This is a genomic window from Frondihabitans sp. Leaf304 (assembly GCF_001423105.1).
GTDB lineage: Bacteria > Actinomycetota > Actinomycetes > Actinomycetales > Microbacteriaceae > Frondihabitans.
In genome coordinates this window covers 1,027,616-1,085,286 of record NZ_LMNV01000002.1, presented here as the reverse complement: position 1 = coordinate 1,085,286, position 57,671 = coordinate 1,027,616, and the positions used below count along the sequence as shown (strand labels likewise).

The window sequence follows — 57,671 nt, the reverse complement described above, 5'->3', positions numbered from 1 at the left end:
GTCGAGTCGGTCAACGAGTCGCTCGAGGCCCTCCGGGTCGACCACCTCGACATCCTGCTGCTGCACCGCCCCGACGCCCTCGTCGAGCCCGACGAGGTCGCCCGCGCCTTCGACGAGCTGAAGGCGGCCGGCAAGGTGACGAGCTTCGGCATCTCGAACCACACGCCGCTGCAGGTCGACCTGCTCAAGAAGTCGGTCACCCAGCCGCTCATCGTCAACCAGGTACAGCTCAGCATCACGCACGCCAACCTCATCACCGCGGGCGTCAGCGCCAACATGAAAGGCCTCGACCAGTCGATCGACCGTGACAACGGCATTCTCGACTACTCCCGCATCAACGACATCACCCTGCAGGCGTGGTCGCCGTTCCAGAAGGGGTTCTTCGACGGGGTGTTCCTCGGCGACCGGGAGACCTACGCCGACCTGAACGACGTCATCGACGAACTGGCGGCAAAGTACTCGGTCGCACCCGAGGCCATCGCGGTCGCGTGGATCACGCGTCACCCGGCCCACATGCAGGTGGTGCTCGGCACCACGAACCCCCAGCGCGTCAAGAATTCCGCTGCCGGAAGCGAGCTGCCGCTGACCCGCGAGGAGTGGTACCGGCTGTTCACCGCTGCGGGGCACCTGCTGCCGTAGACGGAGGGCCGCCGCAGGTCACCGGCTGGCGTGAGACGTCACCGGCTAGGCTTCCCGGGTGCAGATCCGTGAATTGAGTATTCCAGACAGCTACGAGATCACCCCGAAGCAGTTCGGCGACGACCGGGGCGTGTTCCTCGAGTGGTACCGCTTCGACAAGCTCGCCGAGGTCATCGGTCACCCGATCGACCTCCGGCAGGCCAACACCTCGGTGTCGAAGCGGGGCGTCGTGCGCGGCATCCACTTCGCCGACGTTCCGCTGGGCCAGGCGAAGTACGTGACGGCGACGCACGGTGCCGTGCTCGACTACGTCATCGACATCCGGGTCGGCTCGCCGACGTTCGGCCAGTGGGACAGCGTGCTGCTCGACGACAAGGACCGCCGCGCCATCTACATCTCGGAGGGGCTCGGGCATTGCTTCGTCGCCCTCACCGACGACGCCACCGTCAGCTACCTGGTGACCGACACGTTCAACGCCGAGCGCGAGCACGGAATCAACCCCCTCGACTCCGACATCGCGCTGGTGTTCCCCGACGAGGCCGGCGAGGCTCTCCTCTCGCCCAAAGACACCGACGCGCCGTCACTCGCCGAGGCCGCCGCCGCGGGCACCCTGCCGACCTGGGCCGACATGCGCGCCTATTACTCGTCGCTCAGCGCGGCGTTCACCGCGAAGAAGGGCTGACCCGTGAAGGGAATCATCCTCGCCGGAGGCTCCGGCACCCGTCTCTGGCCGATCACCAAAGGCATCTCGAAGCAGCTGATGCCGATCTACGACAAGCCGATGGTCTACTACCCCCTGTCGACCCTGATGATGGCCGGCATTCGCGAAGTGCTCATCATCACCACCCCGGAGTACAACGACCAGTTCCGCGCTCTCGTGGGCGACGGATCCTCGTTGGGCATGGAGATCTCGTACGCCGTCCAGCCGTCACCCGACGGCCTGGCTCAGGCGTTCATCATCGGTGAGGAGTTCATCGGCGACGACAGCGTCGCGCTGGTGCTCGGCGACAACATCTTCCACGGCGTCGGCCTCGGCACGAACCTCAAGAAGAACACCGAGGTCTCGGGGGCGACGATCTTCGCGTACCACGTCTCCGACCCCAAGGCCTACGGCGTCGTCGAGTTCGACGACGACTTCAAGGCCGTCTCGATCGAAGAGAAGCCGACCGCCCCGAAGAGCAACTACGCGGTGCCCGGCCTCTACTTCTACGACAACAAGATCGTCGAGATCGCGAAGACGATCGAGCCGAGCGCCCGAGGCGAGCTCGAGATCTCGACAGTCAACGAGCGCTACCTCGAGGCCGGTGAACTGCAGGTGCAGGTGCTCGACCGCGGTACGGCGTGGCTCGACACCGGCACGTTCGAGTCGATGATGCAGGCGTCCGAGTACGTCCGCGTGATCGAAGACCGCCAGGGCCACAAGATCGGCTGCATCGAAGAGATCGCCTGGCGCAACGGATGGATCGACGACGGAGCTCTCGCGAGCCTGGCGGCCCCCCTCGCCAAGAGCGGCTACGGCGTCTACCTGCAGAAGCTGCTGAACGGCTAGTCGCCAGCGGCTAACTCGAGACGGGCCCGCTGAGGCGACCCCGCGACAGCTCCGGTCGGTCGAGGGGGTCGCCCAGAAGGGCATCGCCGCGGTCGTTCTGCTCGTGGTAGAAATCGTCTTTCAGCGGGCGCAGCCCGTGGTACTGGTTGAGCTCTTCCGAGACGAGCTCGATGACGGTGTCGCCCTTGACGACGCGCCAGCCGGCCTGATGTGCCACGAACGACATCCACTGGTCTTCCAAGAAGGCGAACTTGCGCGGCAACCGTAAGAAGAACCGGTCGTCGGCCACGAGGTCGACGTCGTAGACGGTGCCGCCCGTGCCCGCGTGGTCGGCGTGTGACCCGGGCTCGATCTCGGCTCGCCGCCAGTACGAGCCGTGCTGGCTGAACCCCCACCACGCGACGACCGACTGCGGCCGATAGTCGCGCAGCAGGTCGGCGACGAACGTGTCTCGGATGTTCTGGTCGTCGTCGAGCATGATGACGGGCCCGCGATAGCCGCCGTTTCGCAGCAGACGGGCGACGACGAATCGGGCGAGGCCGCCGATGTTGCGCTCGCTGTTGACGAGCTCGACGCTCGACAGGGCGCCGCGCGGGGTTCCGTCGAGGCAGGCGAGGTAGTGCGCGGCGTCGTCGATGTTGTTGTTCCACAGAATCAAGCGGATCGGCCGAGGTGACTCCTGGCGAGCGAGCAGGTCGAGCACCACCGGCAGACGATCGGGACGGTTCCACAGGCACATGACGAGCGGAACGGCTTCAGGATCCGACCCGGGTCGCCCGGTCACCCGTGCCGCCCGCACCCCGGAGGCCAGAAGTCGCATCAGGCCGACGTGCCACTCCCGGTCGCGGCCCCGCTCGCGCTGGGCGCGAGCGCGCCGGATCACTCCGTCGTAGTGGCGCTCGGCGCGGAGAGCCCGGACGACGCGCCGCAGCCGCTCGCGAGGGGTGGGCGCGGGGGAGTCGTCGGGGTGGTTCACCGCCCCAGTGTAAGAGGCAGTCGACTGGGAATGCCGTTGCGGGTTAGTGGCCCTGCACGCTCGTCGCCTAAACTCGGACGGTCGTCCGGAGAATCGCCTACCCGCGGGAGAACGTGTGCTGAACAAGCTGAAGAAGATCGCCAAAGACCTCCTGGCGATTCGATCGATCCGCCGTGTGTACGAGAACACGAACCGCGCGTTCCTTGAGACGTTCGGGTCGAGCCGGATCCTGTCGCACTTCTTCTTCCTGGTGTCGTTCATCACCTTCAACCGCGAGCAGGCCGCGACCCTTCAGGGTCGACGCGACTACTACCGCAACAAGAAGCGCGACCGCCTCACCCGCGTCGAGCTGCGTCGCAACGTGCACCGCATCGAGAAGGGCCTCATCATGCGGCCCCGTCGCGACATCTTCGCCCGCGACTACGTCGGCGAGACCATCGAGTTCTACGCCGCTGCGGCAAGCCAGTGCAAGCGGTCGCCCGGCACGAGCGAGATCGCCGAGATGGACTGGGCACACAACGTGCTCGAAGAGTACTTCCGCGTCAGTGCTACGGGCAAAGACAAGGTCGTCGACGAGGCTCGCCGCACCTTCGAGTCGATCGACTACGTGCCCTCGACGACCGGCAACGTGCCCCGCGCCAAGCAGCAGACCTCGAACGTCTCGTACGACGAGCTCGTCGACCTCGCGAATCAGCGCCGCTCGGTGCGCTTCTTCGACGACAAGCCGGTACCGCGCGATCTCGTCGACAAGGCCCTGATGGTCGCTCGCCAGGCACCGACCGCCTGCAACCGACTGCCCTACGAGTTCCGCGTCTTCGACGACCCGGCGATGGTCAAGAAGGTCTCGAACATTCCGTTCGGCACGGCCGGTTACGCCGACAACATCCAGACCGTCATCGTGGTCGTCGGCAAGCTCGAGAGCTACTTCAGTCCGCGAGACCGCCACGCCATCTACGTCGACGCCTCGCTCGCGAGCATGTCGTTCATGTTCGGCCTCGAGACACTCGGCCTCTCGTCGAGCGTCATCAACTGGCCCGACTTCGAGCCCCTCGAGCGCAAGATGCAGAAGACACTCGGTCTCTCCGGCTCCGACCGCGTGATCATGCTGATCGCCGTCGGCTACGCCCACCCCGACGGCCTCGTGCCGTTCTCGCAGAAGAAAGAACTCGACACCTTCCGCAGCTACAACAACCTCGCCCGGTGAGCGGAGACGCTCCCCTCGAGACCGAGGTGGCTGCGGCGACGACGAAGCCGACGAAGAAGCAGCGGCGACGGAAGCTGCTGAGCCGCATCGTCACGATCGTGGTCGTGGCGATCGTCGCCGTCCTCTTCGCTCGATCGCTGTCGAAGAACTGGACCGCCGTCCAGGAGGCCAACCTCCACCCGTCGTGGTTGCACCTCCTGGCGATTCTCTGTTTCGCCTTCGCGGTGCCGGTCTCGGGCCTCCTCTGGGGCATGATCCTCAACCGTCTGTCCGACGAGGGGTCGCACGTGGGCGCCCGGCAGGCAATGGCGGTTCACTCGCTCTCGTGGCTGCTGAAGTACGTTCCCGGTCAGATCGGCTCGGTGCTGAGCAAGGTCGTCTGGGGGCAGAAGAACGGGTTTCCGCGCACCCTGATCTTGATCACGTTCATCTACGAGAACGTCTTCCTGCAGATCGCGTCGATCGTGCCGAGCGCCATCATTCTGATCCTCGTGGTCGGGCCGACCCTCGTCGAGGGCAACGTGCTCACGGTCGTCGCCGTCGTCGTCGTGATGGTCCCGCTCGTCGCGATCCTCGTACCGCAGGTCTTCCACCGCATCATGTCGATCGCGAGCAAGCGCTTTCTCAAGGCGCCGCTGCCCGAGCAGTACTTCCTGCACCCGGTCGCCAGCCTCGGCTTCTCGGCCGCGTACGTCACGCCGCGCGTGATCAACGGCGTCGGGTTCATTCTGTGCGCTGCGACGGTCACGACCGTGACGCCCGGCATGTGGGTGCCTCTCGCCGCGGCGTATGCCCTGGCAGGCGCCATCGGCATCCTCGTGATCTTCGTTCCGTCGGGTATCGGCGTGCGCGAGGCCGTTCTCTTCGTCTGCCTCGTCGGCATCGGGATTGCCCCCGGCCAGGCGGTTGTCATCTCTGTTCTCTCGCGTCTGCTCTCCACCGTGGGCGACGCCGTCATCGCCCTCCAGTACGGCGCCCTGCGTCTGTCGCTCCCGAAAGGTTCTCCCGCATGAGCTCGACCCCGCACGTGACCATCATCGGCTCCGCTCTGTCGGGCAACAAAGGCGCCGCCGCCATGCTGGAGTCGTCGATCGCGACGCTTGAAGAGCGCCTGCCCGGCGTGCACTTCACCCTGCTGAGCATGTATCCGCGCGAAGACCGCGAGCAGAACAGCTACCCGAATCTCGAGATCATCGATGCCCGGCCGCGCACGCTCGGCGTCAACATCAACTCGGCCGCTCTCGCCTACCGCCTACTGCCACCGCTCCGTGGCCTGCTGAAGTCGCGCTCGAAGGCCGTCGCCGCCCTCGCCGACTCGCAGGTGCTGCTAGACCAGGGCGGCATCACGTTCACCGACGGCCGCGAGAAGTTCTTGATCTACAACGTCGCGTCGATCCTGCCCGCTCTCAACATCGGCACCCCGGTGTTCAAGTGCGCGCAGGCCGTGGGGCCGTTCCGCAACCGGATCAACCGCCTCGTCGCCCGCACCTTCCTGCCGAAGGCCGCGACCGTCGTCACCCGCGGCCGCATCACCCAGAGCTATGCCGACAAGCTGCGTCTCACCAACACCTTCGCCGGCGCCGACTATGCGTTCTCTCTCGAGCTGAGCGGTACCGAAGAGGCTGCGGCGGGCAAGGCCGTCGACCTCTCGATCTTCGACGACGAGGTCGTCGGCCTCAGCCCGAGCGTCGTGCTGCAGAAAAAGGTCGATGCGCGCGAGGGTGACTACATCGGCCAGATGGTCACCTTCATCGACCAGGTCACGGCGTCGGGCAAGAAGCTCCTGCTCGTGCCGCACAGCGTCCGCACCGGTACCGATGCCACGCACAACAACGACCTGCCGCTGTGTCGCGAGATCTACTCGCGCGTCGCCGACAAGGCCGCCGTGACTTTCATCGACCGCGAACTCTCGTCGCAGGAGCTCCGCTACCTGATCGGGCGCTGCTCGTTCTTCGTCGCCAGCCGCTTCCACGCGATGGTGTCGTCTCTCGCGATGGCCGTGCCCACGCTCGTGATCGGCTGGGGCCACAAGTACGAAGAGGTGCTCGAGATGTTCGAGCTGCAGGAGTGGGCGTTCGGGCACGACAAGCTGACGCCGTCGCACCTGTGGAGCCGCTACGAGGCGTTGCTCGCCGCTCAGTCGGAGGTCAAGGCCAAGCTCGACGAGCACCTGCCCGAGGTGAAGAAGCGGTCGCTGAAGCAGGCCGACCTGATCGCCGAGCTGGTGAAGAAGGGGCTGTAGCCCCTCGCTCCGCTTCACTCCACCCGCTTTCCCGTTCCCGATACGAGACTCGGTTTTCGATGCCCGACACACGCACTCTCGATCGCACGTCGCCTGAGCCGAGAGATCGTCGGGCACCCCGGGGTCTCCGCGGGCTGCCGCTCGCGGTCTGGGCCGCAGTGGCCTTCTTCGCCGCGACGATGACCTTCTGGTCGATCGCCGACCCGACCTACCGCTCGGCCGACGAGCCGGATCACGTGTCGGCAGCGATCTACTGGGAGACCTACCACTCGTGGCCGGGCTTCAAAGAGATGCCGCGCATGGCTTCGGTCGATGCCTCCGTGAAGATCAGCGGTGTGCGTTCGACGACGAAGCCGGTCGAGCAGCGTCCGGCCCTCTCGGCGATCGAAGCCACGCCTCGGCCGGATCGCCACTCGTTCAGGGAGCTGGGCTCGGGCACCGACACCCTGGTCAACAAGGCCGGCCAGCACCCGCCGGGGTACTCGGCGCTCCTCGGCACCGTCGCCGACGTGCTCCCGGCAACCATCCCGTGGGATCTCGAAGTGTGGATCTTCCGCATGATCTCGGTGCTGCTGCTGACGCCGCTTCCGCTGGCCGCAGCCCTGATCGCGCGACGTCTCGGCGCCAACCGCGTCGTGATCTCGGCGGCAGCCCTCTCTGTGCTTGCCATTCCGCAACTCGCCGTCGTCGGCGGAGCGGTCAACAACGACAACCTGCTGAACGCGGCCGGGGCGTGGATCGCGCTGGGCACGGTGCACGTGCTCACCGGAGATTTCCGAAGGCGAACGGCACTCTGGGTCGGACTCGTCTCGGCAGTGGCGCTGCTGACCAAGGCGTGGTCGTTGCCGCTCGTCGCCGTCGTCGTGCTCGCCTATCTTGTCGCCGCCGTGCGCGAACGGTCGCTGCGCCGCGTCATCGCACCGGCGCTCATCTTCGTCGTCGCGGCCATGGCCGGCGGCTGGTGGTGGATCCACAACGTCGTCGTCTACGGCAAAGTGCAGCCCGCCGGTCACTTCGACCCCCTGAAGACCGGGCCCCTGGCCACGGCCGACACCCTGCACCTGATGAAGGACCAGTTCGAGAGCGTCTTCCCGACGCGGTTCTGGGCGCTCCTGTCGATCAAGAGCGGAGCGCTGGCCTACCCCACCTGGATCCCGGCCGTGCTCTCGGTCGTCCTCCTCGCGATCCTCCTCGCCGGCCTTGCGCTGTCGCCCCGTCTCGGAGTCAAGCGCGCCACGGTCGTGGTCATGATCCTGCCGACACTGCTCACCCTGGCGATTCTGCTCGAGTCGGTCTATTCGCTCACCCGCAAGACCGGCGTCGCGGCAGGAGTGCAGGGGCGCTACCTGTATTCATCGATCGTTCCGCTGCTGGTCGTCGCGGTGATCGGGCTCGCTGCGCTGCTTGGTCTGGTCTCTCGGGGCCGTGCTGGTGACGATGGCCAGGCGGGGTCTGCGCACGTCACCGCTGCGCGCTTCACTGCTGCGCGCCTGGTCGCGCTTCTCGTCGGCGTGTTCGGCGTCGTCTATACGGTCGTCAGCATGGGGCGGGCGATCTCGTGGCACTTCGGCGAGGAGCACTGGTCGAACCCCCTCGACTCACTCGGCGATCTCGCCGCGTGGTCGCCGCTCCCGTACGCCCTGTCTGTCGTGGTGATGATCGCGTTCGTGGTGGCGGCGTTTTTCGCGCTCGTGGCCGCCGCTCTGTCGGTGCGTGCGATGCCGGCTCGAGCGACGCCGGTGTCCGTCGACGCCTAAGCGAGGGGACGCGCGTCGGCGACGCGAGGCCTGAATGCAGGAACGCGCGTCGGCGACGCAGGAGTTCGGGCGTGGGGCGCCGGTAATGCAGGCTCGGGGAGCGCCAAGCCCCCTGAGTTCAGGATCTGGCGGCGCCGGATCCTGAGCTGCGTTCCTGGCCGCCCTGCGCGCTGTTGGCTGACCTGCCCCGGCGAGACTCCAGTAGTTGCGGGTCGTGGAGGCCACAACCCGCAACTACTGGAGTCTCGGCGCCGCAAAGCGGGGGGAGAGCGAAGCGGGGGAGCGCAAAAGCCTCAGGCAGAGGCCTTCGCGCGCCGCACCGTCTCTTGCAGGAACTCGGTCAGCGAGGGGATAAGCGACGCCGTGTAGGCCGCTGACAGGTGGTTGTAGTCGCGGTAGACGCGCACGCCGTCGATCTCGACCTGGCATGTCGTCTGGTCGCAGAGCCGGTCGGTGGTGGTGAAGACGGGATCGACCCCGTTCGCGACCTGAGCCTCGATCGAGAGGTTCTGCAGCGTGTCGATCATGTCGAGCGCTTTCGAGCGCGGTGAGGCGCAGGAGGCTGCCGTTCCGCCCGGGGCTGCGAGGCACTCGTTGGGGTTGTAGTGCAGGCGCGGGTTGTCGCGGATCACGGCGATGCGGTCGGTGAGCTTCTTCGTCTGGGTCAGCCAGGTGTTGTAGCCGGCGAGCCACTCGGCCTCCTGCGCCGACTGCGAGAGCTCGCTGCCGTCGGGAGCGACGATCCGGCCGAGGTACCCCTCGGCCTGCGACACGATCACGGCGGTGGGGTGGATCTCGGTGAGGAGCTTGGTGGTCTCGGCGCGCCAGGTGGCACAGCCGGCTTTGACGTGACCGCTCGTCATGATGGTCTGCACCGGGATCGTCGGGCAGGCGGAATCCCAGCGGACGATGAGCCGGACGTCGGCCTCCTTCGCAGCAGCTCCGAGAGCGGCCTCCCAGTGACGGGTGTGCGAGTCACCGACGACGACGATCGTGTTCGCGCTGTCGACGGCGCCGTGCACGCACTCCGAGATGCCCGACGGCGACTTCTGGGTCGCGTCGCATGCGAGGGGCGGAAGGGCCGGACCCTGGGCGGTGGAGCGCTCGGCCGCGATGCTCGCCGTTCGCCCCTGCCAGTAGGTGCCGCTCGCGATCAGGCCGACGACCAGCGTCATGACACCGGCGGCGAGAATGGACCGCTTGACCGAGCTCGTCAGGGAGGGGGCGAATCGGATCGGGTTCTCGAACGCGAAGTAGGCGACGGCGGCGATGACCAGCGCGATGGAGCCCGCGAAGATCGGCACCCACGGCGACTCCGACTTGAACGCCTTGGGCAGGAGCACGATGAGCGGCCAGTGCCAGAGGTACCAGGAGTACGAGACCGTGCCGATCCACACCAGGGGGCGGAGCTCGAGGATCCGGGTGGGCAGCGTCCGGGGGCTGTCTGCCGGGCCCATGCCCCCCAGGATCACGGCCAGCGTTGCGGCCACCGGCAGCAGTGCGGCCGAGCCGGGCCAGGGCGTCGACGATGGCAGGAGGACCACGATCGCGACGATGCCGACGATGCCGGCCGCGGTGAGGGCGGTCCGGGCCGCGGCGGAGCGGATCAGGTCACGGGGGAGCAGGGCGAGGAGCGCCGCGACCGCGAACTCCCACGCGCGCGTCGGCAGCAGGTAGAAGGCGTTCTGCGGGTCGGTCTTCGTGAGAACGATCGACACGGTGACCGATGCGACGGCGATCACGCCGAAGATGATCGCGAGCACGACTCGGGGGCGGGCTTTCGCCTTGAGGGCGAGCCAGACGACGAGGGCGATTAGCACGGGCCAGACGACGTAGAACTGCTCCTCGACGCCGAGTGACCAGGTGTGGAGGTACGGCTGCGGCAGGTTGAGGTCTTGCGCGAAGTAGCCGTCGGGCTGGCGCGCGAAGAAGAAGTTCGACACGAAGAGGAGGGCTGCGACCGCCTGCTTGCCGATCTTCGACCAGTCTTCGGGAGAGAGGACGAGGAGCACGATCGGCAGGGTCAGCAGGATCATGAGCGTCGAGGCCGGGACCAGGCGACGCAGACGTTTCGCCCAGAACTGGCCGAAGTGGATGCGGCCGGTGGCCTCGCGGTCGCGGATGAGCTGGCCGGTGATCAAGAAGCCCGAGATGACGAAGAAGATGTCGACGCCGACGAATCCACCCGAGAAGCCGGTGACACCCGCGTGGTAGGCCACGACGGGCACGATAGCGAGGGCGCGCAGTCCGGTGATATCGAGCCGATGGCCTTTGGCCGGTGGTGCCGCCGCGCTCCGTCGTCCCATTGTCACCGACGATTCCCCTCATGCGTCAGCGCGGCTTCGCGGATAATCGCCGACTCTTCCGGCAGGAGACGTTGGCTCACAGCACGGAAGCACCAGATCACTGCCACGAGCCCGACGACGGCCGTGAGCGCTACGACGAGCGCGATCCAGTGCGGGCCGACGGCGGACGAGTAGGCCCAGGTGTACGCGCCGTCCGGGTCGAAAGCGAGGTGCAGCTTCTCGTAGGCGCCCCGGTATTCGAGCGAGAGGCCGTAGACGGTGACGGCGGGTGCACCAATCACGACCGCGCGGGCGGCCAGGAGCTTGGTCTTGGGTTCGACGACGGCACGCGACCAGGCGATCGCGCTGATCACGATCAGCGCGACGATCGCGATGTAGAAGTACCGGCCCTGCACGCCGTAGACGAGAGCCGTCCGACCGTAGACGCGCCAGGTGTTCGCGATCAGGAGTAGCAGCGTCACGACGGGGAAGGAAGCGATCAAGAGCGCATCGCGGCGGAAAGCGCCGCGCCGGAACGCGAAGGCGGCGACGACGAGCAGCGACACGGCGGTCAGCAGATCGGTGAGGTACGGGGTCATGGGGTACTGCAGGCCGCCGAAGCGGCCCCAGAACGATCCCGTCACCGTGTCCCAGAAGGCCTGCATGTAGTTGCCGAGGTCGCGGCCCTCGCCCTCCGGCCAGGTGATGGTCGGGCGCTGGCCGGCGAGGCCGGACGGCTGGATGTCGTGGTAGAGCACGATGTTGCGGACGAACCACCAACCGCCGATGACACCGGCCACCGCGCCGCCGAGGAGGGTGTCGAGGATCCTGCGCCCCCACCCGACCGGCACCACGCGACGGGCGAACAGCAGCCCGAGTGCCACGAACGGCACCGCCGGCACCGCGGTGCCCTTGGTCAGGAGGAAGAGCCCGAGGGCGATCGAGACGAACACGACGTCGCGGACCCGCTGGGCGCCGGTCAGGAACCGGATCATCAGCCACGCCGTCACCGCGCCGAGGAGGACGGCCAGGGAGTCGTTGCTGACCGCCGAGACGATCTGCTGCAGCTGGGGCACGAAGAAGAGCGAGACGGCCCCGAGGAGGGCGATCTTCGGCGACTTCAGCACGCGCTTCACCGACGCGAACACGAGCCACGGCAAGGGGAGCACGAGCAGGATGTCGAAGTAGCGCAGGATCATCACGACGATGTCCCAGCGGAGGTCCATGAAGTGGACGAGCTTCAACACCACGGCGGCCATGAGGTAGAACAGCGGCGGATGCTGGGTCATCTGGTCGATGCCGGGCGAGATGCCGGGGCGATCGGCGAAGATCTCGGCGAAGGTCGAACGCTGGTCGTTGCGGAGCTGGAGCTCGCCGAACTTCGTGTAGGTGACGCCCGAGAGGTAGTGCGCCTCGCCCGGAGCGGGCCAGGTGTGCACCTGTGCGACCCTGATCGCGCTGTCGACGTGAGCGATCTCGTCGGGTGCCCCGTAGAGCGGCGTCAAGACGGCCCAGAAGACCAGCACGAGGCCGAAGGCCGCGGTGACGAGCCACATCGTGCTCGCGCGGTCGGCTAACGGCCGTTTGGCGGGCCGAGCGACCTCACTCGCCATAGCGCTGGAGCTTCTGGAAGTCGAGGGTCTCTTCGGCCAGGGTCCGGTTAATGCGAGTCAGGTCGGCCACCACGCCTATGACCAGAGATAAGAGCGCGCTAATTATCAGCAGCAGGCCTAGCAGGAGCGACTGGATGTTCGCGCCGGCGTCGTGCGTGGCGAGAAGGATCAGATACCGCACGAAGGGGATGAGGCCGCCGACCGCCAGAACTGCGCTGATCCAGAGGAAGAGAGCGACCGGTCGGTACATGAGGTAGGCGCGGACGATGGCCGAGCCCGACTGGAACATGTGCTGGAAGATGTTCGAGAACAGCCGCGACTCGCGCGTCTTGGCGTTCGTGGTGATCGGGATGCTCGTGATGGCGAGGCGCTTGTAGCCGGCCTGGACGATCGTCTCCATGCAGTAGCTGAACTGCGTGACGATGTTAAGGCGGATCAGGGAGTACTTCGAGTAGGCGCGGAAACCACTCGCGGCGTCGGGCAGATCGAGCCCGGCTGCCTGGCTCACGACCCAGCTGCCGAGGCGCTGCATCGTCTTCTTGAATGCCGAGAAGTGCTCGATGGTCTTCGTCTGCCGGTCGCCGACGACGATCTCGGCCTCGCCGCGGATGATCGGCTGCACGAGCTCCGGGATCATCGACTGCGGGTACTGGTTGTCGCCGTCGGTGTTGACGACGATGTCGGCGCCGTTCAGCAGCGCGTAGTCGACACCGTCGCGGAACGACCGCGCCAGACCCATGTTGGTCGTGTGCCGGACGAAGTGCGTCACGCCGTACGACTTGGCCACCTCGACGGTGCGGTCGGTGCTGCCGTCGTCGATGATGAGGATCTCGATCTCGTCGATCCCGTCGATCTCGGTCGGCATCGATTCGAGGACGGACGGAAGCGTCGTCTCCTCGTTGAGGCAGGGGATCTGGATGAACAGTTTCACGCGGGTGGGAGTCCTGATTCAGTGCGAGCCGACGGTGCGGCTTCGAGTGGTGCCGGGACGAGGCTGGCGGGGCGAGCCTCATGGGGCGATGTAAACCCCGAGGAGTTTACATGCGGCTTACGAACGGAAACGCCGAGCCCGATCGCCCAGGGAATCAGCGAGTTTCACCACGCGACGCGCCTTCGTTCGAGCGAGTTCGTCGCGGATCCTGATGAGTTCTCTTTCGAGGCCGAGGGCATGGCCCTCGAGTGCGGAGACGCGGGCGGCTGCTGCTGCGCCAATGGCCTCCCCTTCGACGCGCAGCGCCTCGGCGTCACGATCACGCGTGGTGAGGAGCCCCCCGACCTCCGCGGCACGACGAGTCTCGTCGACGGAGGCGCCGACGTCGGCCGGGTAGTCGCCCGTCAGCCCATGCGAGGCGAAGAACTCGGGCAGGCTGCGGTCGAGGGTGAACGGACCGGTCTCGGCCTCGCCCTCGGTGACCATCCGCAGCGCGTAGTAGTAGTAGAGCGAGCCCTCCTGATAGCGGCGGTAGTCGAGCATGCCGTGGTGATTCGGGCTCGGCTGGAGGGTGGGGTTGGCCTCGTAGGCCCGACCGGAGATCTCGACCTTGTTGCGCAGCTGCTCCCAGGAGCGCCACGGCAGGTGCAGCACCTCGAGGGCCAACTCGGGCGGCGGAGAGCCCTGAGAAGCGATGCTGACGAAGTGATTGCCCTGGGCGACGTTGACGTCAGCACTGCCGATATGGAGCGCGTTGTGCGTCGGCTGCGCCAGGACGCCGCGCAGCTGGAGCTGCTCGTTGGTGCGTCCGTCTCGCCAGACGAGGCGGTCGAGACCGGCGCCCGAGGCGGCGACGGAGCCGACCAGGTTCACCGTCGGGGCCGTGAAGGATCCGAGACCCGGATCGATCTCGGAGAAGACGTCGTGCAGACGGCGGCTTCGATCGACGGGCATCAGGAACTCGTCGGCGTCGGCGTTAATCACCCAGTCGGCGCCGTAGCGCGTGAAAGCCTCGCGGGCCATGGCCGTCACGACGGTGCCCTGCTGCTTGCGCTGAACCGGATCGTGACGCAGGTCGACGAGGCCACGCTCGGCGTAACCCTCGAGGACTTTGCTGGTGCCATCCACCGAGCCGTTGTCGGTGACGATGATCGCATCGGCGCCCTGGGCGACGTGATAGTCGACCCACTGCCGGATGATGTCGATCTCGTCACGGACCATCGCTGTGACGACCAGTTTCATCGGTACTCCTTGAATCCTGCCCACCGGGGTGCTCCGCCAGGCTCGATTCGCCTACGGAGTCGGGCGCCCGTGAATCCTCGCACGGATGCCGAGGCCCACCCGGAGGGCCCACCGGAGAGGCGCGAGATACCAGGCGCGATACTTCGAGGCGAGGAACCGGTAGGCGCTGCGGTGGTGCGCCCGACGCATGAGATCGGACGACTCCCTCGTCGAGTGCGCCCCGACGTGCGTGACGCGGGCTCGCGGCTCGTAGACGTTGGTGAATCCGGCCTTGCCGATGCGGTAGCCGAGATCGACATCTTCGAAGTACATGAAGTAGCCCTCGTCGAACCCGCCGAGCGAGTCGAAGAGCGACCGCCGCACGAGCAGGCACGCCCCCGACAGCCAGCCGGCCTCGCGGCGGTTGTCGTGGTCGCCATCGCTCCGGTACGACCGGCTCCAGGGATTCGACTTCCAGACGTTGGCGAAGAGCGCGTGGCCGAGACCGGTGCGGAGCGAGGGGACCCGGCGGGCCGAGGGGTAGAACTGCCCATCGAGCTCGAGGATCCCGGGGCCCACGGCTCCGACGCGGTCGCCGCTCAGGGCGACCTCGAGAAGCGTGTCGACCGCCCCCTCCCCGAGGATCACATCGGGGTTCGAGATGAGGATCCAGTCGACCTCGCGGGGGAGCGTCTCGACGGCGCGGTTGATAGCTGAGCCGTAGCCGTCGTTCGAGCCGAGTTCGAGGAAGACGCCGCCGACGGCCTCGGTGGAGCGACGGGCGGCGTCGGGGTCACGGGAGTCGTTGTCGGCGACGACGATGATCGGCGCGGACACAGAGTCGGCCGGAGTGGCCGCAGCAGGGCTTGAGGCTCGAGTGGCCGACGCCAGGAACTCGTCGAGGTAGTTGCCGGAGTTGAAGCTGACCGTGACGATCGCCACGGTCGAACTCACAGTGTCGCTCCCTTGGCCTTGTCGGGCCTCTCGTAGGCCCGGAGATGCTCGTCGGCGCAGGCCTTCCATGTGAACAGTCTGGCACGGTCGCTACCGAGACCCGACAGTTCGCGGCGCCGTGCGGGATCCTGAACGAGTCGGAGGATGCCCTGCTCGATCCCGTCGACGGTTGGCTCGGCGTAGTCGACAGCGTCGCCCCCGACCTCGGGGATCGCGAGTCGCGGAGCGGTGAGGACGGCCCCACCCGTCGACATCGCCTCGAGCACGGGCAGGCCGAACCCTTCGGCGCTCGACGGGTAGACGACGAAGCTGGCACCTCCGAGGAAAGCGGCGAGGTCGTCGAGATCGAGGTAGCCGAGGTAGCGCACGGGGGCTCCCGGGGTGTTTCCGGCCGCCGTGAGGAGCGCGGCAGCCTCGTCGTCCCAGCCGAGGCCTCCCGCGACCAGGAGCGGCGGAACCGCGGGGTCGATGCTTCGGGCTCTCTCATGGGCCTGAATCAGAGCGGTCACGTTCTTGCGCGGTTCGACCGTGCCGAGGAAGGCGATCCAGCCGTCCGCGGTCGACGCGTCGAGCCGCCGGGCGAAGCGCGTCACCTCATCGTGCGACGGGAGGTGGAAGACGTCGGGGTCGACGCCGTGCAGGGCTACCCGGGTGGCTCGGGCGCGCCCGGCGAAGCGTTCCATCTCGTCGGCCGTGGCTCGGCTCGGGGTCACGATCACGTCGGCCAGGCGACGGGCCAGGCGCATCCACGACGTGAAGAAGGAGCGCTTGAGCGTGGAGTGGTCGGTGGGTCGACTGAAGAATGTGGCGTCGTGGACGGTCACCACGCGTCGGCCGGTGAAGGCCAGCGGAAACGTGTAGTGCGGCGAGTGCAGGGTCGTCGCGCCCAGGCGTCGGGCGAGCAACGGAAGCCCGAGCTGCTCCCAGAGGAGTCGGAGCGGCCGACTGGAGGCGATGCCGGGTGCCGTCACGTACTCGTGGTCGGGGGCCTGGGGCGACAGCCACGATAGGTCTTCGGCCTTGACGACCACGTGGATACGGGCGCCGGCATCGGTCAGCCCCGAGAGCAGACCCGCGAGGTAGCGGGCCACCCCACCCTTGTTGGGCGGGATCGACGTGGCGTCGAGGAGGACCGGGAGGACGGCGGACTGAGTGCGGTCGCTCACCGGCTCAACCGGCGATCTGCCGCATCGACGCCGCGACGCGAACGGTGCCCTCGCCGGTGGGATCGTCGGCCATCACGAAGCGCGCGGCCTCTCGCTTGATCGCGATGTGGAGACCGTTCGGCTCGGCGAAGTAGGCGTGCAGGAAGAAGGCGCCACCACCGAACTGGATGTCGTCGAGCCGGTACTCGACGGTCGCCGTGCCGTGGAGGGGAGCGTGCGTGATGCCGAGGTGCTTGCTGTGGGTGCCGAAGACCGGCTGGCCCAGGTTGTTCTCGATCTTGAAGCCCGAGATCCAGCGCTCGAGAGGGGTCTCGTGGCTGAAGGTCATCGTGATCACCAGGTTGTCGCCCGGCTGGAAGTCCTCGCCGGGGGCGCGGCCCTCGGCCCGGATCGTGCCGGACAGCACCTTGCCCGGGGTGATGGCGGCATCAGCTTCGCCGAGGGCGGTGGCCTCGGCCACACGGCGGTCTTCGAGGATGTCGCGGAAGTTCTTGACGGCCTCGCGAGCGGTGCCCTCGAACTGCACCTCGCCCTTGGCGAGCACGACTGCCCGGTCGCAGAGTTCTTGCACCTGGCCGAGTGAGTGGCTGACCAGGATGATGGTGCGACCCTGCTCTTGGAACTCGTGGATCTTGTCCATGCACTTGCGCTGGAACGCCTCGTCGCCGACCGCCAGCACCTCGTCGACGAGGAGCACGTCGGGGTCGGTGTGGATGGCGACCGCGAACGCGAGACGCACGTACATGCCCGATGAGTAGAACTTCACCTGCGTGTCGATGAAGTCGCCGATGCCGGCGAAGTTCAAGATGTCGTCGAACTTCTCCTCGGTCTCTTCGCGCGACATGCCGAGGATGGCCGAGTTGAGGAAGACGTTTTCGCGACCGGTCAGATCGGGGTGGAACCCGGCGCCCAGCTCGAGGAGCGCGGCGAGGCGACCTCGGCGTTTGATGGTCCCGGTCGTCGGCTCAAGGATCCCGCCGATCGCCTTGAGCAGGGTCGACTTACCCGAGCCGTTCGGGCCGAGCAGGCCGATCGTGGAGCCCGCGGGGATCGTCAGGCTGACGTTCTTCAGCGCCCAGAACTCTTCGGAGTTGCGGCGCCCGGTCCGCCCGAGAGTGACGATGCGCTCTTTGAGGCTGTTGTCTTTGCGGATCACGAACTTCTTCGAGACGTTCTCGATCGTGACGACGGTGGGAACTGCCGCTTCGCCGCGGGTGGTGCGAACCGTGGCCCGGGAGGTGTCGATGGTCATGCCTGGTCCGTTCGGTTACAGCTCTTGCGCGAAGTTGCCCTGCAACTTCGAGAAGACCCGGTGGAAGACGTAGATGAGCACGAGGCCGATGAGGCCCGCGACGCCCATCTTGATCAGCATGTCGGAGGGGTAGTCGCTCTCGGAGCCGCCGAGCCAGAAGGCGCGGTGGAAGCCGAGGACTGCCAGCGTGATCGGGTTGTCGGTGTAGATGTGCAGCAACCACTCCTTCGAACCAGTCGCGCGGGTGGCGACGGCCGACCAGGCGTAGACGATGGGGGAGCCCCACATGAGCAGCATGAGCAGGACCTCGACGAGGTAGCCCATGTCGCGCAGGTACACGTTGGCAGCGGAGAGGAGAAGCCCCAGAGCGGTGCCGTAGATCAGAATAAGAATGGTTGACGGGAAGAAATAGAGCAGCTCAGCGTGGGCGGGGAACTTGCCGAACACGACGGTCGCGACCAGGAGGACGACGAGCTGGATGCCGAAGTTGAACAGCGCCGAGCCGATGCTGGCCAGCGGGTAGATCTCGCGGGGGACGTAGACCTTCTTGATGAGACCGGCATTGGCGACGATCGACCCCGTCGAACCGGCCACGATCTCGCTGAACAGGTTGTAGATCGTCAGACCACAGAAGACGTAGACGGCGAAGTTCGGGATACCCTTCGCCGCGCCGAGGATCTGACCCAGGATCACGAAGTAGATGACGAGCTGAGTGATGGGGCGGATCAGGGTCCAGACGAAGCCGAGAGCCGAGTCTTTGTACCGAGACTTTAGGTCGCGTCGGATCAGCAGGTCGAGCAGGCTGCCGTGCGCGATCACATCGCGGATGGTGCCGAAGAAACCGGTGAAGGCTCCGATCGGCTGGCCGGCGATCTGCATCGGCTCGTCTTTGAGTCGCTCGAAGCGCGCGGCCGCCTGCGTCGCTGCCGCCTGCGTGACGGAATTCACCGTCGGGGGCGTCGTGGTGGTCATGGCTCGTACCTCATCCTTGGAAAACCTGGAAACTATACCCCGGCCTCCTGGATCGGGCGGGGGCACGGCAAACGCCTTGAGGGCGCGTGGGGCCGCTGGTCGTCTTTTCTGGAGACTACTTGCCGTACTTGCTCGCTCGGCTCGTCGCGAGACGAGTCTGCACCTTGGTGCGGAGGCCGCCGAGGCCACCGTCGGTGAGGTAGAAGCGGGCGAGAGCGATATCGCGGCCGACACCGTGCCGGCGGTTCGCGATCGCGTGGAACTTCTCTTCGCTGGTCTGGGGCGAGCGACCGCGCGGGCTCCGGACGACGCTGCCGCGGGAGGCCCCGAGCGGCTCGCCGACCAGAGCGGCCCGGTCGGGAGCGACGTGGGGGTCGCGGCAGAACTCGACCAGCGGTGCAAGCGCGCGCTCCCAGGTGAACTCCTCGCGGATCCTGGAGACGTTCTTTCGGGCCTCGGCGATGGCCTCGTCGTCGTAGAGCATCGACTCGAGGGCGTTCGCGAGGGCGTCGACGTCGCGCTCGGGCACGGAGACGCCCATGCCCTCGGCGCCGACGAGGTCGCCGAAGCTATCGCCGCGCGTGGTGACGATGGGGAGGTTCGCCCACATGTAGTCGAGGATGCGGGTGCGGAACGAGAACGTCGTCTCGATGTGGTCGTAATGCGTCGAGACGCCGGCATCGGCCTCGAGCAGGTAGTTCTGGCGGTCGTCGAGCGCCACCCACTGCTCGTTGAAGAAGACGTTCTTGCCGCTGACCCCGAGCTGAGAGGCCAGCTCGCGGGTCTTCGACACGATCGCCATCTCGGGAACGTCGGGGTTCGGGTGCGCGACCCCCAGGAAGAACAGCCGCACGTCGGGGCGGCGCTCGGCCAGCTGGGCGATGGCCCGCACCAGGGTTTGGGTGTCGAACCAGTTGTAGATTCCGCCGCCCCAGATGACGACCTTGTCGGTCTCGGAGATTCCGGGAACGACGCCGCGGATCGCCTTGCGGGTCTTCTGCGGCGGCGTGCTGTCCATGCCGAAGGGGGCGATCGCGATGAGGTTCTCGAGGTTTTCGTCGGCCGCGTAGTTTTCCGGGTTGATCCGGCCGAGACCCGCGAGCTGGCCGAGCCAGAACAGGCGCTGCCGCTCGGAGGCGCAGAGGAAGAAGTCGCCGCGGAGCAGTTGCTCGTTGAGCACGTCGGTCGACGACTGCACCTGGTTCTTCCACTGGGCGAGACCCCATTCGCGGCCCTGCTCGAGCTGCTCGAGGTGCATCGGGTCGTAGAGGTCGGCGACCATGATCTTGTTGGAGTGCTTGAGCGTCGTGAAGTGGTGCAGGGCGTGACCCTGGAAGAAGATCACGTCGGCCCACTCCTCGTGGACCTTCATCTCGCGCTCGTTCTGGAGGCGGACTCGCTCGACCTCGAACTTGTCGGACTGGCGGTTGGCCACGTTCCAGGTGAGGAGGCGGACGTCGCTGTGCTCGGAGAGGGCCTCCGAGATCTTCCAGGCGCGCATGGCCGGCCCGGCCATCTTCTCGCCGATGGCATCGCCCGTGATCACCAGGATGTGGCGACGCTGGGTGTGCTCGACGATTCCGAAGGCATCGACGATCGAGTGCAGCCCGTCAAGGAAGTAGGAGTCGGAGAAGAGCGGCTTGAAGATGTCGCCGAAGAGGCGGAACAGGTCGCCGTCTGTGCGCTGACGCTGCGACTGCAGCTCGTCGCGGGTCTGCTGGAGCGACGGGAGCTCTTGCACGAACTGGTCGAGGGCGAAGAGGCCGGCGACCGTGTCTTTATTGACGGGGGTGTCGCGTTCGAACTCGTCGGCCGCGCCCGTGAACCGGCGGATGTCGAACATCTCGGAGTCGAGGCCGCTCTTGGCGACCGCGCGGCGAGCGAGCAGGGCGAGGGCCCCGGGCAGGAACTTGGCGAGGCTGTTGTCGTCGAGGTTCTTGAAGAGCAGGATCAGGGCGTTCCGCTCGAGCAGGTACATCTCGCGGTACTCGCCGAAGCTCTTCATCGAGCCGTGGTGCTTGTGGTAGACGACTGACTCGGGGGCGAAGCGCACCCGGTAGCCGAGCAGGTTGAGACGCCAGCCGAGGTCGACGTCGTCGTAGAACATGAAGAGGCGCTCGTCGAAGCCGCCGACCTCGTGGAAGATCGCCTTGCGCACGAAGAGCGCGCTGCCGGTGCCGAAGAGGATGTCGCGCGGGGTGTCGAATTCGCCGGTGTCGATCTCGGTGACGCGGTCTTTGTAGCCCATGCCGAACCAGGTGAGGCTGCCCTGGACGAAGTCGATCGCCTTGCCCTCCCAGTCGAGCACCTTCGAGCCGACGGCCGCGACCTTGGGGCTCACGGCGAACTGGCCGAGCGCGGCGCGGATCCAGTCGACCGACGGCTTGGCGTCGTTGTTGAGGAACGCGACGAACTCGCCGCGAGCCTTCTTCGCTCCGAGGTTCGACCCGCCGGTGAAGCCGAGGTTGTCGGGGGAGACGATCAGCGTGACGTTCTTCTGGTCGCCGAGGGCGGCGCGGAGACGGGTCTCGCTGTCGTCGCCGGAGCCGTTCTCGACGATCACGATCTCGAGCTGGTCGGTCGGCCAATCGACATCGTTGAGGCGGGCGACGCACTCGAGGGTGTCGTCGGTGCCTCGGAAATTGACGATGACGACGGAGACGACACTCGACGTGGATACTGACAAGGAGATGCTCCAACACGTTGGCGATAGGTGGTTCGGCCCCGGGAGGCGGTCTCACTATAGCCATGCGATCTTTCGAGTCGGTGGCGACCTCCTCAGGCTTGTGGAATACCTCACAGTCGTGTGAAAGATTCGATGTCGGGCAGACTTGGCGCATGCGCGCATCCGTCATCGTGGTCAACTGGCGGCAACCCGATCTGACACTCCGGGCGCTCGACGCCCTGGCTCGGCAGGTTCCCTCGCACGGCTTCGAGGTCGTGCTCGTCGAGAACGAGGCGAGGCCGGGCGGCACCGACGTCATCCGGCGGGCCCACCCCGAGGTGATCGTGGTCGAAGAGCCCACGAACTCCGGCTTTGCCGGGGGAGTGGCGCGGGGCATCGCGGCGGCGACCGGCGACGTGATCGTGCTCGTCAACAACGACGCCGTGCCGGATCCTGGATTCATCGCCGCGGGGCTCGCCGCCCTCGACGCCGCGGGGCCCACCTATGCGGCCGTGAGCGCGGCCGTGGTCCTTGAGGGGCTGTTCGCCTCGACCGGTAAGCCGGGCCCGCACACGCTCGCCGGTCTCGACGGCGCCCTCTGGGCGAGAACCGAGGATCCGACGCGCGGCACCGCCGTGATGAACGGCACCGGAATCGAGATGACGCGTGACGGCAACGGCTACGACCGTGACTGGCTCGCGCCGGCCGACGACGTCTCGTCGCGCTTTGACCCCTTCGGGTTCTCGGGTGGAGCGGCCTTTCTCCGTCGCGACGCGCTCGAAGCGGTCGGCGGATTCGACGACGACCTCTTCATGTATTACGAAGACCTGGATGTCTCGTGGCGATTTCGACTGGCCGGGCTCCGCATCGGCTTCGCTCCCGAGGCGCGGATCGTGCACCGGCATGCGGGTAGTTCGTCGAGCGGCTCGGAGCTCATTCGACGCCAGAGCATCCGCAATCGGCTCGCCGTCGTGCTGCGGAACGGGAGTGCGAGGTTTATTACTCGAGTCGTGCTTCGAACGCTCGCACGACTGGTACGAGACACGCTTACTCCCGATCAGGCCTATCTTTCGCGGGACGCGTGGCGCGGGGTGCTGCGCGAGCTGCCCGGGCTGGTGGCAGGGGCTCGACGCAAGCGGCGGGCGGACCGGATCCTCGGTTTGCGCCGCCGTGAGGTAGAGGACCTGCTCGGCTGACCCTTGGCGAATCCTGAGTGCGACCTTGGTGCGAGCCGAAGAATCGTCCCCCATCGCGCCCCTATCGGGGGACATTCCGGCCCTGGTGCATGTGACTCGTGTGACTTACGGTGGAGAAGTCGAGTGCTCGTGAGCACCCTCCACGCGGACGTTCGGGCGTCCACGATCAGCGTGGAACCGCCGATGGCGGCGGGTTCAGCGGGGTTCGATCCATAGCCAGATGCCACTCGGGAGGCACCCCTTTGCTTACGTACCCCACCGTCGCGTGCGCGACATCCGCGCGCGCCACGGCGCCGACGTCCGGCCGCCGACGATGACGGCCCCGCGCCGCGCCACCCTTCGGGCCGTGGTCGGGGTGACCGCCGCTGTCGCCATCGCCGCCTCGGGCGCGCTGCTCGGCACCGCTGCCGTCGCCGCGACCCCCACCCCGGCGCCGAGTGTCGCCGCCACGGCCCCGGCCGCTGCGAGCGGCGGCACCACCGCCGACGCTGCCGCGACCGCCGAGCCGACCCCGGCTTCGACCACCGAGCCGACCGCAGCCCCCGCCGCGCCGTCCTCGGGCGGCGCCACCTCCGACGCCGAAGCCAACGCGGCCGACGTGGTCGACGGCTCCGCCGCCGACACCGACCCGTCGCTCGCCGTTCAAGACGCCTCCGGCAACCACACGATGGGCTCGTCGCTCGCCGAGACCGAGGTCGCGCCGACCCAGCAGTTCCGGGTGCAGTCGAAGGCCGCGACGACGAAGTCCGTCTCGGGCGCCTCGTCGTCGAACATCAAGGGCATGGACGTCAGCGGCTGGCAGACCAGTGTCAACTGGGCCTCCAGCTACAAACAGGGCGCCCGCTTCGCCTACGTCAAGGCCACCGAGAACACCAGCTACAAGAGCTCTCTCTTCAGCTCGCAGTACAGCGGCGCGCGCAAGGCCGGCATGTACACGGGGGCGTATCACTTCGCGCACCCGGGCGAGACCTCGGGAGCCGCGCAGGCCGCCTACTTCGTGAACAACGGTGGTGGCTGGTCGGCCGATGGCAAGACCCTGCCGCCGCTCCTGGACCTCGAGGCGGGCTGTTGGGGCCTCAGCCAGGGTCAGATGATCTCGTGGATCAAGGCCTTCTCCGACAAGGTCAAGAGCATGACGGGCATCACCCCGGCCATCTACACCGGCTACTACTGGTGGCAAGACTGCACCGGCGGAAGCAAGGCGTTCAGCGCCAACAAGCTCATGATCGCGAACTACGGCCGCGAGCTGTCGCAGGGGCCGTTCGCCGTGCCGGCCAACTGGAGCGACTGGACCATCTGGCAGTACTCCTCCACCGGTCCGTTCGCCGGCGACTCGAGCGTCTTCAACGGCTCGGCCGCGGCGCTCAAGGGCTTCGTGCTCCCGTCGTCGCTCGTGGCGGCCGCTCATTCGCCGAAGGGTAACGTCGACCAGATCAGCACCGTGCCCGGTGGCATCCGGGTGCGGGGATGGACCCTCGACCCCGACAGCAAGGGTTCCATCACCACTCACATCTACGTCGGCTCCAAGGTCGTCTCCGTCAAGGCGAACAAGACCCGGAACGACGTGGCGGCCCAGTATCCGTCATGGGGCGCCGCGCACGGCTACGACACCGTCATTCCGGTGGCGAAGGCCAGTTACAAGGTGTGCGCCTACGGGATCAACGTCGGCACGGGCGGCAACACCCTGCTCGAGCCCTGCGTGACCAAGAAGTCGATGGGCCTCAACCCGGTCGGCGTCATCGACTCCGTCACCACCACGCCGACGACCGTGCGGGTCAAGGGCTGGTCGTTCGATGGCGGCACCGCGTCGTCGATCAAGGTCAAGGTCGCTGCTAACTCCGTCTCGAAGACCGTCACCGCCTCCGTCGCGCGCTCCGGGGTGGCCTCGGCCTACCCCGCCTACGGCGGCAAGCACGGTTTCGACGTCACGCTCACCGTTCCGCAGGGCACGCCCAAGGTCTGCGTCACCGGCGTGAACGTGGGCAGCGGGAAGAACGCGACCGTCGGATCCTGCGTCCGCGCCACAGTGAACAACCTGCCCCGGGGCAGCGTCGACAGAATCGTCGGCGGCAAGGGCACCGTGACCGTGTCGGGCTGGATGGTTGACATCGACACTCCCAAGACGGCCATCCGCGGCGCGCTGCACGTCGGCAAGATCCACTCCTACTTCGCGGCGGGAAACACCCGCAACGACGTCGGGCGCAAGTACCCGGCCTACGGGGCGAAGCACGGTTTCTCGTCGACCGTGAAGATTCCGAAGGGCAAGAAGCACGTCTGCGTGTACGGGATGGACTCCAGCAAGGGCAAGAACCCCGTGCTGAAGTGCGCCTACGTCACCGTGAAATGATCACCGCCGCACGACGCCTCGTCGCACTCGCCGTCGCCGCGAGTGCGGCGGCGGCGCTGCTCACCGGCATCCAGTTCGTCTCGGCGCCGAGCCCCGCCGAGGCGCTCTCCGGTTCGCAGTTCGATGCCGGAAACATCGTGAGCAACGCGGTCTTCTTCGACTCGGATGCTCTGAGCGAGGCGCAGATCCAGACGTTCCTCGCCGGTAAGAGCGGCACCTGCTCGAACACCCGGTGCCTCGACATCCTGACGACGACGACCACCAGCCGCGCCGCCGACGCCATGTGCGCCGCGTACGCGGGCGCGAAGAACGAGACCACCGCGCGCATCATCGCGAAGGTCGGCCGCGCCTGCGGCATCAACCCCGAGGTGCTGCTCGTCTCGCTGCAGAAGGAGCAGGGGCTCGTCACCTCCACCGCGCCCTCGACCTACGCCATCGATCGCGCAATGGGATACGCCTGCCCCGACACGGGCAGCGGCTGCGACCCGGCCTACGCCGGCATCTACAACCAGGTCTACCGCGCTGCCTGGCAGTTCAAGCGCTACGCGAACCCGGCCGGCACCTCCAAGTCGTTCACGACGTACACGCCCGGCACTACGGTCGCCGTGCGCTACAGCCCTAGCTCCCCCTGCGGGACCAAGAAGGTGACGATCGCGAACCAGGCGACCGCGAACCTTTACTACTACACGCCGTACACGCCGAACGCCGCGGCCCTCGCGAACCTCTCCGGCACCGGCGACAGCTGCTCCGCCTACGGCAACCGCAACTTCTGGGTCTACTTCTCGAACTGGTTCGGTTCGCCGACCGCGGGCACCCCCGCCAGCGGCACCCCCGCAGCCCCCGTGGCGACCACGACCGGGCACGTCGACAAGGCCGTCGGCGGTATCGGAACGATCACGCTCAGCGGGTGGGCCCTCGACCGCACGAGCACCGCGTCCATCTCGGTGTCGGTGGCTTATGGGGCGTCGACGAAGACGCTCGTCGCCTCGGCCGTGCGGGCCGACGTCGGCAAGGTGTACCCGGACTCCGGCTCGAAACACGGTTTCTCGACGACCCTGGCGGCGAGCCCCGGCAGCTACGACGTCTGCGTCACCGCGATCGGCGTCAACAAGGCCGCGAAGCTCGTCTCCTGCACGCCGGTCACGGTCGCCGACCCCTCGCCCTTCGGCGCGGTCGACGTGGTGCGAGCGGCGCCGGGCGGGATCCTCGTCTCCGGATGGGTCGCCGACCCCGAGACCACATCGTCGATACGGGCGCGGATCGCCGTCGACGGTAAGACGGTGCGCACGCTCACCGCGGCTAACTCGCGCCTCGACGTCGCCAAAGCCCACCCCGCGGTCGGAGCCCTTCACGGCTTCTCGACGGTCGTGCCCGCCACGGAGGGAGCGCGCCGGGTGTGCGTGACCGGCGTCAACACCGGACGAGGATCCGACACCCCCGTCGACGACTGCGCCACCGTCGCTGTCCTTTCGTCGTCGCCCCGCGGAACGATCGAGAAGGTCACCACCACGCTTCGAACGATCACCGTCTCGGGCTGGGCCATCGACGCCGACACGGCGAAGTCGATCGCCGTGTCGGTCGGGGTCGACGGTTCGCGTCTCGCCAAGGTCACCGCGTCGGCTGCGCGCCCGGGTGTCGCGACGTCGTACCCGGCCTACGGGGCCGCGCACGGCTTCTCGGCCACCGTCACGGTGAAGCCCGGCACGCACACGCTCTGCGTCGGCGGGATCAACCAGGCGGGCACTGCCGGCACGAGCGGGCACATCGCCCCCTGCCGCACGGTGACGACCGACACCAAGCCGAAGGGTGCACTCGACTCGGTCACGGTGTCGAAGAAGGCCGTCACGGCGAAGGGCTGGGCGTTCGACCCCGACTCGGTCGCAACCTCGATCAAGGTCGACGTCTACATCGACGGCAAGGGCTACCGGGTGCCGACGTCGGTCGCACGGGCCGACGTGGCGCGCGTCTACAAGCTGCCCGGAGCGCTACACGGGTACACGCTGACGAAGACCCTCGCGAAGGGCAAGCACACGATCTGCGCCTACGGCATCGGTGCCGACAAGGGCGCGAACACGAAGCTCGGGTGCAAGGCGGTCGTCGTCAAATAGTGCGGCCGGGCGCTCGATTGGCTCAGACCCGCACGATTGGGTCAGACCCGCATACTCGGCTCAGACCCGCTCGATCGGCTCAGACCCGCATACTCGGCATAAACAGCGCGCCTAGGAGGCGGGTTTTGGCCGGCTGTGCGGGTCTGTGCCCGTGTGGCGGGTCTGTGCCGATGTGGCGGGTCTGCAGGGACGCGATGGTGCAGCGCAACAGGCCCGGGTCGCGCCGGGGGTCAGCGGGTGCGGCTGGATCCTGTGTTCGCAGCGAGGTTCTGCCGCCACGAGCGCTTGCGGGCCGAGATCGTCGCGATCGCGACGAACAGCATCAATGTGCCCTCGAACAGCGGGTAGCTCTCGGCGATCGCGGTCACGGCGATGAGCAGCAGCACGAGCGCCGGCCAGGTGTACGCGACGATCGGGTGTGCCGACGCAGTCAGCCAGGAGCGGGTGAAAGCCAGCGCCCCGGCAGCGAGGAGCATGACGAGACCGGCGAGCCCGAGCTGGAACCAGGTGTCGAAGAACGCACCGAGCCCGGTCTCGGAGACACGGCCGCTCACATTCGTCAGAGTCGAGAACGGGAAGACCTCGGTTGGCCACTGACCGGCGAAGCCCCAGCCGACGAGACTGTGCAGCGAGATGAGCTCGCGGATCTTCGCCCAGAGCTGCAGCCGCACGTCGAGGTCGGAGGTCGCGCCGATCGCCGAGATGAGCCGACGCCTCGCGAGGTAGGCGAGTACGAGGCCGAGCACCACGAGGACCGCCAGGATCACCTGCAAGAGTGCGCGGCGCTCCGGCGGGCTTTGCCGGAGGCTCCGCAGCGCGATCGCGGCGATCACCAGCGCGAGGACGGCGATCGAGGTCACCGGCGAGCTGGCGAACGTCAGCGTCAGCAGGGCGAGCACCCCGGACGCGACCCCGACGCCGAGCGTGATCGACCGGGTGAACCACTCGACCGCGAACGTCACGAGAGCGAGCGCCGCCAGGAACCCCAGGTAGTTGCGGGTGCCGGCCACGCCCTGGATAGGCCCGCCCTCGGCCAGGTTGCCCTGAATACCGAGGATCGCGATCGGCTGATCGATCAGGATCCCGGAGAGCACTTCGAGAGACAAGGAGACAGTCAGCAGGATCCGCAGCGCATCGCCGGTGGCGCGGATCAGCTGAACCAGGTCGCGCCCGAGGGCCAGATACATGCCCAGCGCCCCGAAGGCGAGCGCGTAGATGACGCCGCCGATCGTGACCCAGGTGTACTGGCTCCAGAACGACGAGAGGAAGAAGTAGGCGAACAGCGCCATCAGCGACACCGGCAGGATGCCGTGCCATTCGATGTGGTGCCGAGCGCCGAAGAGCGACAACCCCGCCAGGAGCACCAGTGTGACCAGGATCGCGATCGAGCCGGGCCAACCGATCAGCGCCCGGACGGTGTGGATGCCGAGGGCATACAGCAGGATCGCGACGGTGAGCACCTGGCTGAACGATCCGCCGGCGGAGAAGCCGATCCATGCCGACAGGTAGCGACGCAGGGGGTCGCGGGTCGAGCCGGGCATGGTCACGCCCTCATTGTCTCAGGTACGCCGTGCCTGCAAATTCGAAGGAGATTCTGCGGGCGATGGGCCCGGATCCGCATGATCTCGTTGCGCGTGCGAGGTTTTTCCTTCCAATTCGGCAGCGGCCGCTGGGTTCAGCCACGACGAGGGATCAGTCGGCGGCGCGGACGACCGTGGCATCGGCGGGGACGACCGCCTCGCCGGGGCGCGTCCACCAGCGGAAGTTGTCGACCCGGGTGGCGTAGCTGACCAGCACGAGCAGCGCCCAACCCCACTCGACGTTGAGCCGCGACTCGCCGATCCCGTGCACGATCAGGATCGAGAGCAGCAGGAGCGGCAGCAGGTCGAGGGTGTTCCACGGGGCGGGCTTGCCGACGCCGAGCATGCGTCGATCGGTCGCCCACCACCACGAGCGCGCCGCGGCCGTGACCAGCACGCCGACGAAGAGCGTGAGGCCGATCCAGCCGAGCTGGAAGAACATGTCGAGGTAGGCGTTGTGCGCCTGCAGGTAGACGACGCCCTTGATCTTGGCGAGACCCTTGAACGGTTCGAGGTAGGGCTGCCACCAGCCGGTCCAGCCCCAGCCCACGACCGGGTGCTCGACCGCCAACTTATAGACCTTCGACCAGATGTAGCCGCGGCCCGTGAGGTCGCTGGTCTTGCCGAGCAGGCGGAGGAGGAGCCCCCAGCCGAGCGAGAGGGCGAGCGCCGCCACCCCGGCAAGCGCGAGAGCCAGGACGCCGACGAGCCAGCGTCGACGGAGGGGGACCCTCCGGGCGAGAACGGCGAAGCCGAGCACCACGGCCACGACCGCGAGGCAGGCGAGCACGGTCGACGACCGGGTCAGGGCGAGGGCGAGGATCGACGAGGCCAGGCCGTACCAGGCCGTGCGCCGGTCGATGACGCGGCCGTGAGCCTGGACGGCGGTGACCACGAGGGCGTACAGCGCGAAGATCGCCAGGAGGTTGCTGTTGCCGGGTAGCCCCTGGATCTGGCCACCGGAGAAGAGGGCGTCGCGAGTCCAGAAGAACGCGGCGGGGTGCGGGGGAGTGCAGTCGACGTAGATCGGGCAGAACGGCTGCCGGATGAACACCGCGACGACGAGCTCGAACACCAGCGAGAGCACGACGACCGTGCGCAGGGCGCGACCGAGGGCCTTCACGATGCCCGTCCACGACGTGGTCGCGACGATGGCGACGGGCGCGATCGTCGTCGCCAACTGAGTGCCGACGCCGAGCAGCGAGCCCACCCGGTACTCCGACCAGACGAGCGAGACGACCATCCACAGCAGCAGGAGTGTCAGAAGAGCGGGCACGCGCGAGAGGCGGGGCGGGTGACGCACCAGGATCACGACCGCCCACGCCACGAGCGCCGCGCAGACGACACCCCAGCCGGCCCAGTTGATCGAATTACGCAGCGGATCGCCGCCGAACAGCACGAGGAAAGCGGCGGTCGCGAAGGCGGTCCGCTCGGTCGCCGGCTTGGCGAGACTCGAGTCGACGCGAGGAAGTGGGCTAGCGACGGCCATGGCGGTAAGGCTAGTCGTTCAGCGCCGCCCTCTGCGGCGTTGGTACCGTGGTCGAACCGCCCGGTGGGCACGCTCGCGTCTGTGAAGACGAGGAGCCAGCGGATGCACCGCCATGAGAGCCACAAGAGGAAAGCCATGTTTCTAGCCATCACCAACGTTCCGCGCGACTACGCGTGGGGTTCGACGACGGCGATCTCGACGCTGCTCGGCCGCAAGCCGTCCGGCCGCCCGGAGGCCGAGCTGTGGCTCGGAGCCCACCCCGGTTCGCCGAGCGTCATCGTCAACCCGGCAGTCGTCGACGGAGCCGACACGCTGGCCGACTGGATCGCCGCGCAGCCCGATCGGACTCTAGGATCCGGGCGCCGCTCACTCCCCTTCTTGATGAAGGTGCTCGCCGCCGCCAAGCCCCTCTCGATCCAGGCGCACCCGACCCCGGAGCAGGCTCGTGACGGCTTCGAGCGCGAGAACCGCGCCGGCGTGCCGCTCCAGGCAAGCGAGCGCAACTACAAAGACCCCTTTCCGAAGCCCGAGATCATCTTCGCGCTGAGCGACACCTTCGACGCGCTGTGCGGCTTCCGAGCGCTCGCCGAGACCCGCGCCGACGTCGACGTGCTGGCCAGGGCCGGCGCGTCTGCTGGCGGTGCTGGGTCTGACGCCTTCGACGAGCTCCGCGCCCACCTCGCCGAGTCGCTCGAGGCGACCGTCGCCTGGCTCTTCGACGGTGAGGCCGCCGCCGGCACCGTCGCCGCGGTCGGTCATGCCGCAACCGCCGCCGTGGCCCACGAGTCGGAGTCGGGCGTGCCCGTGTCTGCGACCATCCACACCATCGCCGACCTCGCCGTCGAGTACCCGGGCGATCCGGGCGTCGTCGTCGCGCTTCTCCTCAACCGGGTCACGCTGCAGCGCGGAGAAGCGCTCTTCCTCCCCGCCGGCAACATCCACGCCTACCTCGGCGGCCTCGGCATCGAGCTCATGGCCCCGAGCGACAACGTGCTGCGCGGCGGACTGACCCCGAAGCACGTCGACGTGCCCGAGCTCCTCCGCGTGCTCGACTTCGACGAGCTCCCCCTGCCGTACCTGAAGCCCACCGAGGCCGGTGCCGGCGTCGAGCGCTTCGACCCGACCGGTGTCGGGTTCGCCCTGCTGCACGTGCAGCCCGGTGAGGCGGGTGCGGTCGTCCAGCTCGGCGGGCCGTCGATCGTGCTCGTGACCAGCGGAGAGCTGCACCTCAAGGGCCAGGACGGCAACATCAAGGTCGGAGCCGGCGAAGCGGTTTACGTCACGCCCGACGAGTGGCGCCTCGCCGTCACGGGGTCGGGCGAGGCGTTCGTGGCGACTGCCGCGTAGCGGACCGCGGCGTCGGGCTGGTAGCGGCCGGGCCGGATCCTGATCTCTGCACTGCTCTCTGGGCACAGCTGCTCGGTCTGCAAATTTGAAGGAAAAACGCGCGGCGGGCAACGGAGACATCAGGATCCGGCGGGGTCGGCTTCGCAAATCTCCTTCGAATTTGCAGCGGCCGCACGCCTACGACGCCAGCGCTGAGGCGAACGTCCGCCGGTACGCGGTCGGCGTCGTCTGCAGCACGCGCGCGAAGTGGTGCCGGAGCACAGCCGCCGACCCGAACCCGGTGGCCTGCGCGATCGACTCGAGCGTGTCGTCGGTCGCCTCGAGCAGCTGCTGAGCGCGCAGCAGTCGTTGCCGGTTGAGCCAGGCCCCGGGGGTCGTGCCCACGTCGGCGCGGAACCGTCTCGCGAACGTGCGCGGCGACATCAGCGCGCGCCGGGCGAGTTCGTCGACGGTGAGCTCGCGGTCGAGGTGCACGAGCATCCAGTCCATGACGCCCGCGAGTGAGTCGGAGCAGCGCTCGGTGATCGGCGCCGCGATGAACTGCGCCTGGCCGCCGTCGCGCTGCGCGGGCGTGACCATACGGCGGGCGATCGCGTTGGCCGGCCCGGCGCCGAGCTCGCGCCGCACGAGATGGAGGCACGCGTCGATCCCGGCCGAGGTGCCGGCGCTGGTCACGATCGAGCCCTCGTCGACGTAGAGCACGTCGGGGTCGACCGTGACGGCGGGGTACTTCGCTCGGAGCTCGTCGGCGTGCATCCAGTGGGTCGCCGCCCGTCGCCCGTCAAGCAACCCGGTCGCCGCCACGATGAAGGCTCCGCTGCAGATGCTGAGGATGGTCGTGCCGGCCGCGTGTGCCCGCCGGAGAAAGTCGAGGTAGGCCGGGTCGACGTCGCCCGTGCCGTGCGCCGGAACGACCACGAGGTCGACCCCCTCGGCCCGCTCCAGGCCGTCGTCGACGACGAGGTCGAAGCCGAGGCTCGTTCGAACCCGCCCCGGGTGCGCGGTCACGACCCGGAAGTCGAAGGCGGGGCCGCCCGTGTCGCGCCGGTCGATGCCGAAGACCTCGCACGCGACGCCGAACTCGAATGGCGGCAGACCTTCTACGGCGAGGACGGCGACGGAGCGGAGCATGGTGCCTCCAGGTTCATGTAGCGGGACGTGGCGGATTCTCGATGACACCACGAATCCTGCCACAGGACACCCCTCGTCCACAGCAAAGGATCCGATAGCTCGTCACGATAGGTTGGCCACCATGGCTTGGTTGGTTACCGGAGGATCCGGGTACATCGGTTCGCATGTAATTCGCGCGTTGGCAGGGGAGGGGCTGGATCCTGTGGTCCTCGACGATCTGTCGAGCGGAATCGAGTCGTTCGTGCCGGATGGCGTGCCGTTCGTGCGCGGGACGATCCTCGATCAGGCCCTGGTCGAGAAGACCATCGACGACTACGGGGTCACCGGCGTGATCCACGTCGCCGGCTACAAGTACGCCGGGGTCTCGGTTCAGCGGCCGCTGCACACCTACGAGCAGAACGTGACCGGCACGGCGGTGCTCCTCGCCGCGATGGCCGCCAAGGGAGTCGACCGGATCGTCTTCTCGTCGAGCGCCGCCGTCTACGGGGTGCCTCCGACCGACGTCGTCACCGAAGACACGCCGAAGTCGCCCGAGTCTCCGTACGGCGAGTCGAAGCTCATCGGCGAATGGTTGCTGCGCGACCAGGGCGTCGCGACCGGCCTGCGCCACACCAGCCTCCGCTACTTCAACGTGGTCGGGTCGGGTGAGCCCTCGCTCTACGACGCGAGCCCGCACAACCTCTTCCCGCTGGTGTTCCAGGCTCTCCTCGACGGCCGGGTGCCCAAGATCTTCGGCGACGACTACGCCACCCCCGACGGCACCTGCGTGCGCGACTACGTGCACGTCTCCGACCTCGCTCTCTCGCACGCCGTCGCGGCGCGCAAGCTCGACGCGGGCGAGACTCTCGAGCCCGCCTACAACCTCGGTTCGGGCGACGGCTCGAGCGTGAAGCAGATCATGGACGCCATGGCCGAGGGAACCGGCATCGACTTCGAGCCCGAGATCGCCACGCGCCGCGCCGGGGACCCCGACCGGATCGTGGCCGAGGGCGTGCTCGCGGGCAGCGACCTCGACTGGAAGATGCGCCACACGCTGCTCGAGATGGTGGAGAGCGCCTGGGCGGCACGTCAGGCGGCCGAGTAGCGGCGGCTGTTGGGCTTGGCGGCTGGGGGCTGGCGGCTCCTAGCTCGCAGCCCGATCGGCTCGCGCGCGCTGCAAACCAGATCGCAGCCACGCGAAAGTGCCGAATTCGGCGCCGACAGGCCAATCAGACGCCCGTTTGGGCACTCCCGCGGGCAACCCCGGCGGCCTCGCAGACGTACCCCGGCGTGTCCCCGCAAAGGCGGATCGCGACACGCCCGAGACTCAAATGACCCTCATTCAGCGGTCGAGCCTTTTATGATGCTCGACTTGACGTACCCCTAGTTACACCGGTGTAATTACGTTGTTGCGACCAACCGGGAAGCAGCAGCACCGAGGGGAGATGCGCAGTGGCCATTCACAATGGGGCACACGACTTCGAGTCGCCTGACCAGCGGCACCCCGACGCCCAGCGTCACCTCGACAGCCAGCGACACCTCGAGGCAGCGGCCGACGAGCTCCTCGCCGGAGGGCGTGCGTCAGGCTCGATCGTTCCTGACAACTGGCACATCGACCCGGTTCAGCTCGGCGTTCCCGGCGTTCGTCGTCCCGTCGTCGACGAAGAAGAGAACCCCCTCGCCTGGCAGGCCGACTCTCTCTGCGCCCAGACCGACCCCGAGGCCTTCTTCCCCGAAAAGGGCGGATCGACCCGCGACGCCAAGAAGATCTGCGCCACCTGCGACGTCAAGTCGCAGTGCCTCGAGTACGCCCTGCAGAACGACGAGCGCTTCGGCATCTGGGGCGGCCTCTCCGAGCGCGAGCGTCGCAAACTCCGCAAGCGCGCGTAACCACACGCCGCGGTTGCAGAACCGTACCTATGAATCGCTGCGGCGCGCCCACCGGGTGCGCCGTCTCGCGTTTCCGGGCTCGTAGAGTCTCACCGTCATGCAGCCGAGAGTCACAGCGATCCTCGTCGCCCCCAGCGGAGCGACCACCCTCGACCGAACCCTCGAGGGACTGTCGCGTCAAAGTCGTCCGCCCGAGGCGCTCGTCGTCGTCGATGCCGGTGGCGAAGGATCCGCGGCAGGTCGCCTAGCCCTTAGTGGCGCGGCGCAGGTGACGCAGGCAAAGGGCGTCGACACGATCGGCGCCGGGGTCGCCCACGCGCTGCGGGTGGTGGGCCCGGCATCGGCCGAGTCGAGCGACGAGTGGCTCTGGATCCTCGGGGCCGACAACGCTCCGGAACCCCGCGCGCTCGAGTATCTGATGGCGACGGTCGAGGTCGCACCGTCGGTGGCGGTGGCCGGACCGAAGCTCATGCGGGCCGACGAACCGGGGGTCATCTCGGAGTTCGGCGAGACGGTCACGCGATTCGGCTCCTCGATCGCGCTCGTCGCGGGTGAGCTCGACCAGGGGCAGCGTGATTCGCGCACCGACGTGCTCGCGGTGGCCGCCGGCGGCATGCTCGTGCGGAGATCGGTCTGGGAGGCGCTTGGCGGATTCGACCCGGCGCTGCCGCACGTCGACTCGTCTCTTGACTTCTCGACCCGCGCGCGTCTCGCCGGGCACCGTGTCGTGCTCGTTCCGACCGCCCGGGTGCTCTCGGACGGCCACCCCGAAGACTTCGGCCGGAAGCCCGGCGGTCACGCCCGCCGCGCACGACTCCAGAGGGCCGCTCAGCTGCATCGCCGCCTCGTCTACGCGCCCACCGTCGCGCTGCCGTTCCACTGGCTGAGCCTCGTTCCACTCGCACTGTTCCGATCGATCTGGCAGTTGCTCGTCAAGAACCCCGGAGCCGTGATCGGCGAGTTCCGCACCGCGTTCGGCACCGCGTTCGGTCGTTCTCACATTCGCCAGGCGCGGGTCAACTTCGCCCGGACGAAGAAGGTGCCGTGGCGGACGCTCCGTCCCCTGCGGGCCACGTTCTCCGATCTGCGTGAGCGGCGCATTAACGAGCGCGACGCCCAGCTGGCCGGCATCGAGGACTCGACCGAGCCGCGCGCGAGCTTCATCGGGTCCGGTGGGCTGTGGATCACCGTTCTGGTCGCCGTCGTCGGAGTGGTCTCGTTCTTCGCGCTCCTCGGCTCGCCGGCCGTCACCGGGGGAGGCCTGCTGCCCGTCAGCACCACCGTGTCGTCGCTCTGGCACTCGGTCGGATTCGGCTGGCATGAGATCGGCACCGGCTTCGTCGGGCCTGCCGACCCGTTCGCGGGAATCGTGGCCGTGCTCGGCAGCATCACGTTCTGGTCGCCGTCGACCGGCATCGTCCTCTTCTACTTCGCGGCCCTGCCGCTGTCGGCTGTCGGTGCCTGGCTCGCCGCCCGCCGCATCACCCACCGCTCCTGGGTGCCCACGGTCGCGGCCCTCGTCTACGCCGTCTCGCCTCCCGTGCTCGCCGCCCTGCAGGCGGGCCGCCTCGGCGCGGTGGTGACGCACGCCCTGTTGCCGTTCCTCGTGCTCGCGATGATCAAGTCGCACAGCCGGTGGTCGTCGGGAGCCGCTGCATCGATCCTCTTCGCCGTGATCGCCGCCGCGACCCCCTCGCTCATTCCGGCCCTCGTGATCGGCTGGCTCGGGTCGATCGCGGCGCGGCCCCGCGGCACACACCGCATGCTGGCGATCCCGCTCCCCGCCATCGCGCTGTTCGTGCCCCTGGCGATCGCGCAGGTCTCGCGCGGCACCTGGTGGGCGATCTTCGCCGATCCGGGCGCTCCGACGCGTGCCGAGGCGGCTTCACCCCTTCAGCTGGCCCTCGGCTCACCCGAGACCGGCCTGAACGGCTGGACCGACCTCGTCGCCCAGCTCGGTATCACCGGCTCGACCATGGCGATCGTCGTGGTCGTGGCCCTGCTGCCCCTCGGCCTTCTCGCGATCGTCTCGGTGTTCCTCCCCACCCGTGGACGGGCGGTCGCCTGCCTCGCTCTCGCACTCGTCGGCTACCTCACCGCGGTGGCGGCGACGCACCTGCAGATCACCGGCGTGGGCAGCTCCACCACCGGGGTCTGGGCCGGAGCCGGCCTCAGCCTCTACTTCGTCGGAATGGTCGGAGCCGCCGCGGTGAGCCTTGACCGCATTCCCCGCTTCACACCGCCCCTCGGATTCCTGTTCGCCGTGCTCGGCATCGCCGCCTCGTTCCCGCTCATCATCGGGATGGTGCTGCAGACCTCCGCGATCGAGGCGTCGAGCGGCCGGATCCTGTCGGCCTACGTCACCGCCGAGGCCGTCGCCAAGCCCGACGTGGGCACTCTCGTGCTCACCCCGCAGCCCGATGGCTCCCTCGCGGTCTCGCTCGAGCGCGGCCAGGGTGAAACGCTCGATCAGCAGTCGACCCTCGACTCGACGCAGCAGCAGCTCTCGTCGACGAGCCGCGACCTCACCACTCTCGCGGGCAACCTGGTGAGCCGCAGCGGTTACGACCCGGCCCCGGTCCTCCGCGAACTCGGTGTGGGCTTCGTGCTCCTTCGCGACAGCCGGGGTGACGACGCCCGAGCGGCGCTGTCGCAGCGGGCGAAGGAGGCGCTGGACGGAGAAGCGGTGTTCCTGCCCGTCGGCGACACCACGAGCGGCCAGCTGTGGCGCTACGTCGATGCGACCGAGCGCGGAGCGAACCACCCGGGCGACTCGATCGTGCGGCCGATCGTGCTCGGATCCTGGGCTCTGATCTTCGGGTCGGCGCTGCTGCTCGCCATTCCGACGACGCCACGGCGACGCCGGGTGCGCACGGGTGCCCCCGAGTCCGAGCAACCCGCCACGACCTTCGACGAGGAGCGAGATGAGTAAGCGTTCGATGGTCTCCGCAGGTGTCCGCACCGGCGTCGGGGTGGTCGCCGTTGCTATTGGCGCGGCAGTGGTCGCGGGAGCGACGCTGCTGCCGCTGCCGACGCTGAGTGAGACGCCGGCCGGCAGGGTCGTCACGCCCGTCGCGCTCGATCAGCAGCGGGTCTGTGCCGGATCCTTGCTTCAGTTGAATGGCGACTCGGGTGCGTCGGCGACGTCGGTCACCGCCGGGTCGGCCGCCCGCACCGTCACCGCCGCCGGATCAGCAGGTTCGGGTGCGGTGCAGAAGCCCACGACCGACTCTCTCAAAGGATCCGACGGCGCGGCCTCCAAGCCCCTCCTGGTGACTGCAGAGGCGAAGGGGTCGACCACGGTTCCCGCCGTCGCGGCGGCACAGAGCGCGGCCTCGTCGACGTCGGCCCTTAAGGGTTTCGCCGCCTCGCCCTGCGCCGAGCCGACCTCGTCGACGTGGCTCGTCGGCGGATCGACCGAGACCGGCCGCACCAGCCTCATCAACTTGGTCAACGCCTCCGACGTCAACTCGACCGTCGACCTCGCGGTCTACGGCGAAGACGGCAAGGTCGAAGGACCGGGGCTGACCGGCATCGTCGTCGCCCCCGGTAGCCAGAAGGTCGTGCCCCTGTCGGGGTTCGCGACGGGCCTGGCCTCGCCGGTCGTGCATGTCGTGAGCCGAGGCGGGCAGATCTCGTCGAGCCTGCAGGTCAGCGTCGTTCGAACCCTCGAGGCCGGCGGCCTCGACACCGTCAGCGCCTCCGCGTCGCCCTCGCGGTCGGTGACCGTTCCCGGCGTCATCGTGCACAGCGACAACGCTCTGCAGACGGCGACGGGCAAAGACGGCTACGGCGATCTGCTCCCGATCCTCCGCACCTACGTGCCCGGCTCTGTGAACGCCCGCATCGCCATCGAGATGCGCACCGCCGACGGCACGGGCGCGACGTTCTCGGTCACGGCGCAGGCGGGGGAGGTGACCGACATTCCCCTCGACGGCTTGGCGACCGGTCAGTACACCGCCTTCGTCTCGTCGAACGTGCCCGTCGTGGCCGGAACTCGCACGTCGACGCTGGCGCGTGACGGTGACATCGACCTCGCCTGGGCGGGGGCTGCTCCGTCGCTAAGCGGCTCCACGCTGTTCGCCGTTCCGGCGGGGCCTTCTCCGCGGCTGGTCGTCGCCAACCCCACCTCGAAGGTGGTCAGCGCGACGTTGTCGGTACGCGGCAAGAGCGCCAAGAAGCTGCAGGTTCCGTCGGGCGGTTCGGTCGCGGTGGCGCTCTCGCCCGACGCGGTCGCGTCGCTCTCCAAGGCGGACGGACTGCGCGCGGGCGTCAGCTTCAGCTCGTCGAGCCAGGTCGCGTCGTACGCGCTCTTCTCGCCCACCGCCGTGTCGACGCCGGTGACGGTCTACCCGTAGCGCTGGCTGCGTTGAGACGCGAGACTCCACGAATGGCCGGTAGAGCGGGGTCACCATGGGCAATTCGTGGAGTCTCGGCGATCAGCGGCGAGCGGCGTCTAGCGGACGAGAGGCCGGGGAGCGGGCGGCGCTAACGGTCGCGATAGCGGTCGGGTGCCAGCTCCCAGGGATCCTTGCCGAGAAAATCGCCGACCGCCCGAAACACGTAGCCCTCGACGAGCATCCGGTGCTGCCACGGGTCGTCGCCGACCGAGCGGGTCTCGTGGGGACGCGCGAGTCGTTCGATGGGTAAACGGTAGAGAAGGATCCGCCGCCTCACCACATCCACACGCCACCGATCGAGGCGGGGTGCTCCCGCTGAGCCGGGCGCCCTTGACCGTTCGTCTGCCGTCAGCTCGGCCGTCACTCCGGCCGGCAACCCGGCCACTTCGAACACGACCCCCTCGAGATCGTCGGGCCAGAGCTCGCGAAGATACTGGGCGGCGGAGGCGACGATGTCGTCGAAACGATCGATGCGCGTCTCGAGAAAGGGGAGGTGCGGGCCGGCGACCGAGGAACGCGGGCCGCGGCCGTGGCGATCACGGAATCCGGATCGGCCGCTGACGCGCGCACTTCGGGATCGAGCCATTCGCTCATGGTAGTCGCGCCTCGGGGAATCCTCCGTCTCTCGGGTTAGGGTGACTCGAGATGAACGCGCGACCCTGCAGCAAGGCCACCTGCCGTGACGAGGCGGTGGCTACTCTCACGTACGACTACGGCGATTCGATGGCCGTCGTCGGCCCGTTGTCGATGGTCGTGGAGCCTCACGGATACGACCTGTGCGCCCGTCATGCCGAGAGCCTGTCGGCCCCGCAGGGGTGGCAGGTCGTCCGCCATGTAGTTTTGGGGCATGACTTCTGACTCGCCCGTTGACCTCACCGCCTTCGTCAAGACGTACGACGTGCGAGGTCTCGTCGGATCGCAGCTGACCCCCGAGGTCGTCGAGGCCTTCGGCGCCGCCTTTGCCGACGAGATCGGCGGCGACGCCACCGAGATCGTGGTCGGGCACGACATGCGCGACTCGTCGCCCGAATTCGCCGACGCCTTCGGTCGCGGAGCCACCGCTCGCGGTGCCAACATCACCCTGCTCGGTCTCTGCTCGACCGACGAGACGTACTTCGCCTCCGGGTCGCGCAACGCCCCGGCCGCCATGTTCACGGCGAGCCACAACCCCGCGACCTACAACGGCATCAAGTTCTCTCGCGCGGGTGCCCAGGGCATCTCGCTCGACACCGGCCTGTCGTCGATCCGAGATCGTGCCTCGGCGTTCCTCGCCAACGGCATCGACGCGGCCCCGACCCCGGGTTCCGTCACGCCCTTCGATGCTCTGCCGTCGTACGCTGCGTACCTCCGCTCGCTCGTCGACCTCGCGAAGATCCGACCGATCACGATCGTCGTCGACGCCGGCAACGGAATGGGCGGGCTCACCGTCCCGGCCGTCCTCGGCACCGCCGCCGGGCTCCCCGAGCTGCCGATCACGATCATCCCGCTCTACTTCGAACTCGACGGCACGTTCCCCAACCACGAGGCCAACCCGCTCGAGCCGTCGAACCTCGTCGACCTGCAGAAGGCCGTCGTCGAGCACGGAGCCGACCTCGGTCTCGCTTTCGACGGTGACGCCGACCGCTGCTTCGTCGTCGACGAGAAGGGCGACGCGGTCACGCCTTCGGCCGTCGCTGCCATTGTCGCCGTGCGTGAGATCGCCCGCGTTCACGCGGCATCGCCCGACGAGCACATCAGCGTGATCCACAACCTCATCACCTCGCGCGCCGTGCCCGAGGCGATCGAGGCCGCGGGTGCCACCCCGGTGCGCACCCGGGTCGGCCACTCGCTCATCAAAGACGAGATGAAGGCCACCGGCGCCATCTTCGGCGGCGAGCACTCCGCGCACTACTACTTCCGCGACTTCTGGGGTGCCGACAACGGCATGCTCGCGGCCCTGCACGTGCTGGCCGAGTTCGGGTCGGGCTCGACGCCTCTCTCCGAGCTCACCGACCACTACACGCCCTATGCCGCATCCGGCGAGATCAACTCGACCGTGACCGACGTGCCGGCGGCCTACGCCCGGATCGTCGAGGCCTACACGGGTAGCGGCGAGTTCGACGAGCTCGACGGCCTGACCGTCTCGGGCACGTTCGACACCGGCGAGTTCTGGTGGTTCAACGTGCGGCCGTCCAACACCGAGCCGCTGCTTCGCCTGAACGCCGAGGCGGCGACGCCGGGTGGCATGGTGCAGGTGCGCGACGCCGTTCTGGCGCTGATCCGGGCCTAGCTCGCACGGGGCGTCTTTCAGGAGATTCTCGCCTTTTCCCTCCCGATTCGTCTCATTTCGGGGGCCGATGGGAATCTCCTGGTTTTTGTCCACTCAATACCCCTCGGGGGTACCGCTGGCAGCGGCGGGGGCGTAGGGTTGTGGTACCCCCTAGGGGTATGAGCAGCAGGGAGCGGCATGGATCACAGCGCACACGTCGGCTACAGCGGCGACAAAGACCTCATCATCAAGCGCCTCCGCCGGGCCGAGGGGCAGGTTCGCGGCATCCAGCGAATGGTCGAAGACGACACGTACTGCATCGACGTGCTGACCCAGGTCTCCGCAGCGACGAAGGCCCTCGAGACGGTAGCCCTGCAGCTGCTCGACGACCATCTGGCGCACTGCGTCGCCGAGGCCGCTCGTGAGGGTGGCCCGGTCGCCGACGAGAAGATCCGCGAGGCGTCGGCGGCTATTGCCCGCCTCGTCCGCTCCTGATGTCTCCGCGATCGAGAGGACCCCGATGACACCCAGCGACAACACGACCAGCACCACCTTCCTGGTGGACGGGATGACCTGCGACCACTGCGTCCGCGCCGTGACCGACGAACTCAGCGCGGTGCCCGGAGTGACCGCCGTGTCGATCGACCTGCGCCCGGGAGCTTCGAGCTCCGTCACAGTCGCGAGCACCCGCCCGCTGGCTGAGCCCGAGGTGCGCGAAGCCGTCGACGAGGCGGGCTACGACCTGCGGCCGGCCGCCTCATGAGTGAGAGCGGTGCCGGTGGCGCGCCCACCCGGATCCTCGACCTGTCGATCGAGGGAATGACCTGCGCGAGTTGCGCCGGGCGTGTGGAGCGCAAGCTCAACCGCATCGCCGGGGCAGAGGCCTCGGTCAACCTCGCGACCGAGCGCGCTCGTGTCTCGCTGCCCATCGATGCCGACGATTCCGTAGCTCTCGACGCGGTCTCGGCGGCCGGCTACACCGCGCGAGTCGCCGAAGCCCGGCACACACCGAAACCGCAGGATCCGGCCCACCGCCCGGCATCGCCCACGCCCTCGGGCGCTCCCGCTGACGCTCCCGCCGATCACCCCGACCACTCCGACCACGATCACGGATCGGCCGACTCGCTTCGGCAACGCCTCCTCGTCTCGGCTGTTCTCGCCGTGCCCGTCTTGGTGCTCTCGATGGTGCCGGTGCTTCAGTTCACGAACTGGCAGTGGCTCGTCTTCGCCCTGGCCAGCCCGGTCGCCGTGTGGGGGGCTTGGCCGTTCCACACGACGGCGTTCCGCCAGGCGCGACACGGCGGTGTGGGCATGGACACCCTCATCTCGCTCGGCGTGATCGCCTCGTATGCATGGTCGGTGTACGCGCTCTTCTTCGGCGATGCGGGGCTACCGGGGATGCGCATGACCCTGCAGCTCGTGGGTCGGGCCGACGGAGCGTCGAGCGACACGTATCTCGAGGTGGCCTCGACCGTGACTGTCTTCTTGCTCGCCGGGCGATACTTCGAGGCCCGTGCCCGCACGAGCTCTGGGCGAGCGCTGCACGCGTTGCTGTCGCTCGAGCCCCTCGAGGCACGCCGTCTCGTCGACGGGATCGAGACACGGGTGGCAGTCGCAGAGCTCGCCGCAGGCGACGTCTTCGTCGTGCGACCGGGCGAGCGGATTGCGGCTGACGGGGTCGTCACACGCGGTGCATCGGCCATCGATGCCAGCATGCTCACGGGCGAATCGGTGCCCATCGAGGTGGGCGTGGGTGACACCGTCGCGGGCGGCACCCTGAACGAGGGCGGACATCTGACCGTGCGGGCGACTCGGGTGGGAGCCGACACCCAGCTCGCCCACATCGCACGCTTGGTCGAAGACGCCCAGACCGGCAAAGCCCGTGTGCAGCGTCTAGCAGACCGGGTGTCGGCAATCTTCGTGCCTGTCGTGATCGGCCTGGCGCTCGCCACGCTGATCGGCTGGCTCGCCACGGGCCACGCTCCCATCGAGGCGTTCGCCGCCGCGGTCGCGACCGTGATCATCGCCTGCCCGTGTGCGCTGGGATTGGCGACGCCCACGGCCCTGCTCGTCGGCACCGGCATCGGCGCGAGCCGGGGCATCGTGATCCGCGGGCCCCAGGTCATCGAGCGAGCCGGAGCGGTCGACACCGTCGTCTTCGACAAGACCGGAACACTGACGACCGGCTCCATGGCACTCGTCGAAGTCGTCGCGACGACCGGCGAGACGCGGGGGCACGTGCTCCGGATGGCCGCCGCCGTCGAGGCCCTCTCGGAGCACCCGGTCGGCCGGGCCATCGTCGCTGGGGCCGTGGCCGAAGGGCAGTCGGACGGCGTCGCTCGTGCCGATGACTTCGAGGCGTCGGGTGGATCGGGAGTGCGTGCCCTGGTCGACGGCCACGTCGTGCTCGTCGGTCGGCGCGAGTGGGTCGCGGGCGAATGGGCGGTCGACACCGCGAGCGTCTCTGCGGCCGTCGAGGCCTCCGAGGCGTCGGGCCGCACCGCCGTCGTCGTGGCCTGGGACGGCCGTGCTCGCGGCGTCGTCTCGGTGGCTGACACGGTTCGGCCGACGAGTGCTGCCGCTCTCGCCCGTCTGCGTGAGCGCGGTCTCGAACCGATGATGGTCACGGGCGACAACGCGGGTGCGGCCGCCGCAGTGGCCTCCGACCTCGGCATCGAGAGAGTGATCTCTGGAGTGCTGCCCGGAGGCAAGCTCGAAGTCATCCGCGCGCTGCAGGCCGAGGGGCGCGTCGTCGCCATGGTCGGCGACGGGGTCAACGACTCGGCGGCGCTCGCCGGCGCCGACGTCGGCATCGCCCTGGCAGGGGGATCGGACGCCGCCCTCGAAGCCGGAGACATCACGGTGTTGCGCGACGACCTCCGCCTCGTACCCGACGCTCTCGACCTCTCGCGCCACACCCTTCGCACGATCAAGGTCAATCTCTTCTGGGCATTCGCGTACAACGTCGCGGCTCTGCCGATCGCCATGCTGGGCCTCCTCAATCCGGTCGTGGCGGGCCTCGCGATGGCGCTGTCGTCGCTCATCGTGATGGGCAACAGCCTGATGCTTCGACGCACCGCTCTGCCGAAGTAATCCACAGGTCGCTCGACACCGCTCACAGCCCAGGATCCCAACCCGCGTATTCCGCTCCCCGGTGCGAGAATGGACACATGTCACTCGTCACAGCCCCTCGTCCCGACGCCGCTTTCCGCTATCGCGTGCGCGATCTGTCCCTCGCCGAGTCCGGCCGCCACCAGCTGCGTCTCGCCGAGAACGAGATGCCCGGTCTCATGGCCCTCCGCGACGAGTTCGCCGAGTCGCAGCCGCTCAAGGGCGCCCGCATCGCGGGTTCGCTGCACATGACCGTGCAGACCGCCGTGCTGATCGAGACGCTCACCGCGCTCGGCGCCGAGGTCCGCTGGGCGAGCTGCAACATCTTCTCCACGCAAGACGAGGCCGCGGCCGCCGTCGTCGTGGGCCCGAACGGCACCGTCGACGAGCCCGCCGGCGTGCCGGTCTTCGCCTGGAAGGGCGAGACGCTCGAAGAGTACTGGTGGTGTGCTGCCCAGATCTTCGACTGGAGCGCCGAAGCCGCCGAGTCCGGCGAGAGCTTCACCGGCCCGAACATGATCCTCGACGACGGCGGCGACGCCACCATGCTCGTGCACAAGGGCCGCGAGTTCGAGGCCGCGGGCGTCGTTCCCGAACCGGCTGCTGGCGACTCGGCCGAGTGGAAGGTCGTGCTCGAGCTGCTCCGCGCCTCCCTCGCCGAGTCGAGCGACCGCTACACCAAGGTCGGCGAGGCCATCCTCGGTGTGACCGAAGAGACCACCACCGGCGTCCACCGCCTCTACGAGCTCGCCCGCGACGGCCTGCTGCTCTTCCCGGCCATCAACGTCAACGACTCCGTGACCAAGTCGAAGTTCGACAACAAGTACGGCATCCGTCACTCGCTTCCCGACGGCCTCAACCGCGCCACCGACGTGCTCATCGGTGGCAAGGTCGCATTCGTGGCCGGCTACGGCGATGTCGGCAAGGGTGCCGCCGAGGCTCTTCGCGGCCAGGGCGCTCGCGTGATCGTCAGCGAGGTCGACCCGATCAACGCTCTGCAGGCGGCGATGGACGGCTACCAGGTCGCCAAGCTCTCGAGCGTGATCGGCGACGTCGACATCCTGGTCACGGGCACCGGCAACGTCAACGTGGTCACGGTCGACGACCTCCTCGGCCTCAAGCACCTCGCGGTCGTCGCCAACGTCGGCCACTTCGACAACGAGATCGACATGGCCAGCCTCGAGTCGCTTGCGGGCGCCGAGCGCATCGAGATCAAGCCGCAGGTGCACGAGTGGCGTCTGCCCACCGGCCGCAGCATCCTCGTCCTCTCCGAGGGTCGCCTGATGAACCTCGGCAACGCCACCGGCCACCCGTCGTTCGTGATGAGCAACTCCTTCACGAACCAGGTGCTCGCGCAGATCGAGCTCTTCACCAAGCAGGAGCTCTACCCGGTCGGCGTCTACACGCTGCCGAAGCACCTCGACGAGAAGGTCGCGCGCCTGCACCTCGACGCCCTCGGCGTTGAGCTCACGACGCTGACTCCCGAGCAGGCCGCCTATATCGGCGTGCCGGTCGAGGGCCCCTACAAGGTCGACCACTACCGCTACTGAGCGACAGCCCGAACCCTCAGGCGCCGAAATCGGGCGGATCCGCGAGTCTTCTCGCGGGTCCGCCCGATTTCGTTGTGACGGTACGGCCGAGCCCGAGACCGAAGCCAAGACCGAGGGGTCAGCGCCGCGGAAAGCCGCTGGGCAGCCCCTCGAGCGCGGGCGCAAGGCGCTGCAGGTTGGCCGCCTCGGCGTCGAGCGCCCGAGCTTCGCGCTCCCGGCGGACCACCGACACCGCGGCCACGAAGGTCTCGGCGTCGACAGCAGGCAGGGGCGAGACGTACCGCGACGCTTCGCCGGCGAGCGAGGTGGCCACCCGGATCCTGGAGTCGGGAGTCAACGACCCGGACTGCTGCACGAACGACGACAACCGCCGTGCCAGCGAGTCGGGCAGCCGGGCCACGTCGGCGGTGCGCGCCCACTCTTCGAGCGCGGGAGGCACGGCGTAGACGATCCGCCCCGCTTTCGGCGGACGCTCGTTCAGCGCGTAGGTGCCGGCCATCAGATCGCCGAGCCGCTGCGACTTCGAGTTGAGCAGGCCGACCACGACGGCGACTCCGCCGACGGTCATGACGATCTCGAGCACTCCGACGAGCGCGCGGATCACAGCGTGCCGAAGGCTGATCGCTCCACCGTCGAGCCGGACGACGCGGGCTCCGACCGCGAGTTTGCCGAGCGACTTGCCTCGGCTGGCCGTCTCGATGGCGACCGGAGCGCCGACTAGCGCGATGACGATCGAGGCGATCGAGAGTGCCTGGGCGGTCGAGCTGTCGACGAGACCGCGCGAGCTCGCGAGCGAGAGCACGACCAGGAGGCCGATCAGCAGCAGCACGTACGCGACGTAGTCGATCACCACGCCGGCCATCCGCAACACGAAGGGCGCCGAGCGGATGTCGAGGCCGACCGCCTCGCCGGTGACGAGCTCGTCGTCGTCGGCCGCGAAGGTGTCGAATGCGACGCCCTCGCCGCCGAAAGCGGCACCGCGACCGGTGCGGGGGAGCGCTCGTCGACCGGCCATGCCTAGTATCTAATCAGAATGGACATCGACGCCTACACCCGCGCCCACCAGGAAGACTGGTCTGAGCTCGACCGGCTCGCCAAGCGTCGGCGCCTCGAAGGCAACGACACCGACCGCCTCATCGAGCTCTACCAGTCGGGTGCCTCGCAGCTGTCGGCTCTGAAATCGAGCGCAGGATCCAGCGCGGTCGGCGAACGCCTCTCCCTTTCGCTCTCGAGAGCGCGGCTCCGCTTCACCGGCACCGGGCGCAACCTCGCGGGTCAGGTGCCGACCTTCTTCGCCGTGCAGCTGCCGGCCGCGCTCTACCGGGTGCGCTGGTTGTCGCTCGTGATCGCGGCGGTGACGGTCGTCGTCGCAGTGCTCTTCGGCGTCTGGGCCGCCACCAACCCCGCCGTTCTCGCCAACTTCGGCTCGCCCGAGTTCCGCAAGCAGTTCGCCACTCGCGACTTCGTCGACTACTACTCGAACAACGCTCCGTCGTCGTTCACGGGCCAGGTCTGGACCAACAACGCATTCATCGCCGCTCAGAGCGTCGCGTTCGGCGTCACCGGCATCTACGTGCCCTACCTCCTCCTGACGAACGCGCAGAACGTCGGGATGAGCGCCGGCGTCCTCGCCGAGCAGGGGCGCCTCGAGTACTTCTTCCTCTACATCGCGCCGCACGGTCAGCTCGAGCTGTACAGCCTCTTCGTCGCGATGGCGGCCGGGTTGATGATCTTCTGGTCGTGGATCGCCCCGGGCGCCCGCACCCGGGGGCAGGCCCTGGCCGAAGACGGCCGTGCGCTGGGCAGCATCGCCATCGGCCTCGTCATCTCGTTGCTGGTGTCAGGCGTGATCGAGGGGTTCGTCACCCGGCAGCCGTGGCCGTGGGCGATTAAGATCGGCATCGGAACGGTCGCTCTGGCAGCGTTCCTGATCTACCAGTGGCTGGTGGGCGGTCGGGCGTTCCGGGCGGGCCAGACCGGTGACCTCGACGAGTTCGAGGCGGGGGCGCGCCAGCTCGTCTCCGGTTAGCAGGCGTCGGCCACGCCGAGATCGCAGTTGCGGTCGGGTGCGAGCGACCCGAAGTGCGATCTCGGCGAGAGAGCCCGACCTATAGCCGCCCCGCCGCCTTCAACGCGAGGTACCGGTCGGCCAGCGCGGGCGGCAGATCGGCCGGCGATCCGGTCACTACCTCGGCGCCGAGCTGCCGCAGCGCCGCGGAGACGCGGGCGACGTCGAGGAGCGCGCGCTCGGCGGCCGCCGCCCGGTAGACCTGGTCGCGGTCGGTGCGAGTCGCCGCGAGCTCGTCGAGCACTGGGTCGACGACACTCGCCACGACCACCAGGTGCCGAGCGGTGAGCTGCGGGATGGCGGCCAGGAGTGCCCGGGCTGCCCCGGGCGAGTCGAGCGTCGTGGCGATCACGACGAGCGACCGCTGCGTACTGATCGATCGGACGAGACCCGGCACGAGCGCCCAGTCGGTCTCGACGAGCTCCGGATCGATCGGCGCCATGGTCGTCACCATCGACGAGAGGAGGTCGGCGCCCGTCGCGCCCTGCACCCGGCCTCGCACCCGTCGGTCGACGATGGCGAGATCGACGCGGTCGCCGGCCCGCGAGGCGAGGGCGCCCAGCAGGAGCGCCGACTCGAACGCGGTGTCGAGGCGGGGCTCGTCGCCGACCCGCGCGGCGGAGGTGCGGCCGGCGTCGACGATCAGGACGACACGGCGGTCGCGCTCGGGCCGCCAGGTGCGCACCATCAGGTCGGTGCGTCGGGCGGTGGCACGCCAGTCGATCGAGCGGATGTCGTCGCCCCGGACGTACTCGCGCAGACTGTCGAACTCGGTGCCCTGACCGCGGATCATCACGCTGGTGCGACCGTCGAGCTCGCGGAGCCGAGCGAGGCGCGACGGCAGGTGCTTGCGCGACGAGAAGCGGGGGAGGACCCGGATCGAGCCGGGGAGCGGATGCGTGGCCTGCCGGCCGGCGAGCCGCAGAGGGCCGAGGGTTCGGATCGTCACTGCCGAAGCGCGGCGCTCACCCCGGCGGAAGGGGGCGAGGGCGGTGGTCGCCCCGTGGCGCCGACCTGGAGCGACGGCCAGGCGGAAGCGAGCGGGCGAGGCGCCCGCGGAGGGCTCCCAGGCGTCGCGGGCGAGTCCGCGGATCCTTCGCTTGCCCTCGTTGACGATCGACAGCGACACCGTCGTCGACTCGCCGAGACGGATCGCCGAGGGCAGTGTGCGCGTCAGCCGCACAGTGCGCGGGGACGCCGCGAGAACGACATCGATCACGAGGAGCAGCAGGCAGAGCCCGAGCCAGCCGACCAGCGCCCAGGGGCTCGACGTCGCGACGACGGGGACGACGCCGAGGACGACGACGAGCACGAACCATCCGGTGACGACCACGGTTACAGCGGCACGCGAACGGTCTGGAGCACGGAGCGGAGGATCCCGTCGGCGTCGACACCCTCGAGCTCTGCCTCGGGTCGGAGCTGGAGACGGTGACGCAGCACCGGCAGAGCCATTGCCTGCACGTGGTCGGGCGTGATGTGGTCGAGGCCGGTCAGCCAGGCCCAGGCCTTCGACGCCGCGAGCAACGCCGTCGACCCCCGGGGGCTCACGCCGATCTTGACCGACGGGCTCTCACGGGTGGCGCGGGCCAGATCGACCATGTAGCCGAGGACGTCGGGTCGCACGCCGACCTCGCGAACCGACCGCTGAGCCGCGAGGATCTCGGCCGATCCGAGCACGGGGGCCACTCCCGCAGCGGTGAGATCGCGGGGCGAGAAGCCGGCCGCGTGGCGGGTCAGCACCTCGACCTCGTCGTCGCGAGCCGGGAGGTCGAGGGTGAGCTTCATCAAGAACCGGTCGAGCTGTGCCTCGGGCAGCGTGTAGGTGCCCTCGTATTCGACCGGGTTCATCGTCGCGGCGACGAGGAACGGCACCGGCAGCTGCCGCGAGACGCCGTCGACCGAGACCTGTCGCTCTTCCATCGCCTCGAGGAGGGCGGACTGCGTCTTGGGTGGCGTGCGGTTGATCTCGTCGGCCAGGAGGATGTTCGTGAAGACCGGTCCGGAGCGGAACTCGAACTCACCCGCCTTGGAGTCGTACACGAGCGAGCCGGTGATGTCGCCCGGCATGAGGTCGGGGGTGAACTGCACGCGGGTGGTGTCGAGACTCAGGCTGTGGCTCAGCGCCCGCACGAGGAGGGTCTTCGCGACCCCGGGAACACCCTCCAGAAGTGCGTGCCCGCCGGCGAGGAGCGTGACGATCAGGCCCGAGACGGCACCGTCTTGCCCGACGACGGCCTTGCCGACCTCGTCACGAACGCGTGAGAAGGCCTGCTGCAGGTCGGCGGACGACAGCTGAGCATCGGACGCGGGCGGGTCGGCGGACAACGGCTGGGCAGCGTCGTGGGGCGGGGGAGCGTCGGTCATAGGGAGTCTCTCCTAGGGTCGGAACAGGGAGTCATCGAGTGGCCACCGCGCGAGCCGTGGCGGATTCGAGGTCGCGGAGGGCGTCACTGAGCGAGACGAGGTGCTTGTCGTCGCGAGGAACGGTGTCGACGAGCGTGGCCCGGACTTCGGCCGGGTTCGCGCCGATCAGACCGGCGACGCGGAACACGACGTCGTCCACCGTCGAGGACCGCGACAAACCGGTCAGCCTTTGGAGCCGACCGATGGTGCCGATACGGATCTGGTCGAGCGCGTGCACCCGAGCAGACGATCTCTCGTAGAGCCGAGCACGGCCCTCCGTGGTCTCGGTAGAGCGGACCACGACGGGTAGCCGCTCGACGACCAACGGCCCGAAGCGGCGGCCACGCCAGACGCCCGCCGCGATGGCGGCGACCGCGAGCAGCGCGATGCCGGGGGTGACCCAGCCGGGTGTGAGCGACGCGAGCGTGCCCGAGCCCTTCGGCAGATCTGCGAGCGAGGGCTGATACCAGACGAGGGTGGACGAGTCGCCGAGGAGGGTGAGCGCGAGAGCGGCGTTGTCGTCGTCGACGATGCTCTGATTCGTGAGGGCCGCGGAGGCCCCGAGAATGGTGACCGAACCCACCTGCACGAGCCCGAACGCCTTGCCGCCCGAGACCGGCAGGCAGGTGGTGGCGCCCAGGGTCTCGGAGGCGCCGGAGGTGACCGTATAGCCGGTGCCGCTCCCGGTCACCCGGCTGATCTCTGCCAACGCGGGAAGATCGCATCGCGGCGACAGCGTGCCGTCGAGTTCGGGGCCCGCGCTGACGCCCGGGGCGATCGCGTCGAGGGCGGCCTGGCCCGGGTCGACCACGATCGTGTGCGCCGAGAGCGGAGCGAGTGCCTTCCACGACGCGGCCGGAAGGTACTGCCCCGAGTCGTAGGCGAACACCGTGGTGCCCTCAGGATCCGCGGCGGCGGCCTTTCGAGTCGCTCCCAGCGAGTCGGTGGTCACCACCCGGACGCCCTGCTCGCGCAACACGCTGACCAGAGCTTTGGCGCCATCGGGCTGGGTGCTCGTGGGGCCGAGCGGCTGACCGCCGGATCCTCCGAGACCCAGCACGAACACGCCCGCGATGACGGCGACGACGACGCCCGCGACCACGCCGATCGTCACGCGTGCTCGTCGGGTCGCTCGTCGCGCCTCGTCGGCGGGAGCCCGCGTCGGGCGCCGCGGCCGCAGCAGCGTGTCGCTCACGCGAGCACCTCGGTCGAGGCGGGTCGAGTCGGCGTCGCGGCCTCCAGCTCGGCGTCGAGAGCCCGCAGCGCCTCGAAGTCGGTGGCCGTGCCGGGCCGGTCGAGGTAGCGAACCTCATCGAAGACGCGAGACGAATCGAGGATCCGAGACGCGAACGCGGCAAATGGCACCCCCGCCTGCGTTGCGAACGCGTGCGCCGTCGTTCCCGGCGACGTCGTCACCAGGTCGCGTTCGTCGAGGGCACGCGCCACCGCGCGGAACTGCTCGATGATCGCCTGGGCGTGATCGCCGGAAGCGGCGGCCCGCGCCGCCGAGGTGCGGAGGTCGTCGGCCGAGCGGGAGTCGTCGACGCCGAACAGGGCGCCGTCGGCGACGCCTCGGCGGTTGAGGCGCGGAAGACCGTAGACGACGAAGACCACGACGAGCACCGCCGCGACGACGACGAGGAGCACGACGAGCACCAGCGCCGGCGCTCCTTCGACCGACCCGAAGCGCAGCGAGGTGACCCAGTCCCAGAACGCGCTGGCCGCCCGGTCGAGCAAGCCCGGCCGCGAGGCGGCGTACTCGCCCTTCGCCAGCTCCTCCTGGAGGAGTCGGCGGGCCTCGTCGGGCGACGGGGTCAGCGGAGCGCTCACGGGGCTCCGGGTGTGCGGTACGGGTCGGGCAGCTGCGACGTGCCATGGGCGCGCAGCTCGACGTAGCGGACGAGTTCGAGGTCGAGGGCCTCGCGGCGGATGCGCAGGTCGATATAGAGCAGCGCGATGGTGGACGCCTGAACGACGGCGCCGATCGCCCCGATCACGACGGTGATGAGCTGCCCGACGAGGTTGGCCACGAGGTAGGTGACGATCGCGCTCGTGTCGCCGACCGAACCGTTGGGCTCGACCAGCCCGCCGCCGATCTGCGACAGGAACGAGACGGGGGCGCTTGCGACGCTCGACGCCGCGCTCACGATGACCGCGACGAGCGCAATGATGCCGAAGGTCTTCCAGAAGCTGTGCCGTGTCAATCGCCACGATCTGGCGATGGCCCCGCGGAGGGGGAGCCGTTCGAGAAGGAGGACGCTCGGCACGAGACTCGTCTTTGTGCCGATCCAGGCGGCGACGACCGCGATGCCGGCCAGCCCGACGAGGCCGACGAGCACGCCCGACACGATGCCGGCGGGATTGCCGATCAGCACGAGCAGCGTCACGACGCCGCCGACGAGGGCGAGCCCGACCACCGTCGCGGCCATTAGTAGAAAGACCCAGCCGATCAGGGCCCAGATGCGACCCCGAGCCTGGCGCAGGAGCCCGCCGAGCCGCATCTTCTCGCCGACCACCTGGTGGCTCGTCTCGAGGACGAAGACGCCTTGAAGGATCGCCTGCGTCGCGATCGTGAGGAAGAGCGGAACGAGCAGCGCGCCGATTGCGCCGGCCACCGTGCCGGGAAGGATGGCGTCGCGGTTCTGCGGCAGGGCACCCGTGACGCGGTCGATCGCCACGTAGGCGACGCCCGCGGTGATCGCCGCCGACACCACGAACGACACGAGCGAGAAGAGAAGCGAAGTGCCGAACGTCGTGCGCGGATTGCGTCGGAACACGCGGAAGGCGGCACCGAGCATGTCGCCCAGGGTCAGAGGGCGGAGCGGAATGAGGCCTGGCTTCGGCGGTGGGGCCCACCCCGGGGGCGGCCCGACCTGCGGCGGGCCGAACGACTGCGGCGGCCCGAACTGCGGGGGTGGCCCGAACGACTGCGGTGGCCCGAACTGCGGGGGTGGCCCGAACGACTGCGGTGGCCCGAACTGCTGGGGCGGGCCGAACGACGCGGGTGGCCCGAACGACGTGGGCTGGCCGAGCGGCGCGGGCGGGCCGACGGGCGGCGGTGCAGGTGCGGCATGGCCTGGATCCTGAGGCCGACGCTCGTCGGCATCTCGCCCCGGAGTCGCCCACGGATTGTTCTCGCTCATGTTCCCCCGGATCGGCATCGCTGTCGCATGAATGATTCCACACACCGCCGACAACCAGCCAGAGGTACTCCCAGAGTCGTCCCACGAAGGGGGACGCGCCCGTTCCCGGGGCCGTTCGCTACTGTGGTCGCATCAGCACCGACCGGTGCCGCCGACAAGTGGAGACCATGAACCCGCGCATCCTCGTGGTAGATGACGATCCTGCCCTCGCCGAGATGATCGGCATCGTCCTCCGCGCCGACGGCTTCGAGCCCTCGTTCTGCGCCGACGGTTCGGGCGCTCTCCGTGCTTTCTCGGAGGCCCAGCCCGATCTCGTTCTCCTCGACCTGATGCTGCCGGGAATCGACGGCATCGAGGTGTGCCGGCTGATCCGCGCCGAGAGCGGCGTCCCCATCATCATGCTGACGGCAAAGAGCGACACCTCCGACGTGGTGCGCGGCCTCGAATCCGGTGCCGACGACTACGTGGTGAAGCCGTTCAACCCCAAGGAGCTGGTCGCCCGCATCAAGACCCGGCTCCGCCCGATCGCCGAGACCACCAGCGAGAGTCTCGCCGTCGGCGACCTCACCCTCGATGTCGCCGCCCACGAGGTCCGCCGCGGCTCCGAGGTCATCAACCTCACCCCGCTCGAATTCGAGCTCCTGCTCGCGTTGGCCTCCAAACCGCAGCAGGTCTTTACGCGCGAGATGCTGCTCGAGCAGGTCTGGGGCTACCACTACAAGGCCGATACCCGGCTCGTGAACGTGCACGTGCAGCGGCTCCGCGCCAAGGTCGAGCACGACCCCGACAATCCCCGCATCGTGAGCACCGTGCGCGGCGTCGGCTATCGCGCCGGCGCATCCGCCTAACACCATGCGGCTGAGCCTGCCGTCCGTGGGCAGCTGGCGTCGCTGGCCGTCGGGTGTGCTCGGCCTGTGGCGGTCGTCGCTCGAGTTCCGCACCATCGCGATCACGGTCATCCTGTCGGGCATCGCCGTGACCGTTATCGGCGCCTCCATCTCGATCTCGATCGGCAACAACGTCTACGACCAGCGCCGCGCGCAGATCGAGTCCGAGTCGCAGCGCGCGACCGTTCTCGCTCAGGGCATCTTCGACTCGGCGACCTCTACCGAAGACAACAACCAGGTCGAGCTCGACTCCCTGCAGAACCAGGCGCAGAGTGCGATCCTGAGCTCCACCTCCAGCCCGGGCGGCACGAGCATCGCGATCCTCCGCACCCCGGGTCAGTCGACCTCGCAGACCATTCAGAACATCGCGAGCCCCGACTTTCCGAACTCCTCCATCTCTCGGGAGATGCGCTCGGCGGTGGCGCGCGACTCCGATCGGCTGCACTTCCAGCCGGTGTCGCTCACCACCAGCGCCGGTCGCGCCCCCGGCATCGCCGTCGGATCGACCCTGCAGGTGCCGACCGCCGGCCAGTACGAGCTCTACCTCGTTTACGACCTGAGTGACGCGCAGAAGACTCTCGACTTCATGAAGCAGACCCTCGCCATCGGCTCCATCGCCCTGGTGCTGCTGATCGCGGTCATCACCTACGTCGTCGTGCGCCTCGTCGTGGCGCCGATTCGGCAGGCGGCGGAGACGAGCCAGCTGATCGCGGCCGGGCACCTCGAAGAGCGGATCCCCGAGGCCGGGCGAGACGTCGTGGCGACCCTCGGCCGGTCGTTCAACGGCATGGCCGACGTCATGCAGCGTCAGATCGAACAGCTGGCCCACCTGTCGCGAATGCAGCAGATGTTCGTCTCCGACGTGTCGCACGAGCTGCGCACGCCGCTCACCACCATTCGGCTGGCCGGAGACGTGCTCTACGGCAATCGCGGCGACTTCGACCCCGTCTCGCACCGGACCGCCGAGCTGCTGCACACCCAGATCGATCGATTCGAGATGCTCCTCGCCGACCTGCTCGAGATCTCGCGCTTCGACGCCGGTGCGGTCGAGCTCGAGACGGAGCCGGTGCCCTTCGTGACCCTCGTCACCGACAGCCTCGCTGAATTCGAGCCACTGGCCGCAGAAGCCGGGAGCACGATCACCCTGAATGCGCGGGGCGGTTTCTTCGAGGCCGAAGCGGATCCGAGACGGCTCCGTCGGATCCTGCGCAACCTGGTCGGCAACGCCATCGAGCACGGTGAGGGGCGGCCGATCACTGTCACGATCGACAGCGACGCCGACGCGGTCGCGATCGCTGTGGACGACCACGGTGTCGGGCTTCGTGCGGAGCATGCCGAGCGCGTATTCGACCGCTTCTGGCGGGCCGACCCGTCACGCCGGCGCACCATCGGAGGAACCGGGCTCGGGCTCTCGATCAGCAGGGAAGACGCGATCCTGCACGGGGGCCAGCTCGAAGTCGCCTCCGAGCTCGGTGTCGGCACTCGCTTCGTGCTCACGCTTCCTCGACGGCGGGGAGTTACCATCACCTCGTCTCCGATCGCACTGGCTGTTCCCCAGCCGGGCGTCGACACCGAGGGAGGACCGGCATGACGCGTGGCAACCGGTCCGAGCCCTCCGGCCGGAGGCGGCGCTCCTCGGTCTTTCGATCCGTCGCGCTTTCGATGGTGGCTCTCGTCGCGCTCGCCGGGTGCGCCAGCATTCCCTCGACGGGCCGGGTTCAGACCGGCGACCCCATCACGAACAAGATCGAGAGCGACATCGAATACCTCCCGTCGGGGCCGGTCGCCGGAAGCGACCAGGAGCGCATCCTCCGCGGCTTCATCGAGGCGGGCACCGGGTCGCAGGGCGACTACGAGGTGGCACGCGAGTACATGACGGAGGCCGCGGCGAAGAAGTGGAATCCGCAGACCGGGGTGCTCGTCCGCCAGGGCTCGGGCGCGTTCACCAGCGCGGGCCAGGACGCCGGCACCTACACGATCCAGGTCACCGCCCGGGTCGATGCGTCCGGCCACTACAGCGAATCGCAGCCGACCACCGCCCAGCAACTCGACTTCGCGTTCGAGAAAGTGTCGGGGGAGTGGCGCATCAGCTCGGCACCGGCCGGAATCGTGCTGTCGACGGCGAACTTCGACCTCGTCTTCCGCCCGCACGCGCTCTACTTCTTCGACCCGACGCACACGTATCTCGTTCCCGACGAGCGCTGGTTCCTCGCCCGCTCGTCTCCCACCACCCGCATCGCCGAGGCTCTACTCGCCGGCCCGTCGCCGTGGCTCTCCGGGGCGGTCTCGTCGGCCTTCCCCGCGGGTACGCGCCTCGACGACTCGGTCGTGCCCGTCTCGTCGGGGACGGCCAAGGTCGATCTCACGAGCGCGGCCTCCGACGCCAGCGCGACCGATCTCGCCCGGATGCGGGCTCAGCTCGTCGCGAGCTTCTCCACGATCTCGACGGTCAGCGCGGTCGACATCAGCGTTCAGGGGTCGCCCGTCTCGATCCCCAACGACACCGGCGCCGAGGCGATCACCGACCCGCCGGTCGACGCCCGCCCCCTCGTCATCTCCGACGGCAAGTTCGGCTTCGCCAGCACGGCCACCGTTTCTCCGATCTCGGGCTTGTCGAAGACGGTCGTCGGCCTCAACCCGACCTCGGTCGAACTGTCGACGAAACAGACGCTGGCCGCGGTGGGCACGGCGTCGGGCGTCTACGTCGCTCGGAACGACGGCTCGTCACGCCGGCTCGACGACCGGAGCAGCCTCACCGACCCCTCTCTCGACGACCTCGGCTTCATCTGGAGTGCCCAGGAGCGAGCGCCGCAATCGCTGACCGCCTACGCGGCCGACGGGACCGCCCATCCGATCGAGAGCGCTCTGCCCTCCGACGAGCAGCTCACCGCGTTCAAGATCTCGCGCGACGGAACCCGCATCGCGCTGCTGCTCGACGCCGACGGCACCACGCACCTGTACGTGGCCGCCATCGTGCGCGACGACGACCTGGTGCCGGTCAGCCTTGGAGTGCCGATCCAGCTCACGCCGCCCGCCGGCACTCCGGTGTCGGTCACCTGGGTCGACGAGCTGACGGTCGGCACCCTGTCGACGAGCGACGACGGCGACTCGCTCGTGTCCGAGCACGATGTCGGCGGCGAGACCACCGACCTCGGCAGCCCGAACGACGTCGCTGTGGGGCTCGTCGGCGGCAACGGCGCCGACCGCATCCGCGTGCTCACCGTCAGCGGCAATCTGCTCGAACCGCGCGGCAGCGGGTGGGAAGACACCGGCATCGCCGCCGACCTCCTCGCGACCCAGCGCTGAGGCTGGTCGGGCGGCGCCGACCTCACGGTGGTCGGTCGGTCGGTGTCGGCGGGTGTCGTGGG

At 68.5% G+C, this 57,671-nt stretch carries 45 protein-coding genes (1 of these 45 cut by a window edge); 25 read left to right on the top strand and 20 right to left on the bottom strand.

Going from position 1 to position 57,671, the window contains the following annotated elements:
- The 3 genes in view from ASF54_RS04855 to rfbA are tightly spaced (at most 58 nt apart) and all read left to right on the top strand, a layout consistent with a single transcriptional unit that may run on beyond the window.
- A protein-coding gene (locus ASF54_RS04855) for an aldo/keto reductase (RefSeq protein WP_055959416.1) crosses the window boundary here: on the top strand, positions 1 to 639 show its 3' portion. 291 nt of this gene lie to the left of the window's left edge; 639 of the gene's 930 nt are visible here — the last part of the coding sequence; its start codon lies beyond the left edge, outside the window; it ends in the stop codon at positions 637 to 639.
- Positions 640 to 697: 58 nt separating this feature from the next.
- The gene (locus ASF54_RS04850) at positions 698 to 1,321 is read left to right on the top strand and encodes a dTDP-4-dehydrorhamnose 3,5-epimerase family protein (protein ID WP_055959414.1); all 624 of its coding nucleotides are present in this window, start codon (positions 698 to 700) and stop codon (positions 1,319 to 1,321) included.
- Between the two features lie 3 nt (positions 1,322 to 1,324).
- Positions 1,325 to 2,188: a glucose-1-phosphate thymidylyltransferase RfbA gene (gene rfbA, locus ASF54_RS04845; protein ID WP_055959413.1), complete on the top strand. Its 864-nt coding sequence runs from the start codon at positions 1,325 to 1,327 to the stop codon at positions 2,186 to 2,188.
- Between the two features lie 10 nt (positions 2,189 to 2,198).
- Here the strand turns inward: rfbA and ASF54_RS04840 are convergent, their stop codons facing one another.
- Positions 2,199 to 3,164: a hypothetical protein gene (locus ASF54_RS04840; protein ID WP_055959411.1), complete on the bottom strand. Its 966-nt coding sequence runs from the start codon at positions 3,162 to 3,164 to the stop codon at positions 2,199 to 2,201.
- Between the two features lie 115 nt (positions 3,165 to 3,279).
- Between ASF54_RS04840 and ASF54_RS04835 the strand changes: the two genes are divergently transcribed.
- From ASF54_RS04835 to ASF54_RS04820, 4 genes are read left to right on the top strand one after another with little or no spacing between them, the layout of a single operon-like run.
- On the top strand, positions 3,280 to 4,368 hold the full coding sequence (locus tag ASF54_RS04835; RefSeq protein WP_055959409.1) for a nitroreductase family protein: 1,089 nt from the start codon (positions 3,280 to 3,282) through the stop codon (positions 4,366 to 4,368).
- A complete protein-coding gene (locus ASF54_RS04830; RefSeq protein WP_055959408.1) occupies positions 4,365 to 5,381 on the top strand; it encodes a lysylphosphatidylglycerol synthase domain-containing protein in 1,017 nt (338 codons plus the stop codon). Before ASF54_RS04835 ends, ASF54_RS04830 begins: the two co-directional genes overlap by 4 nt.
- A complete protein-coding gene (locus tag ASF54_RS04825; protein ID WP_055959406.1) occupies positions 5,378 to 6,610 on the top strand; it encodes a polysaccharide pyruvyl transferase family protein in 1,233 nt (410 codons plus the stop codon). Before ASF54_RS04830 ends, ASF54_RS04825 begins: the two co-directional genes overlap by 4 nt.
- A 59-nt stretch (positions 6,611 to 6,669) precedes the next feature.
- Positions 6,670 to 8,367: a glycosyltransferase family 39 protein gene (locus ASF54_RS04820; RefSeq protein ID WP_055959405.1), complete on the top strand. Its 1,698-nt coding sequence runs from the start codon at positions 6,670 to 6,672 to the stop codon at positions 8,365 to 8,367.
- A 293-nt stretch (positions 8,368 to 8,660) separates the two neighbouring features.
- On the opposite strand, the gene ASF54_RS04815 is transcribed toward ASF54_RS04820, so the two are convergent.
- The 9 genes from ASF54_RS04815 to ASF54_RS04775 form a co-directional block, all read right to left on the bottom strand.
- On the bottom strand, positions 8,661 to 10,673 hold the full coding sequence (locus tag ASF54_RS04815) for an acyltransferase family protein (protein WP_055959403.1): 2,013 nt from the start codon (positions 10,671 to 10,673) through the stop codon (positions 8,661 to 8,663).
- 2 nt (positions 10,674 to 10,675) lie between these two features.
- Positions 10,676 to 12,208, bottom strand: a complete 1,533-nt coding sequence (locus ASF54_RS04810; protein WP_162237096.1) for a DUF2142 domain-containing protein — start codon at positions 12,206 to 12,208, stop codon at positions 10,676 to 10,678.
- A gap of 46 nt (positions 12,209 to 12,254) precedes the next feature.
- On the bottom strand, positions 12,255 to 13,196 hold the full coding sequence (locus ASF54_RS04805) for a glycosyltransferase family 2 protein (RefSeq protein WP_055959399.1): 942 nt from the start codon (positions 13,194 to 13,196) through the stop codon (positions 12,255 to 12,257).
- 117 nt (positions 13,197 to 13,313) lie between these two features.
- A complete protein-coding gene (locus ASF54_RS04800) occupies positions 13,314 to 14,438 on the bottom strand; it encodes a glycosyltransferase family 2 protein (protein ID WP_055959397.1) in 1,125 nt (374 codons plus the stop codon).
- A gap of 51 nt (positions 14,439 to 14,489) precedes the next feature.
- On the bottom strand, positions 14,490 to 15,371 hold the full coding sequence (locus ASF54_RS04795; protein WP_235480943.1) for a glycosyltransferase family 2 protein: 882 nt from the start codon (positions 15,369 to 15,371) through the stop codon (positions 14,490 to 14,492).
- A complete protein-coding gene (locus ASF54_RS04790) occupies positions 15,368 to 16,537 on the bottom strand; it encodes a glycosyltransferase family 4 protein (RefSeq protein WP_055959395.1) in 1,170 nt (389 codons plus the stop codon). Before ASF54_RS04790 ends, ASF54_RS04795 begins: the two co-directional genes overlap by 4 nt.
- 4 nt (positions 16,538 to 16,541) lie before the next feature.
- A complete protein-coding gene (locus ASF54_RS04785; protein ID WP_055959393.1) occupies positions 16,542 to 17,789 on the bottom strand; it encodes an ABC transporter ATP-binding protein in 1,248 nt (415 codons plus the stop codon).
- 15 nt (positions 17,790 to 17,804) lie between these two features.
- A complete protein-coding gene (locus tag ASF54_RS04780) occupies positions 17,805 to 18,761 on the bottom strand; it encodes an ABC transporter permease (protein WP_235480941.1) in 957 nt (318 codons plus the stop codon).
- 115 nt (positions 18,762 to 18,876) lie between these two features.
- Positions 18,877 to 21,447: a glycosyltransferase gene (locus ASF54_RS04775; protein ID WP_055959391.1), complete on the bottom strand. Its 2,571-nt coding sequence runs from the start codon at positions 21,445 to 21,447 to the stop codon at positions 18,877 to 18,879.
- A gap of 152 nt (positions 21,448 to 21,599) precedes the next feature.
- Between ASF54_RS04775 and ASF54_RS04770 the strand changes: the two genes are divergently transcribed.
- The 3 genes from ASF54_RS04770 (at position 21,600) to ASF54_RS04760 (ending at position 27,077) form a co-directional block, all read left to right on the top strand.
- Positions 21,600 to 22,622 (top strand): glycosyltransferase family 2 protein, encoded by a 1,023-nt coding sequence (locus ASF54_RS04770; RefSeq protein ID WP_055959390.1) that lies wholly within the window; start codon positions 21,600 to 21,602, stop codon positions 22,620 to 22,622.
- A 265-nt stretch (positions 22,623 to 22,887) separates the two neighbouring features.
- On the top strand, positions 22,888 to 24,969 hold the full coding sequence (locus ASF54_RS04765; protein ID WP_055959387.1) for a GH25 family lysozyme: 2,082 nt from the start codon (positions 22,888 to 22,890) through the stop codon (positions 24,967 to 24,969).
- A complete protein-coding gene (locus ASF54_RS04760) occupies positions 24,966 to 27,077 on the top strand; it encodes a hypothetical protein (protein WP_055959384.1) in 2,112 nt (703 codons plus the stop codon). The genes ASF54_RS04765 and ASF54_RS04760 overlap by 4 nt, the downstream gene beginning before the upstream one ends.
- Positions 27,078 to 27,307: 230 nt before the next feature.
- On the opposite strand, the gene ASF54_RS04755 is transcribed toward ASF54_RS04760, so the two are convergent.
- Together ASF54_RS04755 and ASF54_RS04750 are read right to left on the bottom strand one after the other, a co-directional pair.
- The gene (locus ASF54_RS04755; protein ID WP_055959382.1) at positions 27,308 to 28,624 is read right to left on the bottom strand and encodes a hypothetical protein; all 1,317 of its coding nucleotides are present in this window, start codon (positions 28,622 to 28,624) and stop codon (positions 27,308 to 27,310) included.
- 145 nt (positions 28,625 to 28,769) lie between these two features.
- Positions 28,770 to 30,146: an O-antigen ligase family protein gene (locus ASF54_RS04750; protein WP_055959380.1), complete on the bottom strand. Its 1,377-nt coding sequence runs from the start codon at positions 30,144 to 30,146 to the stop codon at positions 28,770 to 28,772.
- A gap of 135 nt (positions 30,147 to 30,281) precedes the next feature.
- On the opposite strand from ASF54_RS04750, the gene manA reads away from it, so the two are divergent.
- Complete coding sequence (gene manA, locus ASF54_RS04745) at positions 30,282 to 31,493, top strand: mannose-6-phosphate isomerase, class I (protein ID WP_055959378.1); 1,212 nt, start codon at positions 30,282 to 30,284, stop codon at positions 31,491 to 31,493.
- 177 nt (positions 31,494 to 31,670) lie between these two features.
- Here manA and ASF54_RS04740 read toward each other — a convergent pair whose 3' ends face one another.
- On the bottom strand, positions 31,671 to 32,624 hold the full coding sequence (locus ASF54_RS04740) for a GlxA family transcriptional regulator (RefSeq protein ID WP_055959376.1): 954 nt from the start codon (positions 32,622 to 32,624) through the stop codon (positions 31,671 to 31,673).
- 121 nt (positions 32,625 to 32,745) lie between these two features.
- On the opposite strand from ASF54_RS04740, the gene galE reads away from it, so the two are divergent.
- From galE to ASF54_RS04720, 4 genes are all read left to right on the top strand, one after another.
- The gene (gene galE, locus ASF54_RS04735) at positions 32,746 to 33,708 is read left to right on the top strand and encodes a UDP-glucose 4-epimerase GalE (protein WP_055959375.1); all 963 of its coding nucleotides are present in this window, start codon (positions 32,746 to 32,748) and stop codon (positions 33,706 to 33,708) included.
- A gap of 506 nt (positions 33,709 to 34,214) precedes the next feature.
- A complete protein-coding gene (locus ASF54_RS16740) occupies positions 34,215 to 34,493 on the top strand; it encodes a WhiB family transcriptional regulator (RefSeq protein WP_055962080.1) in 279 nt (92 codons plus the stop codon).
- A 97-nt stretch (positions 34,494 to 34,590) separates the two neighbouring features.
- On the top strand, positions 34,591 to 37,425 hold the full coding sequence (locus ASF54_RS04725) for a glycosyltransferase family 2 protein (RefSeq protein WP_055959373.1): 2,835 nt from the start codon (positions 34,591 to 34,593) through the stop codon (positions 37,423 to 37,425).
- Positions 37,418 to 38,851 (top strand): DUF5719 family protein, encoded by a 1,434-nt coding sequence (locus tag ASF54_RS04720; protein ID WP_157510028.1) that lies wholly within the window; start codon positions 37,418 to 37,420, stop codon positions 38,849 to 38,851. Before ASF54_RS04725 ends, ASF54_RS04720 begins: the two co-directional genes overlap by 8 nt.
- A gap of 130 nt (positions 38,852 to 38,981) precedes the next feature.
- On the opposite strand, the gene ASF54_RS04715 is transcribed toward ASF54_RS04720, so the two are convergent.
- On the bottom strand, positions 38,982 to 39,479 hold the full coding sequence (locus tag ASF54_RS04715) for a metallopeptidase family protein (protein ID WP_055959369.1): 498 nt from the start codon (positions 39,477 to 39,479) through the stop codon (positions 38,982 to 38,984).
- A 59-nt stretch (positions 39,480 to 39,538) separates the two neighbouring features.
- On the opposite strand from ASF54_RS04715, the gene ASF54_RS04710 reads away from it, so the two are divergent.
- The 6 genes from ASF54_RS04710 (at position 39,539) to ahcY (ending at position 45,802) form a co-directional block, all read left to right on the top strand.
- Complete coding sequence (locus ASF54_RS04710) at positions 39,539 to 39,751, top strand: DUF3499 family protein (protein WP_055959367.1); 213 nt, start codon at positions 39,539 to 39,541, stop codon at positions 39,749 to 39,751.
- Complete coding sequence (locus ASF54_RS04705; RefSeq protein WP_055959365.1) at positions 39,741 to 41,162, top strand: phosphomannomutase/phosphoglucomutase; 1,422 nt, start codon at positions 39,741 to 39,743, stop codon at positions 41,160 to 41,162. Before ASF54_RS04710 ends, ASF54_RS04705 begins: the two co-directional genes overlap by 11 nt.
- A 177-nt stretch (positions 41,163 to 41,339) precedes the next feature.
- A complete protein-coding gene (locus ASF54_RS04700; protein ID WP_055959363.1) occupies positions 41,340 to 41,636 on the top strand; it encodes a metal-sensitive transcriptional regulator in 297 nt (98 codons plus the stop codon).
- A gap of 25 nt (positions 41,637 to 41,661) precedes the next feature.
- Positions 41,662 to 41,904: a heavy-metal-associated domain-containing protein gene (locus ASF54_RS04695; RefSeq protein WP_055959361.1), complete on the top strand. Its 243-nt coding sequence runs from the start codon at positions 41,662 to 41,664 to the stop codon at positions 41,902 to 41,904.
- Entirely contained in the window at positions 41,901 to 44,234 is a 2,334-nt protein-coding gene (locus tag ASF54_RS04690) for a heavy metal translocating P-type ATPase (RefSeq protein ID WP_055959358.1), read from the top strand. Before ASF54_RS04695 ends, ASF54_RS04690 begins: the two co-directional genes overlap by 4 nt.
- Positions 44,235 to 44,311: 77 nt before the next feature.
- Positions 44,312 to 45,802, top strand: a complete 1,491-nt coding sequence (ahcY, locus tag ASF54_RS04685) for an adenosylhomocysteinase (RefSeq protein ID WP_055959356.1) — start codon at positions 44,312 to 44,314, stop codon at positions 45,800 to 45,802.
- Positions 45,803 to 45,920: 118 nt separating this feature from the next.
- On the opposite strand, the gene ASF54_RS04680 is transcribed toward ahcY, so the two are convergent.
- Complete coding sequence (locus tag ASF54_RS04680; RefSeq protein WP_084815946.1) at positions 45,921 to 46,817, bottom strand: RDD family protein; 897 nt, start codon at positions 46,815 to 46,817, stop codon at positions 45,921 to 45,923.
- Between the two features lie 18 nt (positions 46,818 to 46,835).
- On the opposite strand from ASF54_RS04680, the gene ASF54_RS04675 reads away from it, so the two are divergent.
- The gene (locus tag ASF54_RS04675; RefSeq protein ID WP_055959354.1) at positions 46,836 to 47,831 is read left to right on the top strand and encodes a stage II sporulation protein M; all 996 of its coding nucleotides are present in this window, start codon (positions 46,836 to 46,838) and stop codon (positions 47,829 to 47,831) included.
- Between the two features lie 79 nt (positions 47,832 to 47,910).
- On the opposite strand, the gene ASF54_RS04670 is transcribed toward ASF54_RS04675, so the two are convergent.
- Genes ASF54_RS04670 through ASF54_RS04650 form a run of 5 tightly spaced genes read right to left on the bottom strand, consistent with a single transcriptional unit; the run spans position 47,911 to position 53,416 of the window.
- The gene (locus tag ASF54_RS04670) at positions 47,911 to 49,203 is read right to left on the bottom strand and encodes a DUF58 domain-containing protein (protein WP_055959352.1); all 1,293 of its coding nucleotides are present in this window, start codon (positions 49,201 to 49,203) and stop codon (positions 47,911 to 47,913) included.
- 2 nt (positions 49,204 to 49,205) lie between these two features.
- Positions 49,206 to 50,234 (bottom strand): AAA family ATPase, encoded by a 1,029-nt coding sequence (locus ASF54_RS04665; protein WP_084815945.1) that lies wholly within the window; start codon positions 50,232 to 50,234, stop codon positions 49,206 to 49,208.
- Positions 50,235 to 50,265: 31 nt separating this feature from the next.
- Positions 50,266 to 51,468 carry a DUF4350 domain-containing protein gene (locus tag ASF54_RS04660; RefSeq protein ID WP_055959350.1) on the bottom strand — a complete coding sequence of 401 codons (1,203 nt, stop codon included), beginning with the start codon at positions 51,466 to 51,468 and terminating at the stop codon, positions 50,266 to 50,268.
- Entirely contained in the window at positions 51,465 to 52,103 is a 639-nt protein-coding gene (locus tag ASF54_RS04655; RefSeq protein ID WP_055959348.1) for a DUF4129 domain-containing protein, read from the bottom strand. Before ASF54_RS04655 ends, ASF54_RS04660 begins: the two co-directional genes overlap by 4 nt.
- Positions 52,100 to 53,416 (bottom strand): hypothetical protein, encoded by a 1,317-nt coding sequence (locus ASF54_RS04650; RefSeq protein ID WP_157510027.1) that lies wholly within the window; start codon positions 53,414 to 53,416, stop codon positions 52,100 to 52,102. The genes ASF54_RS04655 and ASF54_RS04650 overlap by 4 nt, the downstream gene beginning before the upstream one ends.
- Before the next feature lie 167 nt (positions 53,417 to 53,583).
- Between ASF54_RS04650 and mtrA the strand changes: the two genes are divergently transcribed.
- Genes mtrA through ASF54_RS04635 form a run of 3 tightly spaced genes read left to right on the top strand, consistent with a single transcriptional unit; the run spans position 53,584 to position 57,609 of the window.
- The gene (gene mtrA / locus ASF54_RS04645; protein WP_055962072.1) at positions 53,584 to 54,264 is read left to right on the top strand and encodes an MtrAB system response regulator MtrA; all 681 of its coding nucleotides are present in this window, start codon (positions 53,584 to 53,586) and stop codon (positions 54,262 to 54,264) included.
- A gap of 25 nt (positions 54,265 to 54,289) precedes the next feature.
- Positions 54,290 to 55,894 carry an MtrAB system histidine kinase MtrB gene (gene mtrB, locus ASF54_RS04640; RefSeq protein ID WP_235480940.1) on the top strand — a complete coding sequence of 535 codons (1,605 nt, stop codon included), beginning with the start codon at positions 54,290 to 54,292 and terminating at the stop codon, positions 55,892 to 55,894.
- Positions 55,891 to 57,609 (top strand): LpqB family beta-propeller domain-containing protein, encoded by a 1,719-nt coding sequence (locus ASF54_RS04635; protein WP_157510026.1) that lies wholly within the window; start codon positions 55,891 to 55,893, stop codon positions 57,607 to 57,609. Before mtrB ends, ASF54_RS04635 begins: the two co-directional genes overlap by 4 nt.
- Positions 57,610 to 57,671 lie beyond the last annotated feature (62 nt).

What these genes read in the sequence shown, in the direction of transcription:
- ASF54_RS04690 (WP_055959358.1), top strand. Translation starts at nt 41,901, where the DNA reads ATGAGTGAGAGCGGTGCCGGTGGCGCGCCCACCCGGATCCTCGACCTG.
- manA (WP_055959378.1), top strand. Translation starts at nt 30,282, where the DNA reads ATGTTTCTAGCCATCACCAACGTTCCGCGCGACTACGCGTGGGGTTCG.
- ASF54_RS04750 (WP_055959380.1), bottom strand. Translation starts at nt 30,146, where the DNA reads ATGGCCGTCGCTAGCCCACTTCCTCGCGTCGACTCGAGTCTCGCCAAG.
- ASF54_RS04680 (WP_084815946.1), bottom strand. Translation starts at nt 46,817, where the DNA reads ATGGCCGGTCGACGAGCGCTCCCCCGCACCGGTCGCGGTGCCGCTTTC.
- ASF54_RS04800 (WP_055959397.1), bottom strand. Translation starts at nt 14,438, where the DNA reads ATGAAACTGGTCGTCACAGCGATGGTCCGTGACGAGATCGACATCATC.
- ASF54_RS04650 (WP_157510027.1), bottom strand. Translation starts at nt 53,416, where the DNA reads ATGAGCGAGAACAATCCGTGGGCGACTCCGGGGCGAGATGCCGACGAG.
- ASF54_RS04760 (WP_055959384.1), top strand. Translation starts at nt 24,966, where the DNA reads ATGATCACCGCCGCACGACGCCTCGTCGCACTCGCCGTCGCCGCGAGT.
- ASF54_RS04820 (WP_055959405.1), top strand. Translation starts at nt 6,670, where the DNA reads ATGCCCGACACACGCACTCTCGATCGCACGTCGCCTGAGCCGAGAGAT.
- mtrA (WP_055962072.1), top strand. Translation starts at nt 53,584, where the DNA reads ATGAACCCGCGCATCCTCGTGGTAGATGACGATCCTGCCCTCGCCGAG.
- ASF54_RS04710 (WP_055959367.1), top strand. Translation starts at nt 39,539, where the DNA reads ATGAACGCGCGACCCTGCAGCAAGGCCACCTGCCGTGACGAGGCGGTG.
- ASF54_RS04675 (WP_055959354.1), top strand. Translation starts at nt 46,836, where the DNA reads ATGGACATCGACGCCTACACCCGCGCCCACCAGGAAGACTGGTCTGAG.
- ASF54_RS04785 (WP_055959393.1), bottom strand. Translation starts at nt 17,789, where the DNA reads ATGACCATCGACACCTCCCGGGCCACGGTTCGCACCACCCGCGGCGAA.
- ASF54_RS04720 (WP_157510028.1), top strand. Translation starts at nt 37,418, where the DNA reads ATGAGTAAGCGTTCGATGGTCTCCGCAGGTGTCCGCACCGGCGTCGGG.
- ASF54_RS04810 (WP_162237096.1), bottom strand. Translation starts at nt 12,208, where the DNA reads ATGTGGCTCGTCACCGCGGCCTTCGGCCTCGTGCTGGTCTTCTGGGCC.
- ahcY (WP_055959356.1), top strand. Translation starts at nt 44,312, where the DNA reads ATGTCACTCGTCACAGCCCCTCGTCCCGACGCCGCTTTCCGCTATCGC.
- ASF54_RS04815 (WP_055959403.1), bottom strand. Translation starts at nt 10,673, where the DNA reads ATGGGACGACGGAGCGCGGCGGCACCACCGGCCAAAGGCCATCGGCTC.
- ASF54_RS04695 (WP_055959361.1), top strand. Translation starts at nt 41,662, where the DNA reads ATGACACCCAGCGACAACACGACCAGCACCACCTTCCTGGTGGACGGG.
- ASF54_RS04825 (WP_055959406.1), top strand. Translation starts at nt 5,378, where the DNA reads ATGAGCTCGACCCCGCACGTGACCATCATCGGCTCCGCTCTGTCGGGC.
- ASF54_RS04780 (WP_235480941.1), bottom strand. Translation starts at nt 18,761, where the DNA reads ATGACCACCACGACGCCCCCGACGGTGAATTCCGTCACGCAGGCGGCA.
- ASF54_RS04725 (WP_055959373.1), top strand. Translation starts at nt 34,591, where the DNA reads ATGCAGCCGAGAGTCACAGCGATCCTCGTCGCCCCCAGCGGAGCGACC.
- ASF54_RS04700 (WP_055959363.1), top strand. Translation starts at nt 41,340, where the DNA reads ATGGATCACAGCGCACACGTCGGCTACAGCGGCGACAAAGACCTCATC.
- ASF54_RS04705 (WP_055959365.1), top strand. Translation starts at nt 39,741, where the DNA reads ATGACTTCTGACTCGCCCGTTGACCTCACCGCCTTCGTCAAGACGTAC.
- galE (WP_055959375.1), top strand. Translation starts at nt 32,746, where the DNA reads ATGGCTTGGTTGGTTACCGGAGGATCCGGGTACATCGGTTCGCATGTA.
- ASF54_RS04740 (WP_055959376.1), bottom strand. Translation starts at nt 32,624, where the DNA reads ATGCTCCGCTCCGTCGCCGTCCTCGCCGTAGAAGGTCTGCCGCCATTC.
- ASF54_RS04770 (WP_055959390.1), top strand. Translation starts at nt 21,600, where the DNA reads ATGCGCGCATCCGTCATCGTGGTCAACTGGCGGCAACCCGATCTGACA.
- ASF54_RS04635 (WP_157510026.1), top strand. Translation starts at nt 55,891, where the DNA reads ATGACGCGTGGCAACCGGTCCGAGCCCTCCGGCCGGAGGCGGCGCTCC.
- ASF54_RS04715 (WP_055959369.1), bottom strand. Translation starts at nt 39,479, where the DNA reads ATGGCTCGATCCCGAAGTGCGCGCGTCAGCGGCCGATCCGGATTCCGT.
- ASF54_RS04665 (WP_084815945.1), bottom strand. Translation starts at nt 50,234, where the DNA reads ATGACCGACGCTCCCCCGCCCCACGACGCTGCCCAGCCGTTGTCCGCC.